The sequence below is a fragment of the uncultured Desulfovibrio sp. genome (assembly GCF_910584445.1).
Lineage (GTDB): Bacteria > Desulfobacterota > Desulfovibrionia > Desulfovibrionales > Desulfovibrionaceae > Desulfovibrio.
Map to the genome: position 1 here is coordinate 1 of NZ_CAJUBO010000023.1, position 40821 is coordinate 40821.

Annotated in this window: 36 protein-coding genes and 2 tRNA genes; 27 read left to right on the top strand and 11 right to left on the bottom strand. The window is 64.6% G+C overall.

The window, feature by feature from the left end; translation table 11 throughout:
* The 3 genes from QZ294_RS09810 to QZ294_RS09820 form a co-directional block, all read left to right on the top strand.
* The coding region (locus QZ294_RS09810) for a class I SAM-dependent methyltransferase (RefSeq protein WP_297049630.1) at nucleotides 1–687 on the top strand (687 nt) is incomplete at its 5' end.
* Nucleotides 688–741: 54 nt separating this feature from the next.
* The gene (locus QZ294_RS09815; RefSeq protein ID WP_297049631.1) at nucleotides 742–1494 is read left to right on the top strand and encodes a class I SAM-dependent methyltransferase; all 753 of its coding nucleotides are present in this window, start codon (nucleotides 742–744) and stop codon (nucleotides 1492–1494) included.
* A gap of 1 nt (nucleotide 1495) precedes the next feature.
* Nucleotides 1496–2047: an adenylyl-sulfate kinase gene (locus tag QZ294_RS09820; protein WP_297049634.1), complete on the top strand. Its 552-nt coding sequence runs from the start codon at nucleotides 1496–1498 to the stop codon at nucleotides 2045–2047.
* A gap of 187 nt (nucleotides 2048–2234) precedes the next feature.
* Here the strand turns inward: QZ294_RS09820 and QZ294_RS09825 are convergent, their stop codons facing one another.
* The 4 genes from QZ294_RS09825 to QZ294_RS09840 form a co-directional block, all read right to left on the bottom strand.
* Nucleotides 2235–3356 carry a glycosyltransferase family 92 protein gene (locus QZ294_RS09825; protein WP_297049637.1) on the bottom strand — a complete coding sequence of 374 codons (1122 nt, stop codon included), beginning with the start codon at nucleotides 3354–3356 and terminating at the stop codon, nucleotides 2235–2237.
* A 175-nt stretch (nucleotides 3357–3531) separates the two neighbouring features.
* Nucleotides 3532–3608 (bottom strand) — tRNA-Pro (locus tag QZ294_RS09830).
* 110 nt (nucleotides 3609–3718) lie between these two features.
* A complete protein-coding gene (locus QZ294_RS09835) occupies nucleotides 3719–3943 on the bottom strand; it encodes a hypothetical protein (RefSeq protein ID WP_297049640.1) in 225 nt (74 codons plus the stop codon).
* Between the two features lie 432 nt (nucleotides 3944–4375).
* Nucleotides 4376–5839, bottom strand: a complete 1464-nt coding sequence (locus QZ294_RS09840; protein WP_297049643.1) for a M23 family metallopeptidase — start codon at nucleotides 5837–5839, stop codon at nucleotides 4376–4378.
* 255 nt (nucleotides 5840–6094) lie between these two features.
* Between QZ294_RS09840 and QZ294_RS09845 the strand changes: the two genes are divergently transcribed.
* The 13 genes from QZ294_RS09845 to QZ294_RS09905 all read left to right on the top strand — a co-directional run bounded on the left by QZ294_RS09845 (nucleotide 6095) and on the right by QZ294_RS09905 (nucleotide 23570).
* A complete protein-coding gene (locus tag QZ294_RS09845) occupies nucleotides 6095–7486 on the top strand; it encodes a helix-turn-helix domain-containing protein (protein WP_297049647.1) in 1392 nt (463 codons plus the stop codon).
* 153 nt (nucleotides 7487–7639) lie between these two features.
* The gene (gene dnaN, locus QZ294_RS09850) at nucleotides 7640–8791 is read left to right on the top strand and encodes a DNA polymerase III subunit beta (protein ID WP_297049650.1); all 1152 of its coding nucleotides are present in this window, start codon (nucleotides 7640–7642) and stop codon (nucleotides 8789–8791) included.
* A gap of 79 nt (nucleotides 8792–8870) precedes the next feature.
* Nucleotides 8871–11345 carry a DNA topoisomerase (ATP-hydrolyzing) subunit B gene (gene gyrB, locus QZ294_RS09855; RefSeq protein WP_297049653.1) on the top strand — a complete coding sequence of 825 codons (2475 nt, stop codon included), beginning with the start codon at nucleotides 8871–8873 and terminating at the stop codon, nucleotides 11343–11345.
* Nucleotides 11346–11481: 136 nt separating this feature from the next.
* The gene (locus QZ294_RS09860) at nucleotides 11482–11838 is read left to right on the top strand and encodes a hypothetical protein (protein ID WP_297049657.1); all 357 of its coding nucleotides are present in this window, start codon (nucleotides 11482–11484) and stop codon (nucleotides 11836–11838) included.
* 43 nt (nucleotides 11839–11881) lie between these two features.
* Complete coding sequence (gyrA, locus tag QZ294_RS09865) at nucleotides 11882–14404, top strand: DNA gyrase subunit A (RefSeq protein WP_297049658.1); 2523 nt, start codon at nucleotides 11882–11884, stop codon at nucleotides 14402–14404.
* On the top strand, nucleotides 14397–15251 hold the full coding sequence (locus QZ294_RS09870) for a hypothetical protein (RefSeq protein ID WP_297049660.1): 855 nt from the start codon (nucleotides 14397–14399) through the stop codon (nucleotides 15249–15251). The genes gyrA and QZ294_RS09870 overlap by 8 nt, the downstream gene beginning before the upstream one ends.
* A 25-nt stretch (nucleotides 15252–15276) precedes the next feature.
* Complete coding sequence (gene purF, locus QZ294_RS09875; RefSeq protein WP_297049663.1) at nucleotides 15277–16671, top strand: amidophosphoribosyltransferase; 1395 nt, start codon at nucleotides 15277–15279, stop codon at nucleotides 16669–16671.
* The gene (gene hisS, locus QZ294_RS09880) at nucleotides 16668–17972 is read left to right on the top strand and encodes a histidine--tRNA ligase (RefSeq protein WP_297049666.1); all 1305 of its coding nucleotides are present in this window, start codon (nucleotides 16668–16670) and stop codon (nucleotides 17970–17972) included. Before purF ends, hisS begins: the two co-directional genes overlap by 4 nt.
* Before the next feature lie 3 nt (nucleotides 17973–17975).
* Nucleotides 17976–19856: an aspartate--tRNA ligase gene (aspS, locus tag QZ294_RS09885; RefSeq protein ID WP_297049670.1), complete on the top strand. Its 1881-nt coding sequence runs from the start codon at nucleotides 17976–17978 to the stop codon at nucleotides 19854–19856.
* 6 nt (nucleotides 19857–19862) lie between these two features.
* Nucleotides 19863–20381 (top strand): peptide deformylase, encoded by a 519-nt coding sequence (gene def / locus QZ294_RS09890; RefSeq protein WP_297049674.1) that lies wholly within the window; start codon nucleotides 19863–19865, stop codon nucleotides 20379–20381.
* A 5-nt stretch (nucleotides 20382–20386) separates the two neighbouring features.
* Nucleotides 20387–21361, top strand: coding sequence for a methionyl-tRNA formyltransferase (fmt, locus tag QZ294_RS09895; RefSeq protein WP_297049676.1), 975 nt, complete (start codon nucleotides 20387–20389; stop codon nucleotides 21359–21361).
* 2 nt (nucleotides 21362–21363) lie between these two features.
* A complete protein-coding gene (locus QZ294_RS09900; RefSeq protein ID WP_297049678.1) occupies nucleotides 21364–22194 on the top strand; it encodes a DUF116 domain-containing protein in 831 nt (276 codons plus the stop codon).
* Nucleotides 22191–23570: a transcription antitermination factor NusB gene (locus tag QZ294_RS09905; RefSeq protein WP_297049681.1), complete on the top strand. Its 1380-nt coding sequence runs from the start codon at nucleotides 22191–22193 to the stop codon at nucleotides 23568–23570. Before QZ294_RS09900 ends, QZ294_RS09905 begins: the two co-directional genes overlap by 4 nt.
* Before the next feature lie 4 nt (nucleotides 23571–23574).
* Here QZ294_RS09905 and QZ294_RS09910 read toward each other — a convergent pair whose 3' ends face one another.
* The gene (locus tag QZ294_RS09910; RefSeq protein WP_297049684.1) at nucleotides 23575–24492 is read right to left on the bottom strand and encodes a ParB/RepB/Spo0J family partition protein; all 918 of its coding nucleotides are present in this window, start codon (nucleotides 24490–24492) and stop codon (nucleotides 23575–23577) included.
* Between the two features lie 256 nt (nucleotides 24493–24748).
* Here QZ294_RS09910 and QZ294_RS09915 point away from each other — a divergent pair, with 256 nt between their 5' ends.
* Nucleotides 24749–25138, top strand: coding sequence for a hypothetical protein (locus QZ294_RS09915; RefSeq protein ID WP_297049688.1), 390 nt, complete (start codon nucleotides 24749–24751; stop codon nucleotides 25136–25138).
* Here QZ294_RS09915 and QZ294_RS09920 read toward each other — a convergent pair.
* The gene (locus QZ294_RS09920; protein WP_297049690.1) at nucleotides 25105–25926 is read right to left on the bottom strand and encodes a ParA family protein; all 822 of its coding nucleotides are present in this window, start codon (nucleotides 25924–25926) and stop codon (nucleotides 25105–25107) included. The genes QZ294_RS09915 and QZ294_RS09920 overlap by 34 nt on opposite strands.
* Nucleotides 25927–26419: 493 nt before the next feature.
* Here QZ294_RS09920 and QZ294_RS09925 point away from each other — a divergent pair, with 493 nt between their 5' ends.
* Both QZ294_RS09925 and QZ294_RS09930 read left to right on the top strand, forming a co-directional pair.
* A complete protein-coding gene (locus QZ294_RS09925) occupies nucleotides 26420–27232 on the top strand; it encodes a thioredoxin domain-containing protein (RefSeq protein ID WP_297049693.1) in 813 nt (270 codons plus the stop codon).
* Nucleotides 27233–27619: 387 nt separating this feature from the next.
* Nucleotides 27620–28429: a PhzF family phenazine biosynthesis protein gene (locus tag QZ294_RS09930; RefSeq protein ID WP_297049702.1), complete on the top strand. Its 810-nt coding sequence runs from the start codon at nucleotides 27620–27622 to the stop codon at nucleotides 28427–28429.
* Nucleotides 28430–28492: 63 nt separating this feature from the next.
* Here the strand turns inward: QZ294_RS09930 and QZ294_RS09935 are convergent, their stop codons facing one another.
* Nucleotides 28493–29098 carry a MerR family transcriptional regulator gene (locus QZ294_RS09935; RefSeq protein ID WP_297049708.1) on the bottom strand — a complete coding sequence of 202 codons (606 nt, stop codon included), beginning with the start codon at nucleotides 29096–29098 and terminating at the stop codon, nucleotides 28493–28495.
* 231 nt (nucleotides 29099–29329) lie between these two features.
* The gene (locus tag QZ294_RS09940; protein WP_297049715.1) at nucleotides 29330–29830 is read right to left on the bottom strand and encodes a C40 family peptidase; all 501 of its coding nucleotides are present in this window, start codon (nucleotides 29828–29830) and stop codon (nucleotides 29330–29332) included.
* A 400-nt stretch (nucleotides 29831–30230) separates the two neighbouring features.
* Between QZ294_RS09940 and QZ294_RS09945 the strand changes: the two genes are divergently transcribed.
* Entirely contained in the window at nucleotides 30231–30488 is a 258-nt protein-coding gene (locus QZ294_RS09945; protein ID WP_297049722.1) for a hypothetical protein, read from the top strand.
* A gap of 464 nt (nucleotides 30489–30952) precedes the next feature.
* On the opposite strand, the gene ahcY is transcribed toward QZ294_RS09945, so the two are convergent.
* Nucleotides 30953–32374, bottom strand: coding sequence for an adenosylhomocysteinase (gene ahcY, locus QZ294_RS09950; protein WP_297049730.1), 1422 nt, complete (start codon nucleotides 32372–32374; stop codon nucleotides 30953–30955).
* Nucleotides 32375–32428: 54 nt separating this feature from the next.
* Nucleotides 32429–33352, bottom strand: coding sequence for a metalloregulator ArsR/SmtB family transcription factor (locus QZ294_RS09955; protein WP_297049736.1), 924 nt, complete (start codon nucleotides 33350–33352; stop codon nucleotides 32429–32431).
* A 177-nt stretch (nucleotides 33353–33529) separates the two neighbouring features.
* Here QZ294_RS09955 and QZ294_RS09960 point away from each other — a divergent pair, with 177 nt between their 5' ends.
* The 6 genes from QZ294_RS09960 to amrA all read left to right on the top strand — a co-directional run bounded on the left by QZ294_RS09960 (nucleotide 33530) and on the right by amrA (nucleotide 39430).
* Nucleotides 33530–34147 (top strand): DUF721 domain-containing protein, encoded by a 618-nt coding sequence (locus QZ294_RS09960; RefSeq protein ID WP_297049742.1) that lies wholly within the window; start codon nucleotides 33530–33532, stop codon nucleotides 34145–34147.
* 499 nt (nucleotides 34148–34646) lie between these two features.
* Nucleotides 34647–35018, top strand: a complete 372-nt coding sequence (locus QZ294_RS09965; RefSeq protein WP_297049746.1) for a hypothetical protein — start codon at nucleotides 34647–34649, stop codon at nucleotides 35016–35018.
* A 569-nt stretch (nucleotides 35019–35587) separates the two neighbouring features.
* Entirely contained in the window at nucleotides 35588–36901 is a 1314-nt protein-coding gene (gene dsrA / locus QZ294_RS09970) for a dissimilatory-type sulfite reductase subunit alpha (RefSeq protein WP_297049755.1), read from the top strand.
* A 21-nt stretch (nucleotides 36902–36922) separates the two neighbouring features.
* A complete protein-coding gene (gene dsrB, locus QZ294_RS09975; RefSeq protein WP_297049757.1) occupies nucleotides 36923–38068 on the top strand; it encodes a dissimilatory-type sulfite reductase subunit beta in 1146 nt (381 codons plus the stop codon).
* A 62-nt stretch (nucleotides 38069–38130) separates the two neighbouring features.
* Nucleotides 38131–38382 (top strand): dissimilatory sulfite reductase D family protein, encoded by a 252-nt coding sequence (locus QZ294_RS09980; RefSeq protein WP_297049762.1) that lies wholly within the window; start codon nucleotides 38131–38133, stop codon nucleotides 38380–38382.
* 451 nt (nucleotides 38383–38833) lie between these two features.
* Nucleotides 38834–39430, top strand: coding sequence for an AmmeMemoRadiSam system protein A (gene amrA / locus QZ294_RS09985; protein ID WP_297049768.1), 597 nt, complete (start codon nucleotides 38834–38836; stop codon nucleotides 39428–39430).
* A gap of 42 nt (nucleotides 39431–39472) precedes the next feature.
* Here the strand turns inward: amrA and QZ294_RS09990 are convergent, their stop codons facing one another.
* Complete coding sequence (locus tag QZ294_RS09990) at nucleotides 39473–40441, bottom strand: polysaccharide deacetylase family protein (RefSeq protein WP_297049771.1); 969 nt, start codon at nucleotides 40439–40441, stop codon at nucleotides 39473–39475.
* A gap of 202 nt (nucleotides 40442–40643) precedes the next feature.
* Between QZ294_RS09990 and QZ294_RS09995 the strand changes: the two genes are divergently transcribed.
* Nucleotides 40644–40719: transfer RNA gene (locus QZ294_RS09995), tRNA-Val, on the top strand.
* The last annotated feature ends 102 nt before the right edge of the window (nucleotides 40720–40821 follow it).

A 40821-nucleotide genomic window follows, 5' to 3' on the forward strand; every position in this document is an offset into this window, starting at 1 on the left:
AGAGAGAGAGAGAGAGAGAGAGAGAGAGAGAGGATTTGCGCTGATGTGGGCGCGGGCACGGGCATCTTCAGCCGCCAGCTTGCGCGGCGCGGCGTGCGCGTGCTGGCCGTGGAACCCAATGACGCCATGCGCGCGGAAGGGCAAAAGGCCAATGACGGCCTGGGCATCGTCTGGCGCAAGGGCAGCGCCGAAGCCACCGGCCTTGAGAGCGGCTCGGTGGACATGGCCTGCATGGCCTCGTCCTTCCACTGGCCGGATTTTGACGCCGCCGTCAGGGAATTTCACCGCATCCTGCGGCCCGGCGGCGTGTTCATGGCGCTCTGGAATACGCGACGTTTTGAAGCCGACCCCCTGCTGGCCGGGATCGAGGCCCATCTCCATGCGCTCGTCCCGGAACTGAAACGCGTGTCCTCCGGGCGTTCCGAATTCTGCGACACGCTGACGGATCGCCTGGGCGGGCGCGACGAGTTTGAAGATGTCCTCTATCTGGAAGGGCGGCACATCGAGGAGCAGGACCGGGAACGCTATATCGGCCTGTGGGAATCCGTCAATGATGTGCGCGTGCAGGCCGGTGAGGAGCGCTTCGGACGCTTCATCGACCACATCAGGGAAGTAACGCGGGATGTCCCCGTCATCCGGGCCGAATACCTGACACGTGCCTGGATCGCGAAAAGATCCGAACGCTGAACGGCGTTTTCCTCCCGCATTCTTGGGAGAAGACGCCAGGGATCAGGAGGAACGATGACTATCGACTGGGATTACACGGAACTGGCCGATGCCTATCTGAAACGCCCCGAATACGCGCCCAGTGCCCTTGATGCGCTGTTTCGCATTGCGGGGCTTGCGGCTGGCGACAGAGTCTGCGACATCGGCGCGGGCGTGGCGCACCTCACACTGCCCCTTGCCGCATGGGGCTGCCGGGTAGACGCAGTGGAACCCAATGACGCCATGCGCGCCAACGGCATGCGGCGCACAGGCCATCTTCCCGAAGTCCACTGGAGCAAGGGCACAGGGGAGGAGACGGGACGCCCGGCGGACAGCTATGATTTCGTGACCTTCGGCTCCTCGTTCAATGTCTGCGATCGGCAGGCCGCGCTGCGCGAGACCCACCGGTTACTCAGGCCCGGCAAATATTTTGCCTGCCTCTGGAATCACCGTGACCTGGACGACCCGGTGCAAAAGGAAATCGAAGCCATCATCAAAGCCAGCATCCCCGGCTACGGGTACGGCACGCGCCGGGAGGACCAGGTGGCGGTGATCGCCGCCTCGGGCCTGTTCGAGGATGCCGTGCGGGTCGAGGGCCATATCGTGCAGACCCAAAGCATAGAAGACGCCATCGAGGCGTGGCGTTCCCACGCCACCCTGCAGCGACAGGCCGGCGAAGCCTTTGGTCCCATTGTGGAAAAGCTGGCGGCCTTTCTCCGATCTCTTGCCGCAGATGCCATCCACATCCCCTATACCACGCGCGCCTGGATAGCGCGGCGCAAGGAGTGACATGGAACATCTTCCCCGTCAGGGCCGTGTGCTCTGGATCACCGGCCTTTCCGGCGCAGGCAAGACGACCCTGGGCAAAGCGCTGCAACAGGCATTGCCCGGGTCGCTGCTGCTGGACGGCGACGAACTTCGCGAGGCCCTGGGCGCAGACGGACAGGGCTTCGACGCGCAAAGCCGCCGCCGTCTGGCGCTGACCTATGCGCGACTGGCCGGCCTGCTGGCGCGCCAGGGCGCGACCGTCATCGTTGCCACCATCTCTTTGTTCCACGAACTGCATGCCTGGAACCGGGCGCACCTTCCCGGCTATGTGGAGATCTTTCTGGACGTGCCGGAGAGTGTGCGCCGCGCCCGCGACCCCAAGGGACTGTATGCCGCCAACGCGCGGAACATGGCCGGCAGCGAAGTGCCCGCCGAGCTGCCGCTGGAACCACATCTGCGTCTGGACGGCGGCCAGAGTCCCGATGACGCCGTGCCTCTGATCCTGGACCTGCTGGCGAAAGCGATCTCTCCGGCCGGGAAAGATCCTTCTTCGCAGCAGAGAGCATTTTGCTGAGGAAACTATCTGGAAAACAGATAGTTTCCTCGGGTTTCGCTGCCGTCATTTCCCCGCAGAGCGGGACAAGCGGCGGAAAAGCGTGGTTTTCCGCCGTAGTGCGGCGCGGGCGTCAGCTCCCGTCTCCACCAGAGCGTTTCCGCGCTTTGCTTGCGAAAGCGCTCTGGTTGGTTTGGTGGTGAAATTTTCAATCCAGCATTTTTAAAATAGCTTCACTGGTCTTCTTTTTCTTCAGCAAAGCATAATATCGGGATAGCTCCGTATAACAGAATTCCAATTCCTCACAGCCAATATCCTGGCGTGACATTTCCCTTTGCAAAAGTTTTAATGCGTTTTCCGTATCGCCCGCAAGCAATGCCAGCCGGATACCGACAAGACGCAACTCAAAAGTATCGCTATATCGTGATAAATGCGAATATACTTTTTTTGCTTCAACAATATTGTTTGATTTACATTCAGCAATAATTTTCTCTATTCCTGCATCCACATCTTGATTTAAATCTCTTTCAATTATATTCTGTAATAAATCAACAGGATATTTTTCATAGGCGGATAATATTTTCAAAAATTTAAAAATCGTTTTATCTTCTGTGCATTTTTTTGATAACTGTCTATAAAACATATCTATATTTATATTTATTTTTCCTGAAACTCTCCCACGATGTATTTTTTCTTCAAAATCCTGCTGAGATTTATAATAATAATGATTGATACAAATTTTTTCCGATACTGGATAGGAAAAAAAATTCGTTATTGGAATACGATCTTCATTAACGCAATAATAGCCATCTTTATACAAAAAATGGTGCGGGGATAATGGTCGTACCGTCACTTCGGGCCTGACAATGCTTTTTATATGGTCGTTTATCTCTAATACATTGAAATAATTTTCAATTGTTCCGCCTTTCGGCCTGCGGACGTGCCCATTTGAGGAAAATATTTTCCAGTTTATCCCCAGGCCTCCATACTCCTTGTACTCATCCAGCATGTCCCGTATATCATTTTTGCTTATTGGTACAATAAATTCATCAATGTCGATAAATGCGAGCCAAAAGGAATTTCTGGCCCACGTATTGAGACAATGGACATAGGCGGATAATTGTTGAGCCTTCTCCAAATCCAGATCAAAAACTGTTACCAATCCGTTAGATATAAATTCGGATAACGTATTCTTTATTGGATTTTTACTGTTATTATCATAGATGACTATATGCTCAAATCCGATCGCAAAATTGTATAGTACCCATTCTTTTAAGTTTTTATCCTCATCTTTTGCAAGAGTACATATAGATGTATAGTACATAGCCATATTCCTCCATCAAGAAACAAAAACCATACTTCCATCACAAGTATAAAAATCTATCCAAACATCATGAGCAGGACGAAAAATCGGGAGAAGTATTTCAGGGGACGCTTCCAAACGGCGGCCAAAACGAGAAAAGGGAACCTGAAATTTCAGGTTCCCTTTGGGGTGATCTCGTACCTGGTCGGGATGAAAGGATTTGAACCTTCGACCCCTTGAACCCCATTCAAGTGCGCTCCCAGACTGCGCTACATCCCGACGCCCCTCCGTCCTACGCGCAGGCGCTCCCCCTGTCAAGGGTTTTCTCCCGGCGGCGCCGGCGCGCGAGAACTCCGGGGAGCGGCGTTGGCGCAACGGACTGTCCGCGCTCACGACCACGTGCTCACCACCAGGCCGGAATCGTACATGTTTTCCGCGCTGGCACGGAACTGGTCCTGCATGAAGGATTGGACGCTGGCCTGCGAATCCAGCTGGGGCACGGCGGCGGTGACATCGCTGACGATGCTCGGCGCAAACGAGATCGCCAGGGCGTCGCCGGGTGGCGTGTCCTGCACCACGTCCAGGCCGCCCCACAGAGGGTCAAGTGCGATCATGGCGGTCTCTCCCGTTCCCGGCGGCTGCCCGCGCGTGCCGTCGGCGCAACCGGCCTGTCCCGCATGCTCGACAGGCGCGCCCCCGGCGGCGGGGGTCCGGCGCTCCCGAAACGCCCGCTGGACCCTTGCCAGCGGGGCGCTTTCAGGCTGAAGCCGACCTGGAGCTGATTGCAAAAATCTTTGCACGATCGTTGCGGAATCGTTCGCAAAAATCGCGTTCCGCTCACTCCCGATGGCTGCGCCGCCGCAGGACCCGTACGGGTCTCGCGGCGTCCGCTTTTGCACGCGGACGCTAGTGTCTGATTGCAAAAATTCTGTGCAGAATTTTTGCAGGATCGTTCGCGAAAAAGCGTGGTTTTTCGCTCACTCACGGCGGCTATGCCGCCGCAAAACCCTTACGGGTTTTGTAGTGTCTACTTTTGCAAGTAGACACTAGCCCCGATGCCGCCCCGAACGACGCGAACGCCGGGTCTGCCGCGTTTCCTTTTCCGCAGGTGCCGGCGTCTCCATCACCGGCGCCTCGGGAACCAGGCTGTCCACCGTATATTCACCCAGATGGCGCCGTCCTTCAAGATAGTCGCGCGCGGCCGCCACGATTTTGTTGAACTCGCCCATATGCTTCCGCGAAACAGGCGCCCCGCGCGGATTGATGGCCTTGGCGGGATTGATGAAGGTGCCGTTCTGCCGCAGCCGGAAATCCAGATGCGGGCCGGTGGAAAGGCCGGTGCTGCCCACAAAGCCGATGACCTGGCCCTGCCGTACGCGCTGGCCTTTCCTCAGCCCGCGCGCATAGCCGGAGAGATGGGCATACATGGACTCAAGGCCCGCCGTGTGTCTGATGATGATCTGGTTGCCGTAGCCCCCGGCCCAGCCGCGCTTGACCACGACCCCCTCGCCCACGGCCTTGACCGGCGTGCCGGTGGGGGCGGCGTAATCCACGCCAAGATGGGGGCGCCGCGTGCCGAGGATGGGATGCCGCCGGCTGTGGGTGAAGCGGGAAGTGAGCCGGGTGAAGGCCAGCGGCGCCTGGAGCAGAGTCTTGTGGAGGTTTTCCCCCTTGCTGTTGTAATGCTGGGCGCGGCCGCGACCGTCCCGGAACAGGAAGGCCTCGTATGTTTTTCCCTTGTTGGTGAAACTGGCCGCGATCATGCGGCCGTAGCCCTTGTATTCGCCCTCGCGGTAGCGCTTTTCCACAAGGACGCGAAAGCTGTCCCCTTCCTGAAGATCACGGATGAAATTGACTTCCGCGCCGAACAGTTCGGCCAGGCGCAGGGCCAGCTGCGGGCTTTCGCCGATATCGGCGACGGCCTGGAAGAGGTTGTCGTCGATGACGCCTTCCGCCGTGTCGAGCAGGGTCACATATTCGATGGGTTCCACCCGGGCTTCGGGTGTCCCGGTGCCTTCCACCACCAGGCGTCTGCGGCCGTCGATCTCGTATTCGAAACGCTTTACCCGGCCGGAGCCGGGATCGGTGACCACCACATAGGGCTGCCCCTCGCGGAAGGAGCGGAGGGAAAAAACGCGCCTGGCAGCGCTCACATACTGCTGCACGCCGTCATCGGCGGCCTCGCCGAGGACTTTGGCAATGGTGTCGCCTTTTTCCACAACCCCGTGCGTGACGGCGTCGGCCGCTTCCGGCGTGGCGGACGGCGCGGGACCTGCCGGCCCGAAGGCAAGGGACGTCCGGACAGTCTCCGCCACAGCCGCCGCAAACTGCCGCGCCACCGCTTCCGCCGCAACGGCGGACTCTCCGGACCCGGAACGTTCCGCATCGGCTCCAGCGGCCTGCTGAACAGGAGGGACAGGCGCTTCCCCGGGCGCGCGTCCGGCCCTGGAGGCCAGGAACGCGCCCATGAGCGCGGCCAGCGCCAAACCCACCAGAAAGAATCGTTTCATCACAGCCTCGCGCGTTCTATATCCGGCCGCGGCGGCTGTGTCCAGTTTCGGGCGCCCGATGCCTGCCCCCATCTCCGCGTATCCTGTTCATGGCATCCGCGCCGGGCCGGCTTTTCCACATGCCTGCGCCAAGAGAATGCGCCTGTGGAAAAGTCTTGTTTCCAGAGACATTTCATGCTATATACCGCTGTTCGCGCGGGAGCCGTTTTGGCAGTTGCCGGGGATCTTCACCCCGCCCGCGCCCACCGGACCGCCATGCTGACTGTCGAAGACCTGAAACGCGAACTGCGCCCGCTCCTCACTCCTTCCGGGGCGGACGCTTCCCCCGCCGATACCGCGCGGGAAGCCTGGCTTGACGCCCTGGCCCTGCGCTTGGAAAACGGACGCCTTGTGGTGGGCTTTCCCCACAGCTATTTTGCCCGCTGGTTTGGCACGCACAAGCGGACCAGCTTTGAAGCCGCGCTTTTCCGGTGTTTTCCCGATGTTCCGGGCATCCTCTATGAGGATTCGCCTCTGGGCGGTTCCCTGCCCGCGGCGGCGGAAGTGTCCCGGCCCATCCGGGATGCGGCGGCCGGCCCGCATGTTTCCGCCTCCCATGACAAAAATCCGGAAAATGCCGGTGAGGACGCGTTTGCCCGGTTCATCGTCAACGCGCGCAATGCCTTTCCCCTTGCCACAGCGAAAAAGATCGCCGGGGAAGGTCCGCCGGACGGAGAAGCCGTCCTGGTTTTCTGCGGCAAGAGCGGTACGGGCAAGACGCAGCTTTTGCGGGCCATGGCCGTCACCCTGGGGCGGCGCCTTGCGCCTGGACGGGTCTTCGCGCGCGGCGCGGCGCGGTTCTGCGCCGATATGGCGGCCGGCGGCATCGCCTGGACGGAACAGTTCTGGCGGAACTGCGACGCCCTGCTTCTGGATGACCTGCAGGACATTGCCAGGGAACCCGCCTGGCAGCGCGACCTCGCGGCCTGCATGGATGTGTGTCAGGGCCTGCTTCAGGAGGAACGGCAGCGCAAAAGCGCCGGCTCCCCCCCTCATGAGCGGCTGATGATCTTTTCCCATGCCGGCCCGGCGACGGAACTGGCCCATCTGGAGGAACGGCTCCGCACCCGCCTGGAAAGCGGCCTTGTGCTGGAACTGCTGGAACCGGATCTGGAAGTGCGCCTCCGCTACCTGCAGCGCGCCGCGCGGGAACGCGAACTGGCCCTTTCGCGCGACCAGCTGCTCTATCTGGCGCAGCGGTGCGTCCAGTTCAGCCTGCTCCAGGGGCTGCTCCGCAAGGTGGAAGCCTTTGCCGCGCTCAACGGCCGTCCGCCCGTGCAGACGGATCTGGAAAACATCGTCCGCACGGGCGGCAGCGTGCGCCCGGTGGGCTGCCGGGAAATCCTCGGTTCCGTGGCCCGGGGCTTCAACCTCCGGGCGGAGGACATCCTGGGCGCGCGGCGGCGCCCGGACCTGGTGCTGGCCCGACAGGTCGCCATGTATCTCTGCCGCCGCAAGCTGGGCCTCTCCTATCCCGAACTGGGGCGCGCCTTCGGCGGCCGGGATCACAGCACCGTCATCCATGCGGTGAAGAAAATTCGCAAACTTCTGGATACGGACAAAGTTGTGCACAATCTGGTAACGGAACTGGAAAATGCCGTCCCCTAGGCCCGCGCAGGACGCATTCCGGCGCTGCGCCGGGCCGGCCATGTGCGGCCGGTCAGTTCCCGGTGCGGAAAGAGGGATGGAAAAAATACAGGTTTTTCCATGAGCTGTCGCGGTTAAGCACAAAAGTTCATCCCCAACAACAAGGATTATTCAATGAAACTTGCTGTAAACAAAGACCAGATCATCGAGGGCCTCCAGAAAGCCGCGGCGATCATCCCCTCCAAGGCGGGCGCGGCATATCTGCGTTCCATCTGGCTCCGCGCCGGGGAGGAGGGCCTTTCGCTCATGTCCACGGACGCCAATATCGAATTTACGGGCACCTATCCCGCCGAGGTGACGGAACCGGGCCTTGTGGGGGTGCAGGGGCGTTCCTTTGTGGACTTGGTGCGCCAGCTGCCCCCCGGGGTGCTCAATCTGAGCCTTGACGAGGCGGGGACACTGCTGCTGGAGCAGGGGCGCCGTTCCTATCGCCTGCCGGTCAACGGGCCGGAATGGTTCCAGAATTTTTCCGAATTTCCGGAAGAGGACGCGGTCATCTGGTCCGGTGACATCCTTTCCGGCCTGCTGGACCGCGTGAGCTTCTGCATCAGCGATGATGACGCCATGGACGCCATCGCCTGCCTGTGCCTCAAGCCGCGCGGCGAAGGGCGCATCGACGTTTGCGGTCTCAACGGGCACCAGTTCGCGCTCGCCACCATCACCCATGACGAACTGGCGGCCCGGCTGCCCGAAGGCGGCGTTCTGGTGCAGAAGAAATACCTGCCGGACATCCGCAAGTGGCTCGGCGAGGACGAGATCGAACTCAATATCACGGACAAGCGCCTCTACCTGCGCCGGCTCGACCGGGCGGAGACCCTGAGCCTGCCCCGCGCCCTGCACGACTACCCCGATTATACGGTCTTCATGGCCCGCCTGGAGGAAGACGGCGCAAGCCGGCTTGCGCTGGACCGCAAGGAAGGCATGGACGCGCTCGGGCGCATCCTGATCTTCAATACGGAAAGCGACCGTTGCGTCTATTTTGATCTCGCCAACGGGGAGGCCCGGCTCTCGGCCCAGGGACAGGACGTGGGTTCCGCTTCGGAAAGCCTGGAAGTGGGCTATGAAGGCACCATCGGCCGCATTGCCTTTCCCACGCGCAATCTCATGGACGTGTTCTCGCACTTCGTTTCTCCGCGCGTGGACATGACCCTGACCGGCGCCGAGGGACCTTGCGGCATCTGCGGCGCCGAGGACCCGGACTATACGGTCATCATCATGCCCATGAAGGTGTCCGAAGCGGCCTATTATTCCGAAGACGACGTCTAGGGGGATCCCCGGTCCGCTGGTGGTCCGTTGGTTTTTGCCGTTGCGTGGGCAGCGGCGTATCGCACGCAAGGAAGGAACGATGTCTCAAAGTCCAGCATCCGGCGCCGTCAATTCCGGTCCCGTCAAGGCAGCAAACAACGCGGCAAACGGGGCTTCCGGCGCATATACCGCCTCTTCCATCACCATTCTCGAGGGGCTTTCCGCGGTACGCAAGCGCCCGGCCATGTACATTGGTTCCACCGATGCCCGCGGGCTGCATCATCTCGTCTATGAAGTGGTGGACAATTCCATCGACGAGGCCATGGCCGGCTACTGCACGCGGATCACCGTCACCCTGCATGCGGACAATTCCGTCACCGTGCGCGACGACGGGCGCGGCATCCCCGTGGACATCCATCCCAAGGAGGGCGTGCCCGCCGTCCAGGTGGTCATGACAAAGCTCCATGCGGGCGGCAAGTTTGACAATACCAGTTACAAGGTCTCCGGGGGCCTGCACGGCGTGGGCGTTTCGTGCGTCAACGCCCTGTCCGAGGAGCTGACGGTCACGGTGCGCCGCGAAGGCAGGCGCTACCGCCAGCACTATTCCCGCGGCGTGCCGCAGGATGCGCTGACGGTCATCGGCGAAGGCGTGGAAGGGCACGGCACCACGGTGCGCTTCAGGCCGGATGAGGAGATTTTCGAGGTTCTGGAATTTTCCTACGAGACCCTGAAAAAACGCTTTGAAGAGCTTGCCTATCTCAACAGCGGCCTGACCATCGAGTGCATCGACGAGCGCAGCGGCGAAAACCATGTTTTTCATGCCGAGGGCGGCATCCGCCAGTTCGTGGGCGACCTCAATTCCGGGGAGCAGGGCATCCACCCGGTCATCGCCGGTGACGGCATTCTGGAAAACGTGAGCGTGGATTTTGCCCTGCAATACAACGCGGGCTACAAGGAAAATATCCTGACCTTTGCCAACAATATCCGCACCAAGGAAGGCGGCACCCATCTCGTGGGCTTCCGCACGGCGCTCACCCGCGCCATCAACGGCTATATCAAGGGCCAGCCGGACCTGGTGAAAAAGCTTAAGAACACCGTCCTTTCCGGCGATGACGTGCGCGAGGGGCTGACGGCCGTTGTCAGCGTCAAGCTGCCGCAGCCGCAGTTCGAGGGCCAGACCAAGACCAAGCTCGGCAACAGCGAGGTGGCGGGCCTGGTGGCGGGCCTCACCTATGACCGCCTGAACGTCTTTTTTGAGGAAAATCCGCGCGATGTGCGCCTGATCATCGACAAGGCCCTGGATGCCGCCCGCGCCCGTGACGCGGCCCGGCGCGCCAAGGAACTGGTGCGCCGCAAGGGCGCGCTTTCGGACAATGCCCTGCCCGGCAAGCTGGCCGACTGCCAGAGCAAGGACCCCGCGGAATCGGAACTGTTCATCGTTGAGGGCGATTCGGCTGGCGGTTCGGCAAAGCAGGGCCGCGACCCCAAAAATCAGGCCATCCTGCCCCTGCGCGGCAAGATCCTCAATACCGAACGGACGCGTTTTGACCGCATGCTGGCAAACAAGGAGGTCAAGGCGCTCATTACGGCCATGGGCGCGGGCATCGGCGAGGAAGACACGGACCTGGACAAGCTGCGCTACCACAAGATCGTCATCATGACGGATGCCGACGTGGATGGCGCGCATATCCGCACCCTGCTCCTCACCTTCTTTTTCCGCCAGTACCAGGAAATGGTGGAACGCGGTTTCGTCTATATCGCCCAGCCGCCGCTCTACCGCGTCCATAACGCGCGCATGGAAAAATTCATCAAGGACGATGCCGAACTCAATGCCTTCCTGCTCTCGCGGGTCAGCGAGGACGTAAGCGTGGTGGCCCATAACGGCAAGACCTTTGCCGGTCAGGAACTCATCGCCCTCATGCGCCGTATTGAGACCCTTGACCAGCGCGTGGCCGAAGCCGAAAGCAGCGGCATGCCGCGCGACCTCTTCCTTGCGCTGACCACCTATCCGGCCAGGGCCGACGCCGAGACCTTCGGCAGGCTCCTGGATGATCCGGAAAGCGAGTTTACGGCATGGCTCAACGAAAACGGCTATCTCCTGACCATGGAGCGCGAACGCAGCGAAGAGGACGACGAGGTGCGCCTGTTCGCCAATTTTGAAAACGCGGGCAGTCACCACACCCGGCGCGGCATGGAGTTTTTCGCTTCCCGGCTCTACCGCCGCACCTGGCAGCTTTTTGCCGAATTGCGCGAGGAATGCGGAGGCCTGGCCTTCACCCTCGTTCGCAAGGACGGCAAGATCCAGGTGGACGACGTGTTCCGCCTGCTGGCCCAGGTGCTGGACGAGGCGCGCAAGGGCATCAATATCCAGCGCTACAAGGGCCTTGGTGAAATGAATCCCGAACAGCTCTGGACAACGACCATGAATCCGGAAAATCGCGTCCTGCTCCAGGTTTCGGTGGAGGATGCGCTTTCGGCCTCCGAGGCGTTTGAAGAACTTATGGGCGACCGGGTGGAACCCCGGCGGGAATTCATTGAGCGCAATGCGCTTGCGGTGCAGGATCTGGATATCTGACGCGGCATGCGGTCACGCGAAGGGGCGTGGCAATGGCAGCGCGCGATGCCGCGCTGTCCGGTTTCGGCAGGGGCATGCCGCTGCCGCTGATTGGCGGGAAACGCTTTGGGGCGCCTCGATGCGCGGAGGAAACGATATGAGTGGCGGTCATGACGAAGCGGCGGCCGTTGCCGCCGCGCAGGCGGACGGCGCGGGCAGGAGGAGGCCCACGGGCTGGCTCTCCTGGGCGATCTCCGTGGCGGGCTGGCTCATCTGCGCCGGGTTTTGCCTCTGGCTGACCATTGCGCTCGAGGCGTGGCCGTATGCGTATGAGGTCTTTTTTCCGGCGGTGCTGCTCATCCTGTTCTGCAACATCCTGGTTTTCCTGTTTGTGACCACGCGCTGGGGCGCCCGCACCGGGAGGCTTTTCGGGGCGGTGGTCCGCGTCTGCGTGGGCGAGGGGCTTTTGCTCCTGCTCATGTATGCGGCCGGACGCTACGGCATCGGCGCCTGACAGCCGTTTCACCATCTAACGTTCTTTTTCCTGCGAGGGCAGCGTGGCAGACAGCGAACAGTATCCGGCCGAAGAGCATCCGCGCGTCAATATCGAAAAGGAATTGCGCCAGTCCTATCTGGAGTATTCCCTTTCGGTCATCATCGGCCGCGCCATTCCCGACGCGCGCGACGGGCTGAAGCCCGTGCACCGGCGCATCATGTATGCCCAGCACGAGCTTGCCAACAGCTATAACCGGCCGCACAAGAAGTCCGCCCGCATCGTGGGTGACGTCATCGGCAAGTATCATCCGCATGGCGATTCCGCCGTGTACGATGCCCTGGTACGCATGGCCCAGGATTTTTCCATGCGCGACCCCCTGGTGGACGGGCAGGGCAACTTCGGCTCCATCGACGGCGACTCGGCGGCGGCCATGCGCTACACCGAAGTGCGCATGTCGCGCCTTGCCCAGGAATTTCTCGATGATCTGGACAAGAATACCGTCGATTTCCGGCCCAATTACGACAATACGCTCCAGGAACCCTCGGTATTGCCCACCAGGGTGCCGAATCTGCTGCTCAACGGCTCCTCGGGCATCGCCGTGGGCATGGCGACCAATATTCCGCCGCACAATCTGGGCGAACTCTGCGAAGCCCTGCTCCTGCTGCTGGAAAAGCCGCAGAGCACGGTGGACGATCTCATGCAGATCGTGCGCGGGCCGGACTTTCCCACCGCCGGCTCGGTCTATGCCGGCAAGGGTCTGGCTGATGCCTACCGCACGGGCCGGGGCACGGTGAAGGTGCGCGGCAGGACCGTCATCGAGGAACGGAAAAAGGGCCTTCAGGCCGTGGTCATCACCGAGATCCCCTTCGGACTCAACAAGTCCGCGCTGGTGGAGAAGATCGCGGCCCTGGTCAATGACCGCAAGCTGGACGGCATTGCGGACCTGCGTGACGAATCCGACCGCAGGGGCATCCGCATCGTCATTGATCTCAAGCGCGGCGCCATTGCCGATATCGTCATCAACGCGCTCTACAAGTTCACCCCGCTGGAGACGAGCTTCGGAATCAACATGCTGGCCGTGGCCGACAACCGGCCCGTTTTGCTCAATCTCAAGAGCGCCCTCACCTGTTTTGTGGACCACCGCCGCGAAGTGGTCATCCGCAGGACGCGCTTTGATCTGGAAAAGGCCGAGGCGCGGGCGCATATCCTTGAGGGACTGCGGATCGCCATCGACCACATCGACGAGGTGGTGGCGCTCATCCGCGCTTCGGCCACGCCCGAGGAGGCCCGGGCCGGCCTCATGACCACCTTCAGCCTGAGCGAAATCCAGGCGCGCGCCATCCTGGACATGCGTCTCCAGCGGCTCACGGGGCTGCAACGCGAGGAATTGCTGGCCGAATATCAGGAACTGCTCAAAAAGATAGAGTTTTTCAAGTCCGTGCTGGAAAATCCCGACGTATTGCGCGGCGAGATGGAGCGGGAGATCCGCGAGATCGCCGACGCCTTCGCCACCCCCCGGCGCACGGAGATCCTGCGCGAACCCCTGAGCGGCATCGAGCTTGAAGACCTCATCCCCGATGAGGAAGTGGTCATCACGCTGTCGCGCCGGGGCTACATGAAGCGCACCAATCTGGAGAACTATCAGCAGCAGAGGCGCGGCGGCAAGGGCATCGCCGCTGTCCACACCGCGGAGGACGACTACGTCCAGGAATTCCTCGTCACGTCCAACCATCAGTACCTGTGCCTGTTCACCAACAAGGGGCGCATGCATCAGCTCAAGGTGCACCAGGTGCCGGAAGGGAGCCGCACGGCCAAGGGCGTCCACATCAACAACCTCCTGCCTCTGGAGGAGGGCGAGTGGGTGACGACCGTCCTGGCCCTGCGCGAGTTCGCCGAGGACAAGTATTTTCTCTTTGTGACCCGGCGCGGCATGGTCAAGCGTTCCTCGGCGTCGCTGTATGCGCGCTGCCGCCGCAGCGGGCTTCTGGCCGTGGGCCTGCGCGAGGACGACGAGCTGGTGGTGGTGCGGCCCATCCGCGATGACGAGCATGTGGTGCTCGCCACGGCGGACGGCCTTGCCATCCGGTTTTCCTGCGCGGACATCCGGCCCATGGGCCGCGCGGCCACCGGCGTCAAGGGCGTGGCCCTGCGCCGCCATGACAGCGTGGTGGCCTGCGTCGTGCTCAAGGAGACGGACCAGACAACGGAGATCATGTCCATTTCGGCCAACGGCTACGGCAAGCGCACCAGGGTGGACCTCTACCGCGTGCAGTCGCGGGGTGGCAAGGGGGTCATCAATTTCAAGGTCACGGGCAAGACAGGCCCGGTGGTCGGCGCCATGCCCGTGCGCGAGCGGGACGGACTCATCCTTCTGACCTCGGCCAACAAGGTGGTACGCATCGGCGTGGACGAGGTGGGAAGCAAGGGCCGCGCCACCATGGGCGTCATGCTCGTCCGGCTGGACGAGGGCGCGCGCGTGGTGGGCTTTGACCGCGTGGACGACGGCGGCCAGCCGGCGCCCGTCGGGGACGCCGATGCGGCGCGCGGCGGCGCTTCGGCAACGGACGGGGATGACGATGCCTGAGGCGCGCCCCGTGCCGGGGCGCGGCCGTGTTGCCGCCCTGGCGCTGGCCCTGGCGCTCGTTCTGGGAGTTTTGGGCGCGGGCTGTGACCGTGGCGCCATCCTTGCGGATGACCTTGCGGACGCGCGCACTGCCCTTGCCGAGCGCAACTGGCCCCTTGCCGAGCGGCTGCTGGAGCGCTATCTCCGGGAGGAGAGCGTCTCCGCCGACCGTCGCGGGCCGGAGGCGGAACGGCGCTGGGAGGCATGGCAGCTGCTGTTGCAGGTGCTCAACTCCGCCAGTCCGGAGACGCGGGCCAGCCTGGACGTTCTGGAAGCCATGCGGGCCGAGTACGAGGATGACGACGCGCGCATGGCCGAGATCCTTGAGCGCATGGGGCGGGCCTGCGAAAGCCTGCGCCGCTATGGGCAGGCCGCCGAGGTCTGGAGCGCCTATACCGGTCTGGCGGGTCTCGGCGCGGCCAGGCGTGTGGAGGGGTTTCGCCGTCTGGCGGCCATGCAGTTCAGCCAGCGGCGCTTTGAGGCCGGTGAGGAGAGCCTGGCGCAGTGCCTCGCGCTGCCGCTCCCGGATCATGACAAGATCCGCTGCATGCTTGACCTTGCGGACCAGAACATGGCACGCGAGCGCTGGGGGGAAGTGGCCGACCTTTGCCAGCAGATCCTTGACAGCGACCCTGACGAGGAAGTGCGCGGCCTTGCCGGCTACCTGCTGGCGGACTCCCTGGAACAGCTCGGCCGCAGGCAGGAGGCGTTGCGGCAGTTCGAGCTGGCGCGCGACGTTTACCCCAATCCGGCAGTCATGGACAATCGCATCGCGCATTTACGCAAGGCCCTGAAAAACGCTCATTAACGCAAATCCGGGAACGACAGCAATCATGATACGGCACGAATGCGGCCTTTTCGGCATCTACGACCACGACGACGCGGCCAGGCTGGCCTATTTCGGACTCTATGCCCAGCAGCACCGGGGGCAGGAAAGCGCGGGCATCGTCACGGTGGACGCGGACGGCATGCATGACCACAAGAGCATGGGCCTGGTGCCCGATGTCTTTTCCGAGGACGTGCTGCGCCGCCTCACCGGGCGCACGGCCATCGGGCATGTGCGCTATTCCACCACGGGCAGCGCCTCGCAGCGCAACGCCCAGCCCTTTCTCGCCCATTTCAAGGGGCAAGACATCGCGCTCGCGCACAACGGCAATCTCGTCAATGCCGCGGCGCTTAGGGCCGAGCTGGAAAACGAGGGCGCCATCTTCGCCACGGGCAATGACAGCGAAGTCTTCATGCACCTTCTAGTGCGCTCCCTGCGCCACAAGGAGCTGCCCGACGCCGTTGCCGAGGCCTGCTCGCGCCTTGAAGGCGCCTACTGTTTCCTCGTGCTTTCCGGGGGCATGCTCATCGCCGTGCGCGACCCTCACGGCTTTCATCCCCTGGCGCTCGGACGCCTGGACGGCGCGCCGGTCTTCGCTTCCGAAACGTGCGCCTTTGACCTGCTCGAAGCGGACTACGAACGCGCGGTGGAACCCGGCGAGATGATCGTTGCGGACGCGCGCGGCGAACACAGCCGCAGGCTCCCCGGGCCGCATCCCGCGCGGCCGCGCCAGTGCATCTTCGAGCTTGTGTATTTCGCCAGGCCCGACTCCTATGTCTTCAACGAACAGGTCTATGTCTGCCGCAAGCAGATGGGCTGGCAGCTTGCCCACGAATCCACGCCCGATGTGGATTTCATCATGCCCTTCCCCGATTCGGGCGTCTATTCGGCCGTGGGTTTCGCCCAGTGCGCCGAGCTTCCGTACGAGCACGCCATGATCCGCAACCACTATGTGGGACGGACCTTCATCCAGCCCACGCAGAGCATGCGTAATTTCGGCGTGCGCGTGAAAATCAATCCGGTGCGCGCCATGATCGAGGGCAAGCGCATCTGCATCGTGGACGACTCCATCGTGCGCGGCACCACCATGATGACCCGCGTGAAGAAACTGCGCGAACTGGGCGCCCGGGAGGTCCATATCCGCATTTCCAGCCCGCCGGTGAAGTTCCCCTGCCATTACGGCGTGGATTTTTCCTCGCGCGGGGAGCTTATCGCCGCCCAGTGCGAAATGGACGAGATCGTCCGCCGGCTGGATGTGGACTCGCTCCACTATCTCAGCATCGACGGCCTGCTGCGTTCGGTCATGCACTCGGACGACTTCTGCCTCGCCTGCTTCAATGGCGACTATCCCGTGCCGTGCGAGGGCTGCGCCAAGTTTACCCTCGAGGAGCGGCGGTCATGAGCCAACAGGGCGCTTCCCGCGCTTTCAGCCGCATCAAGGGGTTTGCGGATCTCTTCCCGCCGGAGAGCGAGGCCTTTTCCCGCATGGAGTCCTGCGGGCGGGACATTTTTTCCCGTTACGGATTTGCGGAATTGCGGACGCCGCTCCTGGAGTTCACGGGCCTTTTCCAGCGCTCCATCGGCGCGGAAACGGACGTGGTGCAAAAGGAGATGTATACCTTCGCCGACCGCAAGGGCCGCTCCGTGACCCTGCGGCCCGAGGCTACGGCCGGAGTCATGCGCGCCTGCATCGAGTCCGGCCTTGCCGATGCCAGGAGCGGCGCGCACCGCTTCTTCACCATGGGACCCATGTTCCGCTACGAACGCCCCCAAAAGGGCAGGATGCGCCAGTTCCATCAGATCAACTGCGAATGCCTGGGTACCGAAAGCCCGTTCGCCGATGCCGAGCTTATCGCCATGCTCTGGCGTTTTCTTCAGGCCCTGGGCATCGCGGACCTGACGCTCAAGCTCAATTCCCTGGGCTGCGCGGCCTGCCGCCCGGCCTATATGGCCGCGCTGCGCGACTACCTCACCCGTCTTGACGCCGACGCCCTGTGCGAAGACTGCCGCCGCCGCGTGCAGAGCAATCCCCTGCGCGTGCTGGACTGCAAGCAGCCCGGCTGCCGCGCTCTCACCGAAGGGGCGCCGCGCCTGCTGGACCACAACTGCCCTGACTGCCGCCGTCATTTCGACACGGTGCTGGAACTGCTTGCCCGGGAAAACATCACGCCGGACATCGACCACCGCCTGGTGCGCGGCCTGGATTATTACTGCCGCACCACCTTCGAGGTGGTGAGCGGCCGCATCGGCGCGCAGACGGCCGTCGCGGGCGGCGGCCGCTACGACGGACTCACGGCCCAGCTGGGCGGTCCCGACGCGCCCGGGGTGGGCTTTGCCTGTGGCATGGAACGTCTGGCGCTCCTGCTCCCCGCGCGCGCGCCCGTGGCCCCGGACTTTTTCATCGTCGCCCCGGACGAGACCGCCCGCGCCCAGGCCTTTGCCCTGGCCGAGGCGTTGCGCGGCCTGGGCCTTGGCGGAGAACTCGAATACGGCGGCGGCTCCTTCAAGAGCCTCATGCGAAAGGCGGCCAAAAGCGGCGCGCGCTTTTGCTGCATCATCGGCCCTGACGAGTCCGCGGCCGGACGCGTGAGCATTCGCAGCATGCAAAGCGGCGAGCAGGTCACCCTGCCGCAGGCGGATGCGCCCGCCCGGCTTGCTGCGCTTGTTGCCGCTTCGCCTACCACCCCGAACCACAACGGATAGCCCATGGACACCCCCAAGACGCAGGAACTGCAGGATCTGCAGCAGGAACACGGCAAATTCATCACCGGTCTCGGCGGCTGGAAGCGCAGCCACGATTGCGGCAGCCTCACGGCGGCCGACAACGGGGCGGACGTCTGCCTCATGGGCTGGGTCCAGTACCGGCGTGACCACGGCGGACTCATCTTTGTGGACCTGCGCGACCGCGCGGGACTCACCCAGGTGGTCTTCAGCCCGGACATCGCGCCCGCCGCCCATGAAAACGCCCACATCCTCCGCAGTGAATACGTCATTGCCATCAGGGGACGCGTGCGCCCGCGGCCCGAAGGCATGCTCAACCCTTCCATGCCCACCGGCGAGATCGAGGTCGTGGCGCATGAATGGAAGCTGCTCAATACCTCCAAAACGCCGCCCTTCCCCATTGAGGACCGCGCCGATGCGGGCGAGAACCTGCGCCTTGCCAACCGCGCCCTGGACCTCAGGCGGCCGCGGATGCAGGCCGCATTGCGGTTGCGGCATACCGTGACCCAGGCCATGCGCCGTTATCTGGACGAGAAGGGCTTTGTGGAGGTGGAAACGCCGGTGCTCACCAAATCCACCCCGGAAGGGGCGCGCGACTTCCTGGTGCCGAGCCGGCTCAATCCCGGCGAGTTCTATGCGCTCCCGCAGTCGCCGCAGCTTTTCAAGCAGCTGCTCATGGTGGCCGGCTTTGACCGCTATTTCCAGATCGTGCGCTGCTTCCGCGACGAAGACCTGCGCGCCGACCGCCAGCCGGAGTTCACCCAGGTGGACCTGGAAATGAGCTTTGTGGACGAGGAAGACGTCATGACCGTGGCCGAGGGGCTTATGACCGCCGTGTTTCGGGCGGCGCTCGGCCGCGAGCTGGTCACCCCCTTCCCGCGCATGACGTGGGAGGAAGCCATGGCCCGCTACGGCGTGGACAAGCCGGATACCCGCTTCGGGCTTGAGCTGCATGACATCACGGCCCATGTGCGCGGCTCGGGCTTCAAGCTCTTCAGCCAGGCGAAGCTCGTCAAGGCCATGCGCGTGCCCGGCGGCGAGAGCCTGACGCGCAAGGAGATCGACGACCTCACGGAGTTCGTGCGTATCTACGGCGCCCAGGGACTGGCCTGGATCAAGATCCGCGAGAACGAATGGCAGTCGCCCATCGCCAAGTTCCTGTCCGCAGGGGAGCGGGAGGCCATTGCCCGCGAACTGGGCCTTGAAGTGGGCGATATCGTCTTTTTCCAGGCGGGCGAACCGGCCATGGTCAACGCGGCGCTGGGCAACCTGCGCGTGCATCTGGGGCACCAGCTGGGGCTTGTGCCCGGGGACAGCTTCAATTTCCTCTGGGTGACGCAGTTTCCGCTGTTTGAATACAGCGAGGAGGAAAAGCGCTTCGTGGCCTGTCACCATCCCTTCACCTCGCCGGCCGAAGGCCATGAGACGCTCATGACCACGGACCCCGGCGCCACCCGCGCGCGGGCCTATGACCTGGTGCTCAACGGCAACGAGGTGGGCGGCGGCTCCATCCGCATCCACCGGGCGGACGCGCAGCGCGCCATGTTCACGGCGCTCGGCTTCAGCCCCGAGGCGGCGGAGGCGCAGTTCGGCTTTCTGCTCCAGGCGCTGGAGCAGGGCGCGCCGCCGCACGGCGGCCTCGCCTTCGGTCTGGACCGGCTGGTCATGCTGCTTTCCGGCGCCTCGAGCATCCGCGATGTCATTGCCTTCCCCAAGACGCAGAAGGCCACCTGCCTGCTCACCCAGGCGCCCTCGCCGGTGTCGGCGGCGCAGCTGCGCGAGCTGGGCCTGCGCCTGCGCGAGACCGCGCAGGAGACGCAGAAGCCGGGCCGGGGCGGTGACGGCGCGCAGGGCACGGAGGGCTGAAACCGCATGCTGCTGGATATCGTCACCTATCCCGACCCGCGGCTCAAGGAACGTTGCGTTCCGGTGGAAGCGATCACGGACGAGATCCGCCGGCTGGCGGCGGACATGACCGAGACCATGTACGCGGCGCCCGGCGTGGGCCTTGCCGCGCCCCAGGTGGGAAGGTCCCTGCGTCTGCTGGTCATGGACCCGGGCGTCCAGGAGGGGGAGCGGCGGCCGCGCGTGCTTGTCAATCCCGTGCTGGAGCCGCTGGGCGAGGTGATCGTCAGCGAGCAGGAGGGCTGCCTTTCGGTCCCCCTCAACTACCGCGCCGACGTGCCCCGCTGGAGCCGTGTGCGCCTGCGCGCCACGGACCTGGACGGAACGCCCATCGACGAGGAGCTGGAGGGCTTTGCCGCCGTGGTTGTCCAGCACGAGGTGGATCATCTGGACGGCACGCTCTTCATCGACCGCATGAGCCGCCTGCGGCGCACCCTTTATGACGGCAGGGTAAAAAAATGGCTCAGGCGCAAGACTGCCGGATAGTCTTCATGGGCACCCCCGACTTCGCGGCGGTGGTGCTGGAACAGCTTGTCCGCTGGCCGGGCGGCCGCGTGGCTGCCGTCTATACCCAGCCGGACAGGCCGCGCGGACGGGGCATGAAGCTCGTGCCTTCGCCAGTGAAAACGCTGGCGGAAGACCTCGGCCTTGAGGTGCGACAGCCGGAGAATTTCAGGAGCGCGGAGGAGCGGGAACGGCTTGCCGCGCTTGCGCCCGACCTGCTCGTGGTGGCGGCCTACGGGCTGCTTTTGCCCGGGGCCGTGCTGGACGCGGCGCGTATCGCCCCACTCAATGTGCACGCGTCGCTTTTGCCGCGCTATCGCGGCGCGGCCCCCATCCAGCGTGCCATCATGGAAAACTGGGCGCCGGACGCCGTGACCGGCGTTTCGCTCATGCGTATGGAACCGAGCCTGGATACCGGCCCGGTCTATGCGGCCCGCTCCGTGCCCATTGCCGGGCGCACGGCGGGCGAACTGACGGCCGTCCTGGCCCGCGCCGGGGCGGAACTGCTGCTGGACACGCTGGACGGCATCGTGGCGGGCACTGTGCCCGCCGTGCCACAGGATGCTTCGGCCGCCACCCATGCGGCCAAGCTTTCCAAGGCGGACGGCAGGATCGACTGGACGCTTCCCGTGGCCCGGGTCGATGCGCTGGTGCGCGGCGTCACCCCCGCACCGGGGGCGCGCACGCTTGTCCTGCCCCGTGGCACGGCGGAGCCGCTGGAGCTGCGTATCCTGGCCGGGCACGCGGGGGACGCGGCAGCCGGGGGCGCGCTCCCCCCTGCCGGGACCATCGCAAAGCTCCCGGCCGGCCTTGGCGTGGCCTGCGCCGACGGATTCTACATGCTCGACAGGGTGCGGCCCACAGGGCGCAAGGATATGGAGGGCATGGCCTTTGCCAACGGCTATGCCCCCGTGCGGGCGCTGGGACCCGGGGCATTCGGGCCGCAAGGGGGCGCGGCCTGACCATGTGGCCGGCCAAGTCGCCGCATTCCCTGCCGCCCGGGCAGTATGGCGGGGGCCGCAAGCGGATCTTCATCGGACTCATGGTTGCCAGTTGTCTGGCCTTCTGTCTGGTGATCTTCGCGTTTCTTGTGCTGCCCTGGCTGGTGCCGGGCGGCGTGATGGCGACGTGGCTTCCGTTGCTGAGCGTAAGCTGCGGTCTTGCGGTCATCGCCCTGCTGGCGTGGCTCTGCGCCACGCTCATTTTTCATATCTACACCGGGCGCCGCCTGCCGGGCATTTCCTGGGTGCGGCATGTGCTGGTGCGCTTGTTTCTGCCGTTCATGGAAAGCCTGGGGCGCGTGTGCGGCATCGGACGCACCGCGGTGCGCCGTTCCTTTGTCAAGGTGAACAATGAGCTGGTGCTTGCGGAAGGCGTGCGCGTCCCCGCGCGGGACCTGCTGCTTCTGCTGCCCCATTGCGTCCAGAACAGCCGCTGCCGGCACCGCATTTCTCCCGAGCCGGACAACTGCCGCCGTTGCGGCGCCTGCCAGATAGGGCCGCTGCTGGACCTGCGGGACCGTCTGGGTTTTCGCCTTGCCCTGGCTACCGGCGGCACCATCGCGCGCCGCATCGTCGTCGAATGCCGCCCGGCCTGCATTGTGGCCGTGGCCTGCGAGCGCGATCTCGTTTCCGGCATTCAGGACAGCTATCCCCTGCCGGTCTTTGGTGTCCTCAATGAGCGGCCGCACGGTCCCTGCCGGGATACGCTCGTGCCCCTGACCGCTGTGGAGGATGCCCTGGCCCGCTTTCTGCGGCGGGACGACGCGGCATGCGGGGCAGGGGAGCGTCCATGAAGGTCCCGGACGCGCCTGCCCGCAAGGGCGGGGAGCGTTGCGCCCGGTCGGGAGCGGATGCCCGGGAGTGCGCTGTCCTGGCTCTGGAACTCATGGATGAAGGCATGCCCATTCAAGCCGCCGTGGACGCGGTGCTGGCGGGGAGCGATCCGCCGGCCCGCGAGCGGCGCCTCTGTTCGGAACTGGTCTATGGCTGCGCCCGGGAGCGCATCCGTTGCGAAGCCATTCTCGGGCGCCTTCTGCGGCGCCCCGCCGGCCTGCCCCGGCCCATGCTCCACTGCCTCGCCATTGCGGTCCACAGTCTGCTCTTTCAGGAGCGCATTCCCGCGCATGCCGCCATTTCCGCGGCTGTGCGCCAGGTGGACGACCGTTACGGCGTCCGGCTCGCCAGAGTGGCAAACGGCGTCTTGCGGTCTTTGCAGCGTCTGGGCGATGCGCCGCGGGATGCGGCGTGGTATGAGGAGGCGCGGGACGCGCCCGGCCAGCGGGCATGGCGCGCGGCATGCCGCTTCTGGAGCATGCCCCCGGAGATCGCGGATCTCTGGCGCGATGCCTATGGCGAGGAAACCGCGTTGGCGCTTCTGCGGCGCTGTTTCCAGCGCCCGTGGACGGGCATCCGCATCAATGCCAGGCACCCCCTGGCAACGGCGGCGCGCCGGTCTTTGGAGGCGGCGGCGCCGGAAGCGGCGTGCGCGGCTGTGGGCGCCTGGGGCCTGGCCTTTGCGCCCGGCGCGCTGCCTGAGCAAGCACTGGGCATGCCTCTGGCGGCGTTGCGAACGGCGGGCGTTCTGGAGTTTCAATCCGCAGGTTCGCAAGTCATCCTTCAGGAACTGGGGCTTCTGGACTGGGACGCGCCGGTCTGGGACGCCTGCGCGGGCGTTGGCGGCAAATCCCGGGCGCTGCTGGAGGCGGGCGTTCCGGTGCGCCTTGCCACGGACCTATCCCGGGGACGACTCGGGCGGGCGCGGGCGATGCCGTCCGAAGGGACCTTTCCGGCGCTGCTCATTGCGGATGCGGCGCGGCCGCCGGTGCGCGCCTGGGACGGCCACATTCTGGCGGATGCCCCGTGCAGCGGACTCGGGGTCCTCGGACGCCGGCCGGACATCCGTTTTCCCGGCCGGCGCAGCATGGCGGTCTTGCGCGAATATCCCGAAACGCAAGGCCGCATTCTGACGGCCCTTGCCGCGCGCCTCCAGCCCGGGCGCGAGCTGGCCTATCTCACCTGTACGCTCAATCCCTCGGAAAATGAGGCGGTGGTGGCTTCCCTGAGGGAAGCGGATACGGCCCTGGAGCTTGTCCGTTCCTGGAGCACGCCCATGTCCCACCCCTGGCTCGAGGGCATGTACGGCGCGGTGGTGCGTCGCCGGCGCTTTTGAGTTTTCAGGGTTCCTCGGGGGCAAGTCCCAGGCGCTCCAGGAGGGCGCGCAGATCTTCCGGGCTTGCGTAGGCAAGGGTGATGCGCCCCTTGCGCGCGCTGCCGCTGATCCGTACCGGACAGGCGAGGGCATCGCAGAGGCGCGCCCGCAGATCTTCCAGCTGCGCCGGGGCGGCGTGCCGCGTTGCGGCGCTTCCGCCCCGCTCCGATCCCGGCGCGGCGCTCGCCGCTTCCCAGGGAAAGCCGCCCGCATGGCGCCAGTGCGCGGCCGCTTCCTCGGCCTCGCGCACGGTCAGGCCGTTGGCGACGATACGCAGGCGCAGGGCCTCGGCCGCCTGTTCTTCATCGATGCCCAGCAGGCAACGACCGTGGCCCGGCGTGATCCGCCCCTGGCGCAGGTCGTCCAGCGCCGCCTCGCCCAGCTGGAGCAGGCGCAGGGCATTGGCGACGGCCGGCCTGCTCTTGCCGAGCCGGGCCGCCAGCTCCTCCTGCGTGAGGTTGAGGGTCTCGCGCAGCGCCTGGAGGGCCTGTGCCTCCTCAACAGGATTGAGGTCCTCGCGCTGGAGATTCTCGATGAGCGCGGCGGCCATGGCTTCCTGCTCATCCATGTGGCGCACGTAGACCGGGACCTCGGTGAGTCCGGCCTTGGCCGCGGCGCGCCAGCGACGCTCGCCCGCCACGATCTGATACCGTTCGCCGTCCTCCAGGGGCCGCACCAGAAGCGGCTGGATGATGCCCTGCCGCCGGATGGACTCCGCCAGTTCTTCCAGCGCCTCCGCGGCAAACGCGCGCCTGGGCTGCGCGGGATTGGCAACCAGCGCCGAGAGCGGCAGGTCGCGCGGTGTTTCCGTTGTGCCTTGCGGCGCTGCGTGCTCGAACAGCGCGTCCAGTCCCCGGCCCAGTCCCCGAGCGGCAGTGACCATGATGCTTTCCTCGTCGTTTTCACGCGCTGTGCGTCTGCGGGCGCAACGCGCATGCAACCATATCTGCGTCAGCACAAGGCGCGGGCACATTCCCCCCCCGCGCCGGCTGCGTTGCGGACCCGGAGCCTGCAACGCGAAAAGGCTCCCCACAGATCCGCTTTGACTTTTCGCCGCATCAGCGTTTAAAACATTCCACTCCCGCGCTCATGGACCCGCGGCGGGTCCGCACGCGCCGGGCTTCTTCAGGGAGTTTCACATGAAGGAACAGGTCCACTATCTCACGGATGAGCGCGGCAACATCGTTGCGGTCCAGATCCCCCTGACCCTGTGGGAACGTCTCAAGCCCCTGCTCCGGTCCGGCGGCTGCGCGGAGGAAACGGCGGATGCCCCTGCCCCCGAGCCGCTGGAGGCCTTTGCGGAATTTTTGCGGTATTGGGATTTCCGCTATCCCTATGACCCGGCGGTCAAATGTCCGCAGTGCGGCCATCACGTTGCGGACTGGCGCACCGAACCCGGGCATCCCTTCCGTCTTGCCAATGCCAATCTCGGGGGCCTGCTCGTTTTTCATTGCCAGAAATGCGGCGCCACCATCCGTCAGAAGCATTTCCGGGATCATGTGGCGCTGGAATCCACCCCGGGCGCCTGAGCCTGGGGGCGCATCGGCCGCCGCGAAGGCCGGCGCAGCACCACTTCCTTGGCAAGGCCAAGGTATGCCTCCGCCCCCTTGGATTTGATGTCGTAGTGGATGATGGATTTTCCATGGCTGGGCGCTTCGGACAGGCGCACGTTGCGCGGGATCACCGTTTCAAAAAGGTGATCGGGAAAGCAGCGGCGCACCTCGTTTTTTACTTCCCGCGTCAGCCTGTTGCGGATGTCGTACATGGTGAGGACAACGCCCAGGAGGCCAAGCTCGGGATTGAGCCGCTTCTTGACCTGTTCATAGGTCTGGAGGAGCTTGACGATGCCTTCAAGCGCAAAAAACTCGCACTGCAACGGAATAAGCAGCTCGCGGGACGCGCACAATGCGTTGAGCGTGAGCAGCCCCAGAGAAGGCGGACAATCAAGGATGATGTATTCGTACTCGTCCTGAACGCGTTTGAGGCATTCATCAAGAAAAAATTCCCGCGCCATCTTGTCCACCAGTTCCAGTTCCACGGCGACGAGGTTGGTACTGGCCGGCAGCAGGTCAAGGAACGGCGTGCGGCAGGAGACGATGCTCCCGCGCACGGCGTCGGGCGTGTAGAAGGTCGAGTAGAGGTCCGCCCGCAGTTCTTCCTGACTGAATCCCAGGCCGCTGGTGCTGTTGGCCTGCGGATCGCAATCCACAAGCAGCACCTTTTTTTCCATGACGGCCAGGGCAGCGCCCAGGTTGATGGCCGTGGTGGTTTTCCCCACGCCACCTTTCTGGTTGGCGATGGAAATGATGCGCGCCATGAATGCTCCCTTCTCTAGCTGTTTTTCCGAAAACCCTGTGCCCGCCTGCCGTATTTTCCCTGTTGGGCATGATGTTTTACATGAAACATCATGCCGGCGGAAAATACGGAGCGTTGCGGGCGTCCTTCCGGCTGGACCGCGCGGGCATGTCATGTTTCACGTGAAACGTCAACGCGGTCCAGTTGGAGAGAGCGTCGTCTGCTGCGTTTGTAAAAAAGCCTTGGCCGCGAGTCAAGCCGCGCCGGCAGAGCCGCGCGGCTGGCCCGCCGGAGAAACGCGTGCCTTTCGCTTGGCTGTCGCCATGACATTCACGTGATCATTTTCAGGAAATGCACGAAGCGCGGCACCGAGGTCGCCCCAGAGCGGGGCTTGCGTCCCTCGCCCGTTCAGGCTATGCAGAAAACCGAGGAAAGGGGCGCGGCCAGTGGCCGCCGGGCGTGTGCCCGCATCCCGGCGAGGGATCTTTCAGTTTTTCGTGGAGCTTGAAAACATCATGAAAAGGCCGTTTCCGTTTTTGGGCGCTCTAGTCGTGAGCGCCGCGTTGTCCGTGCCCCAGGTGTCCGTTGCACATGCCGCCGCCCAGGGGCAGGATGCGGCTTTGGCCGCGGCGCTGGAGACCCTGCTGCGTGAACGCCCGGAGCTTGTTCTGGATGTCTTGCGCCGCAATAGCGAGGCCGTGCTGGACATCGCGCAGCAGGGGGCCAATTCGCGCCGGAAGCACAATCTGGAGCTGCAATGGCGCAAGGACATGAAGGCTCCCAAGAGCGTCAGGCTGGAGAACCGGCCTGTGCTGGGACGGAGCGATGCCCCGGTGCGGATCGTGGCCTTTTCCGATTTCACCTGCAGCTATTGCGAACAGGCATCCAAAACTGTGGAGGCCCTGCGCAAGACCTATGGCGACGACATCTGCCTGATTTTCAAGCACCTGCCCCTTGAGGAAAAAGGTCCGGGCGGCATCGCTTCGGCCTATTTCGTGGCTATTGCCCTTCAGGATGCGTCCAAGGCCTGGGAGTTCTACGAGTCCATGTTTGCCAATCGCGACCGGCTGCTTGCCGAGGGCGAGCCGTTCATCAAGGAGCGCGCGCAGCAGCTTGGCGTGGATATGAAACGGCTCGCGCGCGATGCGCGCAGCAAAAAGGTCACCGATATCCTTGCAGAGGACCAGAAAGACGCGCAAAAACTCGGCGTGGAGGGGACGCCGTATTTTCTGGTCAATGATCTGGTGGTGCGCGGCGCCCTGCCGCTGGAGCTGTTCCGCGCCGCCGTGGAAATGGCGAGGGACGGCGCGCGGAGCGCACGGCCATAGGGGTCCCTCCCGCCGGGGAGACGCACGCAGCAGAAGAAGCGCCCTGTTCCGCGACCGGCATGTGTGCCATGCGACCTCGGGGCGGTGCCCCTGAACACGCAAAAACGGCCATTTCGGATACGGCGGTCGCGGTCATGAAGGACCGTCCCGCGTGCAAGTCCGGCGCGGCTCTTCCGGAAGATGCGGCGGATGCCCGGCATACCGCGTTGCGATGGTGCCGCGGCTTGCGGGGCAAGCCCGAAGTGGGCATTCCTCAAGCGTCGGTGGGCCGGCAGCCGTCACAGCGGCTGTCCTGTCAGCGCGCGCCATGCCTTGGCGCAACACCGCTCTGCCGCAATGCGGATATGCGCTATCCCTTCTCCGCACCGTGGTTTCCCGGAGGTTCGCGTGTCCTTTCCGCAGTATGTCGTTGATGTCTTCACCGACAGGCTCTTCCGCGGCAATCCGGCGGCGGTCTGTCTGCCGGGGGAGGAGCTTTCCGAAGCGCTCATGCAGGCCATTGCGCGGGAAAATTCCCTTCCGGAAACGGCGTTTGCGGTGCGTGCCGGCGGGGTCTGGCAGCTGCGCTGGTTTACCCCGCAGGGCGAGATTGATTTTTGCGGACATGCGACCATGGCCGCCGCCTTTGTCCTCGCCCGGCTTTCGTCCGCCGCAGGCAAGCGCCTTTGCTTCGGGAGTGCCGCCGGTCCCCTGGTGGTCAGTGTCAGGGACGCGTTGATCACGCTTGACGCTCCGGCATACGCGCTTACGGAAATTCCGGTCACGGAGTCCATGGCGCGGGCCGTGGGAGTGTGGCCGAGAGCCGCGTTTCTGGACAGGGATCTGCTCCTGGTGCTCGAGACGGAAACCCAGGTGCGGGAACTGACGCCAGAGCGCCATCTGCTGGCGGCGTTGCCGGGCTTGTGCATTGCGGTTACGGCCAGGGGCCGCACGGAAGATTGCGTTTCGCGCGTGTTCGTGCCCGACATGGCCGACATGGAAGACCCGGTGACGGGTTCCACGCACTGCATGATCCTCCCCTACTGGGCACGGGAGCTGGGAAAACGCGAGATCGCCGCTTTTCAGGCGTCGCGGCGTTCCGGGCGCATTGCCGGCGAGGTTGCGGGTGGGCGCGTGCGGCTTTCAGGCCAGGCCGTTCTCTATTCCGCTGGCGAAATTTTTCCTGACGGCCCTGTTCCGGAACTCCTTGAGGATTGATGATTTCCCTGCCCGCCGCGTGCCGCGCGACAGGCGGATGCGGCCGGCCGTACTTACGTCTGTTCAGGCATCAGGCGTGGGCGCGGCGCGCGGTTCCGTGGCGCGCTGGCGCACCAGCCGCTGCATCCAGGCGCGCAATTGCTCCAGATCCGCCTGCTGTGTCTTTTCCGAACTCTGGAGCAGCAGCCGCAGGGTCTCCAGATCCGCGCGCAGGCGTTCCTGCTGCCGTCCGAGGTCGGAAGCCGGCTCCCCCTGCGGGGGGACGCGCTCCAGAAACAGGCGCATCAGTTCCGCAATCAGCTCAAGCGCATGGGTCTGGCGTTCCAGCAGGTGGAGCGCCCCGGCGGAGAGCAGGCTCTCCCCGGCGGTCGCCGCCACAGGCCGGCACGCATGTTCGCTGCTGAGCGCCAGCGCATTGCGCGGAAAGCGGGTCTCCAGCGCGGCTTCCACGGCCGCCGCCGTGCGGGATCTCTGCATCTCCTCAAGGATGGCCGCAATGACCTCAAGGGTTTCCTTGCGGTAGCGGCGGCGGCGGCCCTCCCCCACGCTGGGGATGAACGCGGCGAAGCGCTTGCAGTAATACCGCGTGGTGGACTCCGGCAGGGAAAAGTGCCGGGAAATATCCGCAATGCTCAACAGGCTGTCGTCCGTCAGCGCCTCGCCGGCCATGGAAGCCCCCTTTGGCGCGCTTCGGGAGAGCATGCGGGAAGCGCGCCGCGTGTCTCAAGATTTTTTTAGAGATAGGGCAAGGGCGCAAAAAAGGCAAGCCCGCAAGTTGCGTTGCTTCGGGGATGCGTGCGGGCGGCGCGGCTGTCGTCCCTGGCTGGCCGGGCGCGCCGGCATCAGCCGGGGCAGGGGGGCTGCGGAACGCTCCGGCCGCGGCCATGGCGCTCATCCGGGTCAGCGCACGACGCGGCGAACGGCAATGAGCTTGCTTTTCCAGTACGGGATATTCAGGCTTTCCATCCGCACGCGTTCACCCTTGCGCGGGCTGTGGATGAACGAGCCGCCGCCCGCATAGATGCCGGTATGCAGCCCGCGCGGGCTGTTGCCCGTGCGGAAGACCACGATGTCGCCCGGCCTGGGGCGCGCCTTGGGCACGGCCTGCCCGGCCCGCGCCTGATCCGTGGTGATCCGGGGGACCTTGACGCCGTGCTGGCGGTACGCCCACCAGATAAGCCCCGAGCAGTCGAAGCCCTTTTGCGGCGAGGCGCCGCCCGAACGATATTGCCTGCCCATCTGGCTGTAGGCCGTCCTCACCACTTTATGCGCCTTGACCGATCCCGGTCCGCTGTCCACGGTCTTCTGGCCGAAAAAGCCGCAGCCCCCCAGCAGCAGGATGGCAAGAAGCGGTGGCAGACACGGCCACAGTCGAACGCATACAGGCAAGGAACAGTGCATGGCGCTTCCGCAGGGGCTTGAGGGTCGCAGCGGCAACGTGCCCGCGAAGGGGCAGTTCCCTGTCCTCTCTATCGGCAAAAGAAAAAAAAACTTGAGCCGCGGCGGGAGGGCGGGCGGCGCTCCCGCGCGATGTGCGGCGCGCCGCGTTCTCCGCCGTCTTCCGCTGGAGATGCGGGTGCGATCCCTGGCGGAAAACGGCATTTCCCGGCGAAGATCTCTTTCGCAAGCGCATTGCGCCTATCCGCAAGGGGCATTGGCAACGACCGCGCCACAGGACCGGGGGGGGATCCTGAGCCGCCGCGCCGAGGAGCGGGATGCCGCAAGGTGCGCGCTGTCTTGCTTTGGGGCGGGAAACACGATATGCAAAAAAAAATTTCTAGTTGCAGAGGCACTGGCGGATATGAGCAAGAGTCCCGTAACAGTCAGAGGCTATGTGACGAGCCTTCCGCGTTCGGTGGATGCACATCAGGCGAGCGTGGCTATCGTGCAGGACGGCGTCGAGTACCGTATCCTCCCGCGTGGCGCGGGGGTGGACCTCGATGACGAGGTCAATGTGGCGGTGGAAGCCACGGGCCTGGTCGAGGATGTGGACGGCACGCTGTATCTGGCCGTTCGCGGCTACAAGGCGCTGGAAGACGCCGCCTGGGTGGACGACTAGAGCATTTTTTGGAGGAAAATATCTGGAGCGCGGATATTTTCCTCAGGTTTCGCCGCCCTGTTTCCGCCGTTGCGACGCAGGCTCCCGCCGTTGCGGCGAAGAAAGCCGCGGATGCTTCTGGCATTGTGACGGCGGGTGGTTTCCTTTGGCGGCCGCCTGGGCGCGGCAGCCGGAGGCGGGCCGCATTTTCCCGTTTTTGTTTCACGACAAACATCCGCCGGGCCGGAGCCACGCGGAGGCGCGTTGCCCCTGGCCCGGCGTTTGCTGCTCCTCGTCACACCCGCGCTAGAGCATTTTGCTGAGGAAAATATCTGCAAGACAGATATTTTCCTCAGGTTTTGCCGCCTCCATTTCCCCGCAGAGCGGGACAAGCGGCGGAAAAGCGTGGTTTCCCGCCTTATTACGGCGCGGGCGTCTGCTCCCGCAGCCGCCAGAGCGTTACGCAATTTCATTGCGAAAACGCGCTAGTACCGATACATCTCGCTCTTGTACGGTCCTTCCACCTTGACGCCGATATAGGCGGCCTGCTCGGGGGTGAGCCGCGTCAGGCGCGCGCCGAGCCGGGCGAGATGGAGGCGGGCCACCTCTTCGTCCAGTTCCTTGGGCAGGGTATAGACGCGATTCTCCAGGTTCTCGCTGGCGAGCTTGATCTGCGCCAGGGTCTGGTTGGTGAAGCTGTTGGACATGACAAAACTGGCGTGGCCCGTGGCGCAGCCCAGATTGACGAGACGGCCCTCGGCAAGCACCAGGATGCTGCGGCCGGACGTGAGCGTCCACTTGTCCACCTGGGGCTTGATGTTGACCCGCGTCACGCCGGGGGTGCGCTCCAGGTAGGCCATGTCGATCTCGTTGTCGAAGTGGCCGATATTGCAGACGATGGCTTCGTCCTTCATGCCTTCCATGTGTTCGCCGGTGATGACGTGATAATTGCCGGTGCAGGTGACGAAAATGTCGCCTTCGGCGAGGGCGTCTTCCACGGTGACGACCTCATAGCCTTCCATGGCGGCCTGCAGGGCGCAGATGGGGTCGATCTCCGTCACAAGGACGCGCGCGCCGAAGCCGCGCATGGACTGGGCGCAGCCCTTGCCCACGTCGCCGTAGCCGCAGACGACCACCACCTTGCCGGCCACCATGATGTCCGTGGCGCGCTTGATGCCGTCCGCCAGGGATTCGCGGCAGCCGTAGAGGTTGTCGAACTTGGACTTGGTGACCGAGTCATTGACGTTGATGGCCGGAAAGAGGAGCTTGCCCTCCTTTTCCAGCTGGTACAGGCGGTGGACGCCGGTGGTGGTCTCTTCGGAGACGCCCTTGACCGAGGCGGCCAGCTTCTGCCAGTGGCGCGGGTCTTCCTTGAAGCGCAGGGCGAGGCGGTCGAGCACGCACTGAAATTCCTTGTTGTCGGTCTTTTGCCCAAGCAGCGAGGGATCGTTTTCCGCCTCGACGCCCTTGTGGATCAGCAGCGTGGCGTCGCCGCCGTCGTCCACGATGAGGTCCGGGCCGGAGCCGTCGGGCCAGGTCAGGGCCATTTCCGTGCACCACCAGTAGTCTTCCAGGCTTTCGCCCTTCCAGGCGAACACCGCGGCCAGGCCCATGTCCACCACGGCGGCGGCGGCGTGATCCTGGGTGGAGAAAATGTTGCACGAGGCCCAGCGGATATCCGCGCCCAGGGCGTGCAGGGTCTTGATGAGCATGGCCGTCTGGATGGTCATGTGCAGGGAGCCTGTCACCTTGAGTCCTTTGAGCGGCTTGGAAGGACCGTATTTTTTTATGCATTCCATGAGGCCGGGCATCTCCCGTTCGGAAAGCTGCATCTCCTTGCGGCCGAAGTCGGCAAGGCTCATGTCCGCCACCTTGTACGGCAGAGAAAGGTCAAGGGGTTGGGTCATCATCGTCTCCTTTGGCAGGTTGGGTTGTTGCGGGAGGGCGCCGCTCGCGCGTTTTCAGCGGGCGGTCGCCGTCATGAGCAGCAGGGTGAGGCCCCGCCCCACAGGTTCGCGCCGGGTCTCTTTAGGGAGGAAGCCCGCCCGTTCAAGGGTCGCGCGCAGCAGAGCCTCATCGAAACCGAGCCAGTGGTCGCCGTAGCGGCTGCGCATGGTCTCGTCGCTGTGGGCCAGAAAGTCGGCGACAAAGAGCGTGCCGCCGGGCGACATGATGCGCCGCGCTTCGGCAAGGCCCTCGGCCGGCACCGGCAGATGGTGGAGCACCAGGTTGATGCAGGCGAAGTCCGCCTCCTGATCGCGCAACGGAAGGTGGCTGAGTTCCCCGATACGCAGCGAAACCCTGCCGTGGGCAAGTTCTTCGGGCTGGAAACGGCGGCGGCAGAGTTCGAGCATGCGCGCGGAACCGTCCACCCCGATGAGCATGCGGGCGCCCGGGAGCAGGCGGCGCAGCACGGCGCCCGTGCCGCAGCCGAGGTCCACCGCCGTGCCGCAGCCCGCGGGAAGCGCCGCGCACGCCGCCTCGGCCAGGTCCAGGGTTCCGAGCACCTCGCGGTTGAGTTCGTCCCAGTCCTCAGCAATGGCATTGAAAAACTGGCGTGTCTTGCGCGCCCGCTCCTCCAGGATCTGCGCGGCCAGCGCAAGGTCCGCGCGCATGGCCGCATCCGGCGGAACGAACGGCAGCATGGCGCGCAGGAAGGCGAGCTTCTCGCCTCCCGCGGGCGCGGTGTAAAAGACCCAAAGCCCATCCCGTCGCGATGCCAGCAGGCCCGCCTCCGCAAGGATCTTGAGATGCCGCGAGACGCGCGACTGGCCCATGCCGAGGATACGCACCAGCTCATTGACCGAAAGCTCGTAATGGAGAAGGATGTGGACAAGGCGCAGACGCGTCGCGTCGGAAAGAGCTTTGAAATGGAGCAGATCCATGCGGCATCCTTGTGGGCTGGCATCCTTGCGGACGGCAGCGGGGCATATCTGGACGGGCGCATACATATGCACTTTTCCTGATATGGTCAAGAGCGCGCATAGCGGGAGCCGGCCGTTGCGCCACAGCCGGCGCGATCATCACCTTTGGCGCCCCGCAGGGGCGGGGAGGGCCTGCTGATGTCCCGCCGGCAGCGGGCGGACGGGCGGGGGGGGCAGCTCGGACGGCGCGGCGCTGGCCGGCGGCGCGGCGGCGCATCCGGCGCCGCCCGGTCTCTGGGCGAGGCCCTGCGCGCCCTGCTCGCGTCCATGGGGGGCACGCCCGAGCGTGCGGGCCTGCAACGCCTGTGGGATAACTGGGAAACGGCGCTGGGCGACGAGCTGGCGGCCCTTGCCATGCCGCTCGGGCACCGGGCCGGGCGGCCGCCGGAAGCGGGCGCGACGCTCCTGCTCGGGGCGGAAGATGCCATGCTCATGCAGGAACTGCGCTTCCGTGGCGACGAGATCCTTGCCCGGGTGAATGCCTATCTCGGGCAGCCCTATTTCTGTCGTGTGCAGGTTTCGCTGCCCCTGGGCAGAAGCGCGCCGGAGCGCACGCGTCGGCAGGAGGAAGCGCCTTCCTCCGTGCGGGACCAGAAGAAGGAGGAAGCGTCGTCCCCCCGGGGCATCTTTCTCGACGCCATGGACCCTGACTCGCCCGTGGCCCGGTGTTATGCCCGCTTCGCGCGGCGCCGGACCGGGGAGGAGCCGTCCCCGGCCACCGCCCCGGAACCGGGGCGTTCGCCTTCCGGCCGCTAGGGTAAGGCCCTATCAATGCGCTGCCAACCCGCGCGAATGACAGGGATTTGCAAAAAGTTCAGAAACTCCATGAAAAGCTCTGCTTTAAAACCGCAATGCGAAATTTTCCCGTTCCCGCCAGGCCCGGCACGGGGGAGGTACCCGCGCTTCCCGACCGCCAGCCAAGGAATGGAGGCACTTTTCCTCGCCCGCTCGCGAGGATGCCGGGCGGCTGCCGTGTGCCGCGCCAGGAAAGGATTTTGGGTACGCGCGCCTTCGGCGGCCGGGACACTGTGCCTGCAAAAGGAAAAAATTCTGTATTTTTCTCTGGTTATGTGTGCGGGCAGCCCAGATGCTGCGTTTTTGCTGTCTGGTTGCTGCGATTCCTTGACAAGCGGCGGCGGGCGGTGCTAGCGTGCAGCCACTCATGTTTGCCGGGATTCCCGGGTTCCGCCCCTGCGCGGAACGTCGCACCAGGGAGGCGGCCCCGCTGCGGGGCCGCGCAAGCGCGGAGGACGATGTGCACAAACCCATGGATGATATTTGTCTGAAACATGACAACGGCGAAGACCTCCGCTTCCGTGGCCGCCTGTTTTCCGAGTGCTCCTGGTTTGACGAGGAATCCGGCACGCTCACCCGGCAGCAGCTCTATGTGACGGATACGCGCGAGCAGGTCTATTACATCGTCCGTTCGCAGGGGCACGAACGCTCCCGGCGCGCCTATCGCCTCTCCGTGCGCGGCGATACCTGCGTCATCCACAACGGCGCCACGGAGATGGTGCTCCAGTTCGACATGCTCATGCTCGCCGTCCGCGGCCTGTGCGGGCTGGATGATGACGCCACCCCCTCCCTGGACATGGTGGAAGACCTGCTCAAGGCTGCCAACGCCTGAGCGCCCTCTCGCGCGGCGCGCGGCTTTTTCCGCCGGCGGCGCGCGGCATGCGGGGTCCTGCCGCGCATCCCCGGGATGGATCCCGGTTCCTTTCGCAGCGCCTGGCGTTTCGTCCCTTCCGGCCGGGCGGATGCCGCACCCGGCGCGGCTCGCCGCCATGGTCCCCATCTTTGTTCCACCGCCCCTCCGCCCGGTTTCGCGGACTCCGCGCGGTCCGCGCCAATTCTCCCGCACGGCGCCGCGGAGCGCGTCCCCGCACCTTCCCGCAGGCTGTCCCGCATTTTTTCCCTCAAAAGCGGTTGTCAATAGGGAAATTTTGGTCTATGTCTTGACAGACCGCGTTGTGGCCTTAGGGGCCAAGGCTCTGGCTCGTCCGCTTTCTGCCGTCCGGGATGCGTTCCGGGCTACGGAAAGCACGGATGCGGCAGCGCGCGACGCGCTCCGCGCACTCCGGGAACTCCGGGCGCGCATCCGCCAACGGGCGCACCGGCGAGCCGGAAGCGCGCCGCAAGCAGCGGCGGCCGCTGTTCACGCGGCGGCATGACGCAAACCACAGTGGAGGTATGGCAATGGCGAAACATGCAACACCCATGTTGGACGAGCTTGAAAGCGGCCCCTGGCCGAGCTTCGTATCCGACATCAAACAGGAAGCGGCCAACCGCGCTGCCAATCCGAAAAAGCTGGACTACCAGATCCAGCAGGACTGCCTTGAGGATCTGCTCGGCCTGGTGGAACTTTCCTACAAGGAAAAGGAAACCCACTGGAAGCACGGCGGCATCGTGGGCGTGTTCGGCTACGGCGGCGGCGTCATCGGCCGCTACTGCGACCAGCCCGAAATGTTCCCCGGCGTGGCGGCGTTCCACACCATGCGCGTGGCCCAGCCCTCGGGCAAGTACTATGACACCAAGTTCCTCCGCACGCTCTGCGACATCTGGGATCTGCGCGGTTCCGGCATGACCAACATGCACGGTTCCACGGGCGACATCGTCCTTCTCGGCACCCAGACCCCGCAGCTCGAGGAAATTTTCTGGCAGCTCACCCACGAGATGAAGAACGACCTCGGCGGTTCCGGCTCCAACCTGCGTACGCCCGCGGCCTGCCTCGGCATGTCCCGCTGCGAATATGCCTGCTACAACACGCAGGACATGTGCTACCAGCTCACCATGGACTATCAGGACGAGCTGCACCGCCCGGCCTTCCCCTACAAGTTCAAGTTCAAGTTCGACGGCTGCCCCAACGGCTGCGTCTGCGCCATGGCCCGTTCCGACTTCGCCGTCATCGGCACCTGGAAGGATGACATCAAGATCGACAACGAAAAGGTCAAGGCCTATGTGGCCGGCGCCATCAAGCCCAACGCGGGCGCCCATGCCGGCCGCGACTGGGGCAAGTTCGACATCGAGAAGGAAGTCATCGCCCGCTGCCCCTCCAAGTGCATGAAGTGGGACGGCAGCAAGCTTTCCATCAAGACGAGCGAGTGCGTGCGCTGCATGCACTGCATCAACACCATGCCCCAGGCCCTGCACATCGGCGACGAGCGCGGCGCGAGCATCCTCGTCGGCGCCAAGGCCCCCGTGGTCGACGGCGCGCAGATGGGTTCGGTCCTTATCCCCTTCATCTCCTGTGAAGCCCCCTACGATGACATCAAGGAAGTCATCGAAAAGATTTGGGACTGGTGGATGGAAGAAGGCAAGAACCGCGAGCGCGTGGGTGAGACCATGAAGCGTCTCTCCTTCCAGAAGCTGCTCGAAGCCACCGAGACCGAGGCCCAGGCCTGCCAGGTCAAGAACCCGCGCACCAACCCCTTCATCTTCTTCAAGGAAAGTGAAGTGCCCGGTGGCTGGTCGCGTGATCTTGCCGCCTTCCGTCAACGCCATCAGCGCTAGCCGCCAAAGGGGGACACAGATATGGCATTCATCTCTACGGGATACGATCCCAAGAAACCCATGGAAGGCCGCATCTCCGACATCGGCCCGCACAAGTACGACCAGTACTTCCCGCCCGTCATCGCCAAGAACTTCGGCAAGTGGCTCTATCACGAGATCCTCGAGCCGGGCGTTCTCCTCCATGTGGCGGAGAGCGGCGACAAGGTCTACACCGTGCGCGTGGGCGGCTCGCGTACCATGTCCATCACCCACATCCGCGAGATCTGCGACATCGCCGACAAGTACTGCGGCGGCCATGTGCGCTGGACCACGCGCAACAACATCGAATTCATGGTGACCGACGAAGCCACCATGAAGGCCCTGCGCGACGATCTCAACTCCCGCAAGTTCGCCGGCGGCTCGCAGAAGTTCCCGGTGGGCGGCACGGGCGCGTGCGTCTGCAACATGATCCACACCCAGGGCTGGATCCACTGCCACACCCCGGCCACCGACGCCTCCGGCCCGGTGAAGTGCGTCATGGACGCCCTGTTCGACGAGTTCGAGAGCATGCGCATGCCCGCGCCGGTGCGCGTGTCCCTGGCCTGCTGCATCAACATGTGCGGCGCCGTGCACTGCTCCGACCTCGGCCTGGTGGGCATCCACCGCAAGCCGCCCATGATCGACAACGAGTGGGTCGATCAGCTCTGCGAAATCCCGCTGGCCGTGGCCGCGTGCCCCACTGCCGCCGTGCGTCCCACCAAGCTGGAGCACAACGGCCAGAAGGTCAACTCCGTGGCGATCAAGGAAGACCGCTGCATGTACTGCGGCAACTGCTACACCATGTGCCCCGCCCTGCCCATCGCCGACGGCGAGAGCGACGGCATCGCCATCATGGTGGGCGGCAAGGTTTCCAACCGCATCTCCTGGCCCAAGTTCTCCAAGGTCGTGGTGGCGTACATCCCCAATGAGCCGCCGCGCTGGCCCACCCTCACCAAGACGGTGCGCAAGATCCTTGACGTCTATGCAGCCAATGCCGAAAAATACGAACGCCTGGGCGACTGGGCCGAGCGTATCGGCTGGGAAGAGTTCTTCAAGCTTACGGGCCTGAAGTTCAGCGAACACCTTATCGACGACTTCCGCGATTCCGCCTACTACAGCTGGCGTCAGAGCACCCAGTTCAAGTTCTAGGCATTCCCCTGCGGCCCGGTCTCCATGTGGGTCCGGGCCGCTTTCCCCTCAGGAGAGAAAAAATGGCTGCGACCGTTACGGATCAGGAAAAACAGGCTGTGGTGGACTTCCTCAAGGGCAAGTCCGCTGCCAAGTCCAAGTTCTATTTCAATGACTTCCTTCCCCTCTTCCCTGACAAGAAGCCCCGTGAAGTGAAGAAGATCCTCACCGCCCTGGTGGATGACCAGACCATGGAATACTGGTCCTCCGGTTCCACCACCATGTACGGTCTCAAGGGCGCCGGCAAGCAGAGCCACGCCGAGGGCGAGGACTAGCCTCTGCATGCAAGGCTGCACGACCCGCAAGGGTTTTGCGGCGGCGCAGCCGGTGGCGGAAGCCCGCGTTTTTTTCTGAACGCCCCGCGAATGTCCTTCGCAGGATGCTTGCGGGTGGACACGGGGTGCCCTGCGCGGGCGCCACGGCTCGGACGCGTTGGTTGCCCCTGCGTTGCGGTTTCTTTCGCAGGCTCCGGCCGTGCGGGAGGCGGTCGTTGCAACGGCGGCGCGCGGGAGATGCGCGCCGCGCTGTGCCGGCCCTGCCTGCCGTGAGTTTTGGCCTTGAAAAAGGCAAGATGCAAGATATCCATGCCCGAAGAGGTGCCGCAACCACTGGTTGTGGCATTTCTTTTTGCGATCCGCGGCATGCGGGATGCCGGGCGTCAGGCATCCGCGGGCGTCCGCAGGCATCCGGGGCATGCGGCCGGAAGGAATCCGGAAGGAGGATGGGATGGCGCTTTCCTTCACGCTCAGCGCGGCTGAGCGGGCATGGCTGGGGCGGCTGGCGAGGCAGTCCATCGCGCTTGCCATTGGAGGCTCGCCCGTGTTGCCGGAGGTGTCGGACTTTGCGGGAGCGGCCGGCAGCCGGGAGGCCCCCGCAGGGGAGCATCCCGTTCTGCGCCGGCCGCTTGGCGCCTTCGTGACCATCACATGCAACGGGGCATTGCGTGGCTGCATCGGCGCCATTGTCGGGCGCGCGCCCCTGGCGGAAACCGTCTGGCGCATGGCGCGGGCGGCCGCCCTTGAAGACCCGCGCTTTCCTCCGCTCACCGTGCGCGAATGGGAACAGGCCGCGCTGGAGATTTCCGTTCTGGACGAGCTTGCGCCCTGCCCCGACCCTGCGCGTATCGAGGTCGGACGCCATGGACTTGTCTTGCAGTATGGCGGGAGGAGCGGCGTGTTTTTGCCCCAGGTCCCGGTGGAGCAGGGCTGGGACAGAGAGACCTGTCTGGAGCATCTCTGCGCCAAGGCGGGAGTGCCGCATGGCGCATGGCGCCGGCCGGAGGCGCGGCTTTTCTGGTACGAGGCCCTGGTGTTCCCGGCCTGAGACCGCGTGACCGACCGGCGCCGGGCGGAGAGGCCCCCGGACTCAGATCTCCGCGGCCGGGCGCGCGCCGCCGGCGGGCAACCGCGTTGCGCTTGTTGTTGCGGTCGTTGCGGTGTTGTGGACCGTGCGCGGCGTTGTGGAGACCGTTGCCAGGGGCGCGTTCCACGGGCGGCTGCACCGCGCCAGCGGGATGGATGCCCCGGGGGTGTCGGGCTGTGCCGCGGCGCCGTCGGGCGCGTGCTGCACGGCCAGGGAGGGCGCGCTCAGGGGAGGCTGCGGCCGCCGCGTCATGAGCAGGCCCGGCTCGGGGTCGAGGGCGCCCGCCAGATAGTCGCTCACCGTGACGAACCGGCGACATCCGCCGGCCCGCAGATTGGCAATGATCCGGGGCAGGTCGTCCACGGTCCCCTTGTGCGTGTCATGAAAGAGAAAGATGCCGCGCAGCTCCCCGCTGCCGTACTGCGTGCCGCGCGCGGAGCGCAATTTGGCGTAGTCGGCGGGCAGGCGTTTCCAGTCGTTGCTGTCCAGTGACCAGAGGATCACCTCCAGCCCCAGGGCGCGCGCGATCTCCAGTGTCTGGACGTCAAAGGCGCCATAGGGCGGCCGCAGGAATGCGGGAGCGCCTCCCAGGGCGCGGAGCGCCGCATCCGTGGCCTGGATCTCCTTCAGCTGAAGTTCCGCCGGGAGCGTCCGCAGGTTGGGATGCGACCAGGAGTGGTTGCCCACCTCGTGCCCTTCCTCAATGATGCGCCGCACCATGGCGGGGTTGCGCTCCACATGGCTGCCCAGCAGAAAGAAGGTGGCGGGGATGCCGTATTCGCGCAGCATGTCGAGCAGGTGCCCGGTATGCCGCGAAGGTCCGTCATCAAAGGTGATGGCGCAGAGGTTCTCGCTCATGCGCTGATCCATGATGCGCGGCCCGTCAATGACTTGCGCCGGGGCGGTCGCGGAGAGGAGGGGGAGCAGGGCCACGCCCAGCAGCAGGCCCCGGATTCGTGCTGTCATCATCATGATGGTGTGATCCTTGCGTCGCATCGGGCAAGAACTACCACCCCTTGCGGGCAACGGCAAGGCATGGCGGCCGGGATTCGTCGGGCGTCGGAAAATCCCGCTGGAAAAGCAGAGGGTTAAGAAAAAACATCCGTAAAAAATTTTTTACAGAAATTTTGCCTTGACGTAACGGCTGGAGTGGAATAAACAAATTGCTCCGGGAGGGCAGTTAGCTCAGCTGGTAGAGCACCGCCTTCACACGGCGGGGGCCACAGGTTCAAGTCCTGTACTGCCCACCACAACTCGCCCGGCCCGGCGCCATCCCCGCACAGCGGGGCGGGCCATTACGGAGCGGTAGTTAAGACGGTTATAACGCCGGCCTGTCACGCCGGAGGCCGAGG

Excerpts from the sequence above, each read along its gene's own strand:
- QZ294_RS09835 (WP_297049640.1), bottom strand. The coding sequence starts at position 3,943 with ATGATCGCACTTGACCCTCTGTGGGGCGGCCTGGACGTGGTGCAGGAC.
- QZ294_RS09925 (WP_297049693.1), top strand. The coding sequence starts at position 26,420 with ATGAAAAGGCCGTTTCCGTTTTTGGGCGCTCTAGTCGTGAGCGCCGCG.
- def (WP_297049674.1), top strand. The coding sequence starts at position 19,863 with ATGCTGCTGGATATCGTCACCTATCCCGACCCGCGGCTCAAGGAACGT.
- QZ294_RS09860 (WP_297049657.1), top strand. The coding sequence starts at position 11,482 with ATGAGTGGCGGTCATGACGAAGCGGCGGCCGTTGCCGCCGCGCAGGCG.
- QZ294_RS09825 (WP_297049637.1), bottom strand. The coding sequence starts at position 3,356 with ATGGCTATGTACTATACATCTATATGTACTCTTGCAAAAGATGAGGAT.
- dsrB (WP_297049757.1), top strand. The coding sequence starts at position 36,923 with ATGGCATTCATCTCTACGGGATACGATCCCAAGAAACCCATGGAAGGC.
- hisS (WP_297049666.1), top strand. The coding sequence starts at position 16,668 with ATGAGCCAACAGGGCGCTTCCCGCGCTTTCAGCCGCATCAAGGGGTTT.
- QZ294_RS09915 (WP_297049688.1), top strand. The coding sequence starts at position 24,749 with ATGAAGGAACAGGTCCACTATCTCACGGATGAGCGCGGCAACATCGTT.
- fmt (WP_297049676.1), top strand. The coding sequence starts at position 20,387 with ATGGGCACCCCCGACTTCGCGGCGGTGGTGCTGGAACAGCTTGTCCGC.
- QZ294_RS09960 (WP_297049742.1), top strand. The coding sequence starts at position 33,530 with ATGTCCCGCCGGCAGCGGGCGGACGGGCGGGGGGGGCAGCTCGGACGG.
- QZ294_RS09955 (WP_297049736.1), bottom strand. The coding sequence starts at position 33,352 with ATGGATCTGCTCCATTTCAAAGCTCTTTCCGACGCGACGCGTCTGCGC.
- QZ294_RS09870 (WP_297049660.1), top strand. The coding sequence starts at position 14,397 with ATGCCTGAGGCGCGCCCCGTGCCGGGGCGCGGCCGTGTTGCCGCCCTG.
- QZ294_RS09945 (WP_297049722.1), top strand. The coding sequence starts at position 30,231 with ATGAGCAAGAGTCCCGTAACAGTCAGAGGCTATGTGACGAGCCTTCCG.
- aspS (WP_297049670.1), top strand. The coding sequence starts at position 17,976 with ATGGACACCCCCAAGACGCAGGAACTGCAGGATCTGCAGCAGGAACAC.
- QZ294_RS09815 (WP_297049631.1), top strand. The coding sequence starts at position 742 with ATGACTATCGACTGGGATTACACGGAACTGGCCGATGCCTATCTGAAA.
- QZ294_RS09935 (WP_297049708.1), bottom strand. The coding sequence starts at position 29,098 with ATGGCCGGCGAGGCGCTGACGGACGACAGCCTGTTGAGCATTGCGGAT.
- QZ294_RS09820 (WP_297049634.1), top strand. The coding sequence starts at position 1,496 with ATGGAACATCTTCCCCGTCAGGGCCGTGTGCTCTGGATCACCGGCCTT.
- purF (WP_297049663.1), top strand. The coding sequence starts at position 15,277 with ATGATACGGCACGAATGCGGCCTTTTCGGCATCTACGACCACGACGAC.
- dsrA (WP_297049755.1), top strand. The coding sequence starts at position 35,588 with ATGGCGAAACATGCAACACCCATGTTGGACGAGCTTGAAAGCGGCCCC.
- QZ294_RS09990 (WP_297049771.1), bottom strand. The coding sequence starts at position 40,441 with ATGATGATGACAGCACGAATCCGGGGCCTGCTGCTGGGCGTGGCCCTG.
- QZ294_RS09845 (WP_297049647.1), top strand. The coding sequence starts at position 6,095 with ATGCTGACTGTCGAAGACCTGAAACGCGAACTGCGCCCGCTCCTCACT.
- QZ294_RS09910 (WP_297049684.1), bottom strand. The coding sequence starts at position 24,492 with ATGGTCACTGCCGCTCGGGGACTGGGCCGGGGACTGGACGCGCTGTTC.
- QZ294_RS09900 (WP_297049678.1), top strand. The coding sequence starts at position 21,364 with ATGTGGCCGGCCAAGTCGCCGCATTCCCTGCCGCCCGGGCAGTATGGC.
- QZ294_RS09940 (WP_297049715.1), bottom strand. The coding sequence starts at position 29,830 with ATGCACTGTTCCTTGCCTGTATGCGTTCGACTGTGGCCGTGTCTGCCA.
- ahcY (WP_297049730.1), bottom strand. The coding sequence starts at position 32,374 with ATGACCCAACCCCTTGACCTTTCTCTGCCGTACAAGGTGGCGGACATG.
- QZ294_RS09980 (WP_297049762.1), top strand. The coding sequence starts at position 38,131 with ATGGCTGCGACCGTTACGGATCAGGAAAAACAGGCTGTGGTGGACTTC.
- QZ294_RS09905 (WP_297049681.1), top strand. The coding sequence starts at position 22,191 with ATGAAGGTCCCGGACGCGCCTGCCCGCAAGGGCGGGGAGCGTTGCGCC.
- amrA (WP_297049768.1), top strand. The coding sequence starts at position 38,834 with ATGGCGCTTTCCTTCACGCTCAGCGCGGCTGAGCGGGCATGGCTGGGG.
- gyrB (WP_297049653.1), top strand. The coding sequence starts at position 8,871 with ATGTCTCAAAGTCCAGCATCCGGCGCCGTCAATTCCGGTCCCGTCAAG.
- dnaN (WP_297049650.1), top strand. The coding sequence starts at position 7,640 with ATGAAACTTGCTGTAAACAAAGACCAGATCATCGAGGGCCTCCAGAAA.
- QZ294_RS09920 (WP_297049690.1), bottom strand. The coding sequence starts at position 25,926 with ATGGCGCGCATCATTTCCATCGCCAACCAGAAAGGTGGCGTGGGGAAA.
- QZ294_RS09840 (WP_297049643.1), bottom strand. The coding sequence starts at position 5,839 with ATGAAACGATTCTTTCTGGTGGGTTTGGCGCTGGCCGCGCTCATGGGC.